General features: G+C 37.3%; 55 protein-coding genes (2 of these 55 only partly in view). 38 read left to right on the top strand and 17 right to left on the bottom strand.

The window, feature by feature from the left end; genetic code table 11:
- From elrR to elrE, 6 genes are all read left to right on the top strand, one after another.
- Window positions 1-333, top strand: partial view of an Rgg family transcriptional regulator ElrR gene (gene elrR / locus AB1I62_RS12035; RefSeq protein WP_002389794.1) — the final stretch only. 573 nt of this gene lie to the left of the window's left edge; the window shows 333 of its 906 coding nt (coding positions 574-906); its start codon lies off the left edge, out of view; it ends in the stop codon at window positions 331-333.
- Between the two features lie 189 nt (window positions 334-522).
- Entirely contained in the window at window positions 523-2,694 is a 2,172-nt protein-coding gene (elrA, locus tag AB1I62_RS12030; protein WP_048737904.1) for an enterococcal leucine-rich protein ElrA, read from the top strand.
- A 3-nt stretch (window positions 2,695-2,697) separates the two neighbouring features.
- Complete coding sequence (gene elrB / locus AB1I62_RS12025; protein ID WP_002356469.1) at window positions 2,698-3,066, top strand: LPXTG anchor domain-containing protein ElrB; 369 nt, start codon at window positions 2,698-2,700, stop codon at window positions 3,064-3,066.
- A gap of 1 nt (window position 3,067) precedes the next feature.
- Window positions 3,068-3,850: a WxL domain-containing protein ElrC gene (gene elrC, locus AB1I62_RS12020; protein WP_002384097.1), complete on the top strand. Its 783-nt coding sequence runs from the start codon at window positions 3,068-3,070 to the stop codon at window positions 3,848-3,850.
- A 39-nt stretch (window positions 3,851-3,889) separates the two neighbouring features.
- Window positions 3,890-4,666, top strand: coding sequence for a WxL domain-containing protein ElrD (gene elrD / locus AB1I62_RS12015; RefSeq protein WP_002362542.1), 777 nt, complete (start codon window positions 3,890-3,892; stop codon window positions 4,664-4,666).
- Between the two features lie 74 nt (window positions 4,667-4,740).
- Window positions 4,741-5,766, top strand: a complete 1,026-nt coding sequence (elrE, locus tag AB1I62_RS12010; protein WP_002376547.1) for a transmembrane protein ElrE — start codon at window positions 4,741-4,743, stop codon at window positions 5,764-5,766.
- 36 nt (window positions 5,767-5,802) lie between these two features.
- On the opposite strand, the gene AB1I62_RS12005 is transcribed toward elrE, so the two are convergent.
- On the bottom strand, window positions 5,803-6,516 hold the full coding sequence (locus AB1I62_RS12005; protein ID WP_104859221.1) for an HAD family hydrolase: 714 nt from the start codon (window positions 6,514-6,516) through the stop codon (window positions 5,803-5,805).
- Window positions 6,517-6,824: 308 nt separating this feature from the next.
- On the opposite strand from AB1I62_RS12005, the gene AB1I62_RS12000 reads away from it, so the two are divergent.
- On the top strand, window positions 6,825-8,540 hold the full coding sequence (locus AB1I62_RS12000) for an ABC transporter ATP-binding protein (RefSeq protein ID WP_048737910.1): 1,716 nt from the start codon (window positions 6,825-6,827) through the stop codon (window positions 8,538-8,540).
- 41 nt (window positions 8,541-8,581) lie between these two features.
- Here the strand turns inward: AB1I62_RS12000 and trpS are convergent, their stop codons facing one another.
- Window positions 8,582-9,592, bottom strand: a complete 1,011-nt coding sequence (gene trpS, locus AB1I62_RS11995) for a tryptophan--tRNA ligase (RefSeq protein ID WP_002356476.1) — start codon at window positions 9,590-9,592, stop codon at window positions 8,582-8,584.
- A gap of 359 nt (window positions 9,593-9,951) precedes the next feature.
- On the opposite strand from trpS, the gene spxA reads away from it, so the two are divergent.
- The 4 genes from spxA to pepF all read left to right on the top strand — a co-directional run bounded on the left by spxA (window position 9,952) and on the right by pepF (window position 14,480).
- On the top strand, window positions 9,952-10,350 hold the full coding sequence (gene spxA / locus AB1I62_RS11990) for a transcriptional regulator SpxA (protein WP_002356477.1): 399 nt from the start codon (window positions 9,952-9,954) through the stop codon (window positions 10,348-10,350).
- Between the two features lie 342 nt (window positions 10,351-10,692).
- Window positions 10,693-11,355 (top strand): adaptor protein MecA, encoded by a 663-nt coding sequence (locus AB1I62_RS11985; protein WP_048737912.1) that lies wholly within the window; start codon window positions 10,693-10,695, stop codon window positions 11,353-11,355.
- Window positions 11,356-11,442: 87 nt separating this feature from the next.
- Window positions 11,443-12,621 carry a competence protein CoiA family protein gene (locus tag AB1I62_RS11980; RefSeq protein WP_048737914.1) on the top strand — a complete coding sequence of 393 codons (1,179 nt, stop codon included), beginning with the start codon at window positions 11,443-11,445 and terminating at the stop codon, window positions 12,619-12,621.
- Window positions 12,622-12,668: 47 nt separating this feature from the next.
- Window positions 12,669-14,480 (top strand): oligoendopeptidase F, encoded by a 1,812-nt coding sequence (gene pepF / locus AB1I62_RS11975; RefSeq protein ID WP_048737916.1) that lies wholly within the window; start codon window positions 12,669-12,671, stop codon window positions 14,478-14,480.
- A 70-nt stretch (window positions 14,481-14,550) separates the two neighbouring features.
- Here pepF and AB1I62_RS11970 read toward each other — a convergent pair whose 3' ends face one another.
- From AB1I62_RS11970 to AB1I62_RS11960, 3 genes are all read right to left on the bottom strand, one after another.
- Entirely contained in the window at window positions 14,551-15,891 is a 1,341-nt protein-coding gene (locus AB1I62_RS11970; protein WP_127978659.1) for an ISL3 family transposase, read from the bottom strand.
- Window positions 15,892-16,116: 225 nt separating this feature from the next.
- Window positions 16,117-16,776: a ClpXP adapter SpxH family protein gene (locus AB1I62_RS11965; protein WP_367019311.1), complete on the bottom strand. Its 660-nt coding sequence runs from the start codon at window positions 16,774-16,776 to the stop codon at window positions 16,117-16,119.
- Window positions 16,777-16,839: 63 nt separating this feature from the next.
- Window positions 16,840-17,418, bottom strand: a complete 579-nt coding sequence (locus tag AB1I62_RS11960; protein WP_048737918.1) for a CYTH domain-containing protein — start codon at window positions 17,416-17,418, stop codon at window positions 16,840-16,842.
- A gap of 196 nt (window positions 17,419-17,614) precedes the next feature.
- On the opposite strand from AB1I62_RS11960, the gene AB1I62_RS11955 reads away from it, so the two are divergent.
- The 4 genes from AB1I62_RS11955 to mgtE are packed head-to-tail and all read left to right on the top strand — an operon-like array spanning window position 17,615 to window position 21,392.
- Complete coding sequence (locus AB1I62_RS11955; protein WP_002356484.1) at window positions 17,615-18,289, top strand: GTP pyrophosphokinase family protein; 675 nt, start codon at window positions 17,615-17,617, stop codon at window positions 18,287-18,289.
- A 12-nt stretch (window positions 18,290-18,301) separates the two neighbouring features.
- Window positions 18,302-19,099 carry an NAD kinase gene (locus tag AB1I62_RS11950; protein WP_002356486.1) on the top strand — a complete coding sequence of 266 codons (798 nt, stop codon included), beginning with the start codon at window positions 18,302-18,304 and terminating at the stop codon, window positions 19,097-19,099.
- A 7-nt stretch (window positions 19,100-19,106) separates the two neighbouring features.
- Window positions 19,107-20,000: an RluA family pseudouridine synthase gene (locus AB1I62_RS11945; protein WP_002356487.1), complete on the top strand. Its 894-nt coding sequence runs from the start codon at window positions 19,107-19,109 to the stop codon at window positions 19,998-20,000.
- A 30-nt stretch (window positions 20,001-20,030) separates the two neighbouring features.
- Window positions 20,031-21,392 (top strand): magnesium transporter, encoded by a 1,362-nt coding sequence (gene mgtE, locus AB1I62_RS11940; RefSeq protein WP_002362548.1) that lies wholly within the window; start codon window positions 20,031-20,033, stop codon window positions 21,390-21,392.
- 117 nt (window positions 21,393-21,509) lie between these two features.
- Here the strand turns inward: mgtE and cutC are convergent, their stop codons facing one another.
- Window positions 21,510-22,139, bottom strand: coding sequence for a copper homeostasis protein CutC (cutC, locus tag AB1I62_RS11935; RefSeq protein ID WP_002356490.1), 630 nt, complete (start codon window positions 22,137-22,139; stop codon window positions 21,510-21,512).
- A gap of 129 nt (window positions 22,140-22,268) precedes the next feature.
- Between cutC and AB1I62_RS11930 the strand changes: the two genes are divergently transcribed.
- From AB1I62_RS11930 to AB1I62_RS11915, 4 genes are all read left to right on the top strand, one after another.
- Complete coding sequence (locus AB1I62_RS11930) at window positions 22,269-23,114, top strand: methyltransferase domain-containing protein (RefSeq protein WP_002356491.1); 846 nt, start codon at window positions 22,269-22,271, stop codon at window positions 23,112-23,114.
- A gap of 312 nt (window positions 23,115-23,426) precedes the next feature.
- Complete coding sequence (trmL, locus tag AB1I62_RS11925) at window positions 23,427-23,933, top strand: tRNA (uridine(34)/cytosine(34)/5-carboxymethylaminomethyluridine(34)-2'-O)-methyltransferase TrmL (protein WP_002356493.1); 507 nt, start codon at window positions 23,427-23,429, stop codon at window positions 23,931-23,933.
- 216 nt (window positions 23,934-24,149) lie between these two features.
- Complete coding sequence (locus AB1I62_RS11920; RefSeq protein WP_002362550.1) at window positions 24,150-24,794, top strand: histidine phosphatase family protein; 645 nt, start codon at window positions 24,150-24,152, stop codon at window positions 24,792-24,794.
- Between the two features lie 26 nt (window positions 24,795-24,820).
- On the top strand, window positions 24,821-27,430 hold the full coding sequence (locus AB1I62_RS11915; RefSeq protein ID WP_048737920.1) for an ATP-dependent RecD-like DNA helicase: 2,610 nt from the start codon (window positions 24,821-24,823) through the stop codon (window positions 27,428-27,430).
- 66 nt (window positions 27,431-27,496) lie between these two features.
- On the opposite strand, the gene AB1I62_RS11910 is transcribed toward AB1I62_RS11915, so the two are convergent.
- On the bottom strand, window positions 27,497-28,456 hold the full coding sequence (locus AB1I62_RS11910) for a diacylglycerol kinase family protein (protein ID WP_002356498.1): 960 nt from the start codon (window positions 28,454-28,456) through the stop codon (window positions 27,497-27,499).
- A gap of 262 nt (window positions 28,457-28,718) precedes the next feature.
- Between AB1I62_RS11910 and AB1I62_RS11905 the strand changes: the two genes are divergently transcribed.
- Together AB1I62_RS11905 and AB1I62_RS11900 are read left to right on the top strand one after the other, a co-directional pair.
- Entirely contained in the window at window positions 28,719-29,225 is a 507-nt protein-coding gene (locus tag AB1I62_RS11905; protein WP_002356499.1) for a QueT transporter family protein, read from the top strand.
- A gap of 237 nt (window positions 29,226-29,462) precedes the next feature.
- Window positions 29,463-30,668, top strand: a complete 1,206-nt coding sequence (locus AB1I62_RS11900) for an aminoacyltransferase (protein WP_002385715.1) — start codon at window positions 29,463-29,465, stop codon at window positions 30,666-30,668.
- A gap of 55 nt (window positions 30,669-30,723) precedes the next feature.
- On the opposite strand, the gene AB1I62_RS11895 is transcribed toward AB1I62_RS11900, so the two are convergent.
- Genes AB1I62_RS11895 through AB1I62_RS11880 form a run of 4 tightly spaced genes read right to left on the bottom strand, consistent with a single transcriptional unit; the run spans window position 30,724 to window position 33,695 of the window.
- Window positions 30,724-31,359 carry an ECF transporter S component gene (locus tag AB1I62_RS11895; RefSeq protein WP_317068197.1) on the bottom strand — a complete coding sequence of 212 codons (636 nt, stop codon included), beginning with the start codon at window positions 31,357-31,359 and terminating at the stop codon, window positions 30,724-30,726.
- 3 nt (window positions 31,360-31,362) lie between these two features.
- Complete coding sequence (coaC, locus tag AB1I62_RS11890) at window positions 31,363-31,917, bottom strand: phosphopantothenoylcysteine decarboxylase (RefSeq protein WP_002365039.1); 555 nt, start codon at window positions 31,915-31,917, stop codon at window positions 31,363-31,365.
- Window positions 31,914-32,687: a phosphopantothenate--cysteine ligase gene (coaB, locus tag AB1I62_RS11885; protein ID WP_002356505.1), complete on the bottom strand. Its 774-nt coding sequence runs from the start codon at window positions 32,685-32,687 to the stop codon at window positions 31,914-31,916. The genes coaC and coaB overlap by 4 nt, the downstream gene beginning before the upstream one ends.
- A gap of 15 nt (window positions 32,688-32,702) precedes the next feature.
- On the bottom strand, window positions 32,703-33,695 hold the full coding sequence (locus AB1I62_RS11880; RefSeq protein ID WP_002356506.1) for a YhdH/YhfP family quinone oxidoreductase: 993 nt from the start codon (window positions 33,693-33,695) through the stop codon (window positions 32,703-32,705).
- 263 nt (window positions 33,696-33,958) lie between these two features.
- Here AB1I62_RS11880 and AB1I62_RS11875 point away from each other — a divergent pair, with 263 nt between their 5' ends.
- The 11 genes from AB1I62_RS11875 to AB1I62_RS11825 all read left to right on the top strand — a co-directional run bounded on the left by AB1I62_RS11875 (window position 33,959) and on the right by AB1I62_RS11825 (window position 44,781).
- Entirely contained in the window at window positions 33,959-34,501 is a 543-nt protein-coding gene (locus AB1I62_RS11875; protein WP_002356507.1) for an XRE family transcriptional regulator, read from the top strand.
- A 25-nt stretch (window positions 34,502-34,526) separates the two neighbouring features.
- Window positions 34,527-35,612, top strand: coding sequence for an ABC transporter ATP-binding protein (locus AB1I62_RS11870; protein WP_002356508.1), 1,086 nt, complete (start codon window positions 34,527-34,529; stop codon window positions 35,610-35,612).
- Window positions 35,613-35,630: 18 nt separating this feature from the next.
- Window positions 35,631-36,437, top strand: coding sequence for an ABC transporter permease (locus AB1I62_RS11865; protein WP_002356510.1), 807 nt, complete (start codon window positions 35,631-35,633; stop codon window positions 36,435-36,437).
- Window positions 36,437-37,273, top strand: a complete 837-nt coding sequence (locus AB1I62_RS11860) for an ABC transporter permease (protein ID WP_002356512.1) — start codon at window positions 36,437-36,439, stop codon at window positions 37,271-37,273. Before AB1I62_RS11865 ends, AB1I62_RS11860 begins: the two co-directional genes overlap by 1 nt.
- On the top strand, window positions 37,270-38,343 hold the full coding sequence (locus AB1I62_RS11855; protein WP_002359578.1) for an ABC transporter substrate-binding protein: 1,074 nt from the start codon (window positions 37,270-37,272) through the stop codon (window positions 38,341-38,343). Before AB1I62_RS11860 ends, AB1I62_RS11855 begins: the two co-directional genes overlap by 4 nt.
- A gap of 149 nt (window positions 38,344-38,492) precedes the next feature.
- Entirely contained in the window at window positions 38,493-39,176 is a 684-nt protein-coding gene (locus AB1I62_RS11850) for a VTT domain-containing protein (RefSeq protein ID WP_002382632.1), read from the top strand.
- A gap of 108 nt (window positions 39,177-39,284) precedes the next feature.
- A complete protein-coding gene (locus AB1I62_RS11845; protein WP_002359581.1) occupies window positions 39,285-40,577 on the top strand; it encodes an SLC13 family permease in 1,293 nt (430 codons plus the stop codon).
- Between the two features lie 21 nt (window positions 40,578-40,598).
- Window positions 40,599-41,747 carry a glycerate kinase gene (locus tag AB1I62_RS11840; RefSeq protein WP_002367172.1) on the top strand — a complete coding sequence of 383 codons (1,149 nt, stop codon included), beginning with the start codon at window positions 40,599-40,601 and terminating at the stop codon, window positions 41,745-41,747.
- A 141-nt stretch (window positions 41,748-41,888) separates the two neighbouring features.
- Complete coding sequence (locus tag AB1I62_RS11835) at window positions 41,889-42,902, top strand: sugar diacid recognition domain-containing protein (protein WP_002379728.1); 1,014 nt, start codon at window positions 41,889-41,891, stop codon at window positions 42,900-42,902.
- Between the two features lie 122 nt (window positions 42,903-43,024).
- Window positions 43,025-43,927 carry a diacylglycerol kinase family protein gene (locus AB1I62_RS11830; RefSeq protein WP_010713166.1) on the top strand — a complete coding sequence of 301 codons (903 nt, stop codon included), beginning with the start codon at window positions 43,025-43,027 and terminating at the stop codon, window positions 43,925-43,927.
- A 119-nt stretch (window positions 43,928-44,046) separates the two neighbouring features.
- Window positions 44,047-44,781: a YcjF family protein gene (locus AB1I62_RS11825; protein WP_002384134.1), complete on the top strand. Its 735-nt coding sequence runs from the start codon at window positions 44,047-44,049 to the stop codon at window positions 44,779-44,781.
- A 284-nt stretch (window positions 44,782-45,065) separates the two neighbouring features.
- On the opposite strand, the gene AB1I62_RS11820 is transcribed toward AB1I62_RS11825, so the two are convergent.
- The 4 genes from AB1I62_RS11820 to AB1I62_RS11805 form a co-directional block, all read right to left on the bottom strand.
- Window positions 45,066-46,775, bottom strand: a complete 1,710-nt coding sequence (locus tag AB1I62_RS11820) for an ABC transporter permease/substrate binding protein (protein ID WP_002384135.1) — start codon at window positions 46,773-46,775, stop codon at window positions 45,066-45,068.
- The gene (locus AB1I62_RS11815; protein ID WP_002388977.1) at window positions 46,768-47,958 is read right to left on the bottom strand and encodes a glycine betaine/L-proline ABC transporter ATP-binding protein; all 1,191 of its coding nucleotides are present in this window, start codon (window positions 47,956-47,958) and stop codon (window positions 46,768-46,770) included. The genes AB1I62_RS11820 and AB1I62_RS11815 overlap by 8 nt, the downstream gene beginning before the upstream one ends.
- 200 nt (window positions 47,959-48,158) lie before the next feature.
- Entirely contained in the window at window positions 48,159-48,791 is a 633-nt protein-coding gene (locus AB1I62_RS11810) for a GntR family transcriptional regulator (protein ID WP_002356525.1), read from the bottom strand.
- A 14-nt stretch (window positions 48,792-48,805) separates the two neighbouring features.
- Window positions 48,806-50,752: an ABC-F family ATP-binding cassette domain-containing protein gene (locus AB1I62_RS11805; protein WP_002368879.1), complete on the bottom strand. Its 1,947-nt coding sequence runs from the start codon at window positions 50,750-50,752 to the stop codon at window positions 48,806-48,808.
- A 213-nt stretch (window positions 50,753-50,965) separates the two neighbouring features.
- Here AB1I62_RS11805 and AB1I62_RS11800 point away from each other — a divergent pair, with 213 nt between their 5' ends.
- Entirely contained in the window at window positions 50,966-51,616 is a 651-nt protein-coding gene (locus AB1I62_RS11800) for a redox-sensing transcriptional repressor Rex (RefSeq protein WP_002356528.1), read from the top strand.
- 42 nt (window positions 51,617-51,658) lie between these two features.
- Here AB1I62_RS11800 and AB1I62_RS11795 read toward each other — a convergent pair whose 3' ends face one another.
- Window positions 51,659-52,312, bottom strand: coding sequence for a CPBP family intramembrane glutamic endopeptidase (locus AB1I62_RS11795; RefSeq protein ID WP_002362272.1), 654 nt, complete (start codon window positions 52,310-52,312; stop codon window positions 51,659-51,661).
- An 18-nt stretch (window positions 52,313-52,330) separates the two neighbouring features.
- Window positions 52,331-52,507 carry a hypothetical protein gene (locus tag AB1I62_RS11790; RefSeq protein WP_002356530.1) on the bottom strand — a complete coding sequence of 59 codons (177 nt, stop codon included), beginning with the start codon at window positions 52,505-52,507 and terminating at the stop codon, window positions 52,331-52,333.
- Between the two features lie 232 nt (window positions 52,508-52,739).
- Between AB1I62_RS11790 and groES the strand changes: the two genes are divergently transcribed.
- The 5 genes from groES to AB1I62_RS11765 all read left to right on the top strand — a co-directional run.
- Window positions 52,740-53,024, top strand: a complete 285-nt coding sequence (groES, locus tag AB1I62_RS11785; RefSeq protein WP_002356531.1) for a co-chaperone GroES — start codon at window positions 52,740-52,742, stop codon at window positions 53,022-53,024.
- A gap of 57 nt (window positions 53,025-53,081) precedes the next feature.
- A complete protein-coding gene (gene groL, locus AB1I62_RS11780) occupies window positions 53,082-54,707 on the top strand; it encodes a chaperonin GroEL (RefSeq protein ID WP_002362559.1) in 1,626 nt (541 codons plus the stop codon).
- Between the two features lie 302 nt (window positions 54,708-55,009).
- The gene (locus tag AB1I62_RS11775; protein ID WP_002356534.1) at window positions 55,010-55,729 is read left to right on the top strand and encodes a winged helix-turn-helix domain-containing protein; all 720 of its coding nucleotides are present in this window, start codon (window positions 55,010-55,012) and stop codon (window positions 55,727-55,729) included.
- Between the two features lie 23 nt (window positions 55,730-55,752).
- Window positions 55,753-56,463 carry a hypothetical protein gene (locus tag AB1I62_RS11770; protein ID WP_002407220.1) on the top strand — a complete coding sequence of 237 codons (711 nt, stop codon included), beginning with the start codon at window positions 55,753-55,755 and terminating at the stop codon, window positions 56,461-56,463.
- A gap of 16 nt (window positions 56,464-56,479) precedes the next feature.
- Window positions 56,480-57,671: the 5' portion of a glucosaminidase domain-containing protein gene (locus tag AB1I62_RS11765; protein ID WP_104859484.1), read on the top strand. Its footprint extends 356 nt past the window's final position; only the first 1,192 of its 1,548 coding nucleotides appear in the window; the start codon lies at window positions 56,480-56,482; its stop codon lies beyond the right edge, outside the window.

The raw sequence follows: 57,671 nt of genomic DNA, 5'->3' as shown, positions 1-57,671 counted from the left end.
GATATTCGCTCACTAGAAATTATCGAGCAAGTAATTATTGATTTTTTATTTGCGGCGATTGTCAGCCAAAATGTTCCCCATATTCTTCATGTATTAAGCATGTTTAAAGAATATGAAGTGGGTGAAAATAACTGGCGAATGATCCTCTGGAAAAAAATAGCAGAAAAAATAGAAATGATTTTAACCAATGAAGAAATATTCGCAGATTGGGCAATCTTTAAAGAACAAATCCTTTTATCTATCACATTGTTTTTACCAAAAGCCAAACAAGAATTTTTTGCTGGGCAATTGGAAAAAATAGAGGATAGTTTAAAAGAAATAAAAGAAAATTAGGCATAATTGAGAATTTGTCATAATAAATTCTGGTTGTGTTTAGCGACAAAGAGCGCCAAATAGGGGTAGAAAACCCTATTTGGCGCTCTTTGTCTTGTCTATACAAATTAATTTGGACAGTTTGTCGTAATTGAACCCATTTTCAGTTGATATTCACTATAATTAAGAAAATATCAGGAGGTGAAGTTTATGAAAAAAATGTGCATCTCCGCAGTTAGTGCCTTACTTTTGGGTAATAGTTTGCTACTTCCTGTAACAACTTTCGCCGAAACGACCGAAACAATCGCATCCTCCAGTGAAGAAAATGTTTCATCTGTTTCAGAAGAAAAGATTCCAGAAACTTCATCGGCAGAAGAGCAAAATTCAGCAACCAGTTGTTCGGAGATTCCCCAATCAGAAGAGTTAACGACTGTTGAAACAAGTGAAGAGCCGCCAAATGAAGCACTAGCGATAACGGAAGCACAACTGATGATGCCCCAATTATACGCAGGTGCTGTCTTAGATAAAGCGACGCCTATCAGTACACTATTTCCTGATCCAGCCTTTGCGGAAAATATCAGAAAACAGTTAAGCAAATCTCGGACCTCTAATACTGTCACCCAAGCAGAATTGGATAAACTGAATAAAGTTATTTTAGAAAATGTCGTTGTTTCTAATGTGGAAGGAGTTCAATACCTAAGAAACTTAGAAGAATTATCTTTTCAAGATTCGCTCAATGTAACAGATTTGAGTCCTTTTGCTAAAGGTGAATTTAAGCTATTACGTTTTTTATATATGAGAAACAATAAAATAGCTGATCTTAGTCCGTTAGGTCAAGCAGGATTAATTAGTTTAGAAGGCTTGTATGTTGAGAACAATCAATTAACGACATTAAATGGACTTGAAGGAATGCCTGCTTTAAAAAATTTAAGTATCCAAAATACGACAGATCATCCGTCAAAAATCACGCCGAATAATCGAGTGACTTCCTTCGACCCGCTTCGTTCTCTTCGTAATTTAGAAACCATTTGGGCTGCCAATAATCAGATTGCTACTTTAGATGGGCTTACGGAAGCAAATAACCTACTCCGTCTTTATGTGGAAAATAATCAATTAAAAACAATTGCGCCCTTGGCGAATAAACCACGTCTAGAAGAGTTGAGTATTATGAATCAAACGATTACTAGTCTGGAAGCTTTAAGCACTGTTCCTAATCTGCGTGTACTGTATGCAAGAAACAATCAAATTTCTTCCTTGGCACCGTTAGAGAAAACACTCAATCTAACAGTTTTAGATGTGGGAGAAAATCAAATTTCAGATATCAGTCCGTTAAAAGGTTTAACGGCCATTACAGGGCTAGATGTATCTAATCAAATGATTATCTTATCTTCTGTCGATTATATTGCTGGGAAACCCCTGCAATTAAAAAATAAGGTGGTATCTCGTGATGGTCAACTATTTCCACCGCTGACGATTAGCCCTTATGGAAGTTACGATGCCACAAAAGGACTGTTTGAATGGAAGTTACCCAAAACTCATGAAGGCGTTTCTTATATCTGGGAATCAACAGATAAAGCATACTTAGGGAACTTTTCTGGAACAGTCGTCCAACCTGTCAAAGAAGTTTTCTTAAGTGAAACGAAACTATCTTGGTCAAAAGAGCGTATAGAAAAGTCGATGGAAAAAACAATCGATATTGATGACTTTCAAAAAACAGCCCTGCCTTTTTATTGGCAAGATGTCGATGCTGGGAATAGATTACAATTTATTGTCAAAAAAGAGGGCCAAGAAATCCAGAAATTAGCAGATGAAACAACCACTAATTCTAAAACATTTAAGGAAAAAGCCTTGTTATTACCAGAACTAACTTATGGAAAACAGCAGTTGGTCGTGGAAGTCTATGATAAAGGCTACAAGATTGATGAATTAGCGCTAACAGTCACTGTGGTTGGCTCTGTCAGGTTCAAAACGGTACCAACAGCGATTTCCTTTGGGAATGAGCTACAAATCGCTAGTAGTACGACCCAATATCCAATTGTTTCCATGGATCAACCATTAGTGATACGAGATACTCGTCAAACGGGGAATAATTGGTCGCTTGCACTAACCGTTACTTCTGATTTCAAATCTGAATCAGGTGCTACATTGCCAAATGTTTTAAAATTTAGAACCAACCATCGCTTACAGGACATTCCAGAAGGCCAATCGATTCTTGTTCACAACCAAGTCAATGGACACCAAGAAACAAATATTTCTGATCAATGGAAAGAAAATGACCAAGAGTTGTTATTATCTGTTCCTGGAGGGACGGCCAAAGCAGAAGAATACGAAGCAAAACTAACTTGGCACTTGATGGACGTACCTGATGGCAGTGCAAAATAGGGGGTGAGTCTTATCAAAAAAATAGTTAGCGGCGTATTGCTATTAGGATTGATTTCATCAGTTGATGTATTTGCTGAAACAAATGCCTATCCGACAAATGCAGAAGTTTCTTTTTATGGCGAGTATGAGCCACCAGCCAACAAAGAAAAACCAGATGGTAAGATACCACAGCGTTTCCCCAAGCAGTCGGAAGCAATACCAGCAGTGAGTGGAGAATCATTGAAGCATTCAACAAGTAAAACGGTTGATCAAAAAGGCTCAGGCTTCTTACCTCGAACTGGTACTAAACAGCAACAAATGTTTAATTATCTCGGAATAATAGTCATCTTTATGGCTAGTTTTATTTTAAAAAAAAGAAAGAAGGAACAATAAAATGAAAAAAATTATCTTATCAACAATCCCCGCTATCACTTTAGGCGTGGCTATTGCACCAGAAGTGAATGCAGAAGAAAAAAACTATGAATCAAATGCCATCGTAGAATTTACACCGGATGCCTCTATCAACAAACCTGTCGATCCAGTGAATCCAGATACCGAAAAACCTGTTGAACCCTTTGATCCAACGACACCAGACACAGGCAATAAGCCAAATGAAGGAACAACTGGTCCACTAAGTATCGATTATGCTTCTAGTCTAGACTTTGGCAAAAATAAAATTTCAAATAAAGATGAAAAATATTATGCAAATCCACAATACTTTTTCTTGGCAGACGGTTCTGGTCCTGATTTGACTAATCCTAAACCAAATTATGTACAAATTTCCGACAAACGCGGAACGAATGCCGGTTGGGCCTTAACAGTTAAACAAGAAACACAATTAACAGCGACAAAAGAAACATTAAATAAAGTTTTAGACGGTTCAGAAATTAAATTAAGTCAAAACAAAGCAGTGTCTAATTCCAAAGCAGTCACACCAACTGCGCATGAAGTAACTTTAGTAGCTGGCGATTCATCAAATGTGATGTCTGCCGCTGAAGGTCAAGGTTCTGGAACTTGGCTTAGTGCGTTCGGTGGGATTGAAAAAGTGGAAGTTGACGGTGAAAGCGTAGATAAAAATACAGCGATCACATTAACTGTACCAGGAGCAACACCAAAAGATGCTGTTCAATACAAAACTGTTTTAACATGGACAATCGCTGATTTACCAAGCGTATAATTATTGAAACTATAACAATAGAAGAGAAGGAGCACTAACATGAAAAAAATGACCATCGCAAGCAGCTTAATTTTAGCAACCATCGCGGTAGGCACACTACCAGTTCAAGCAGAGGAAGTGGCTAATCGCGACACAGATGCTATTGTAAAATTTAAAGCACCAGATGAAAAAGATCCTAACAGCAAAAATCCTGTAGTGGATCCAGAAGACAAAGACGGCAAAGATCCTGTGACACCTATCGACCCAGTAAATCCTGACAAACCAGTTGATGAAGGTTCTACAGGCCCCTTAACCTTGGACTATGCTTCAAGTTTAAACTTTGGTGAAAATATCATCAGCACAAAAGATGAAATCTATTTTGCATCAGCACAAGTTTTAAAAGATAAAAATAATGTTGAAAAAACGGGTCCATTATTTGCTCAAATTACAGATAATCGTGGAACTTTAGAAGGCTGGACTTTATCTGCAAAACAAAATTCTGCATTTACTTCTGCTACAAAAGGTCAGACACTTGAAGGAACTGAAATTGTCTTTCAAAATGCTTCAGCTGTGACAGCAGGACAAAGCGCTGCACCAACAAGTTTAGCGAGCGTAACTTTTGGTACAGTGGGTGAAAGTCATAACGTGATGGTAGCTGCAACAGATCAAGGTGCTGGGAAATGGTCATACTTATACGGCAATGCTAGTTCAATTGCTGAAGTTGACGGCCGTCAAGTAATGAAAGATGTTCAATTAAAAGTGCCAGGTAAATCAGTTAAATTAAATGATGCCTACAAAACAACAATTACTTGGACATTAGCTAATACGCCAGTATAAAAAGAACATTTTTGGAGAAAGGAAGAGGGGAACTCAGCCTTTCTCCTTTACATAGAAATGGAGTGTAGAGCGAAATGAAAAATAGATATTTTATTCTGATGATCCTAAGTTTTTATTTCTTTGCTTTTGGGATTGAAACCTCAGCAGCAGAATTACGATTTAGTGTTGAAACAGAAATTCCAGAAAACCAAATAGATAAAACAAAAACATATTTTGATTTAATGATGAAACCAGACCAAGAACAAATTTTGAAAGTTCGAGCGGCCAATAGTACAGATGAAAATTTAGTGATTGATGTTAGTGTGAAGTCGGCCACAACAAACAGCAACGGAGTGATTGAATATGGTGAGTCGTTGACAGCTTTAGATAAATCTGCACCAGCAGATTTATCAGAAATCATTCAACTGAAAGACGGCGGTGAGAGTGTTGAATTGCCTGCTAAAAGTGAAAAAGTAGTTGAATTGCGAGTGAAGATGCCTAAAGAAGAGTTTTCAGGGCAACTAGCGGGCGGGATCACGTTTAGTGAAAAAGTCGATGAAACGAAAGACAAGCAAAAAGAAAATACAAACGGCTTAGCAATTGAAAATCGCTATGCCTATACAGTAGCTGTTTTACTTCGAGAAAATGAAACAGTTGTGCAACCTGAATTGTCTTTAGAGAAAGTTGAACCGACGCAAAGAAATGCGCGCAGTGTTATTTCTGCAACACTGCTAAACCATGAAGCAGCCTATCTTCAATCAATGAAAGTAACGGCAAATGTTAAAAATAAGAAAACAAATAACGTTATTTTAGAGAAAGAACAAGAAGATATGCAAATGGCGCCCAATTCAATTTTTAATTTCCCTATTCCTTATGAAGAAAATGAAATGGAAGCTGGGACGTATGTATTGGCAATGACTGTGGAAGGCTCAGGAAAAAAATGGCAATTTACGAAAGAATTTACGATCTCAAAAGAGGAAGCAAAAACATTTAATGAGAAAGATGTAACCGTCAAAAAAACGGAATCTAAACTTATTTATCTCTTAATCGGTTTATTGATCCTTTTATTGATAATCTGCCTGTTCATCATTTTACGTCTGAAAAAACAAAAAAATAAATAAAAAAAGCCGTTCTTCAATTTGAAGAACGGCTTTTTTTTAAAGATTAAATAATTTCTCCACAGTCGGACAAAGTTCGGTGAAACAAGTGACTTCTGCAAGGTGTGATGCAGGTTGGCAACTTGGTAGTTCACGAGAGCGGTGGTTAAACCAAAGAGAATGCCAGCCACCATTACGTGCGCCTACAATATCATTGTCATAACTATCACCAACATATAAAGTATGTTCAGGTTCCATACAAAATTGATTACAGGCTAAATCAAAAATTTCCTTTTCAGGTTTTTGAAAACCCGTACTTTGAGAAATAATGATATTTTGGTTTGGAACCCATTTTTCAAGATTCAATTGTTTAACTTTTTTAAATTGATGGTCTGTTGGACCATTTGTAATAATCCCCATCGGAATTTCTTTCTCTTGTAAAGTATCAAGAAGCTTAGTAACTTCTGGATGCATCGTAATATTATCCAATTCTTCTTCATAAACTTGTTGGAAAATTTTTCCTTCTTCTTGTGAAATTCCTGGATAGTTTAGATCCTTTAATGTTTCATTCATCCGGAAAAACCGCATGAAATCTAGGGACCATTCATTGGCTAAAACTTTCGGAAACGTTTCATCGCTGTGGTGTCTAAAACGAAGATACAATTCATGCATATCCTCTGTCGCAACGTTTGGGAAAATTTTAGTCATCGCATTTCGAAAGGGTTGTTGCTGATCGTACAGCGTGTCATCAACATCAAAAACAATGGTTCTCATTTAACAAGTGCACCTCTTAACTTTTTTACAAAACTTTTCATATGTTATATTGTAGCCGATATTTTCACAAATAAATAGAGTATTTTTCACTGTATTTCAAGGTTTTGTACAGAAATCAAAGCCTTGCGGGAAAAGACAATTATAGTTATTTTTACCGAAAAAATGGAAACGATAAATGAAAAGTTTGTGAAAATGATTTTGAGTCAAAGTTACTTAAATAACACGTGTTCTGATAGAAGTTAGAATTTTGCAAGAGACAGTCTTTTTCCGTATAATGAATGAGAATGAAGGGGGAGAGTTAAGGAGTTATGTTAAAGCGTTTTTTTGGGTATTATCGGCCGTATCGTCGATTATTTATTTTGGATTTTGGGTGTGCCGTTTTTGCGGGGCTGTTAGAGTTGGCTTTTCCAGTAGCAGTCAACCAAGTAATTGATAAGATTATGCCAAAAGGAGATTTTCGCCTCATTGCATTAGCTAGTGCGGGCTTATTTGCATTTTATATAATCAATACGTTTTTACAATTTATTGTGGTTTATTTTGGTCATATGTTAGGCGTGAATATTGAAACAGATATGCGTGAAGAATTATATCAACATCTTCAAACACAACCGTTTGAGTATTATGATAATCAAAAAACAGGGAAATTAATGAGCCGTTTGACCACTGATCTTTTTGAAATTTCGGAAGTGGCGCATCATGGTCCAGAAGACGTCTTTATTACGATTATGACGTTAGCAGGTTCTTTTTTATTAATGTTAACCATTCACGTGAAATTAGCCATCGCTACGTTTATTTTATTGCCATTTATCACGATTGCGCTAGGCTATTTTAATAAAAAAATGACAAAAGCGAATACGGATATTTACGATAATTTAGGTGAATTTAATGCTGGGATTGAAGCGTCAGTAAGTGGGATACGTGTCACGCAATCTTTTGCAAATGAACCATTTGAACGAAAACAGTTTAATTATTTAAATCAAATGTATCGAAAATCGAAATTATATTTTTATAAGGTGATGGGTGTCAGTTCCGCCTATAATTACTTATTAATTCGTTTGATAAATTTATTTTCATTAATTTTTGGTGCGTATTATACAATTAAAGGAGAAATTACAGAAGGTCAGTTTGTAGGATTTATTTTATTAGCCAATATTTTTATTCGGCCGATTGAAAAAGTCAACAATATGATTGAAAGTTATCCCAAAGGATTTGCTGGTTTTAAACGTTTTACGGAAGAAATGGACAAACAACCGTCCATCAAAGATTTGCCAGGAGCTGTTGCTGTTTCGCATTTAGAAGGAACGATTGCCTATAAAGATGTTTCATTTGCTTATGAAGATGGCACAAAAGTTTTAGACCATATCAATTTAAAAATTCAACCTGGTGAAACCGTTGCTTTCGTTGGACAAAGTGGTTCAGGAAAAACGACCTTGTGCAATCTGTTGCCTCGTTTTTATGAAGTGAGTAGTGGTGAAATTACGATTGACGGTAGAAATATCCAGCAAATGACCTTGGCTTCATTACGTAAGCAAATTGGAATTGTTCAACAAGATATGTTTTTATTCCCTGGAACATTACGAGAAAATATTGCTTATGGGAATTTAAATGCTACAGAAATAGACATTCAACAAGCGGTGAAATTAGCACATTTAGAACATGTATTTCAGCTAATGCCAGATGGCTTGGACACAATTATTGGCGAACGTGGCGTGAAATTATCGGGCGGTCAAAAGCAGCGAGTGGCAATTGCGCGAATGTTCTTGAAGAACCCGCCGATTTTAATCCTAGATGAAGCGACTTCTGCATTAGATACAGAAACAGAGCAAGTGATTCAAGAGTCATTAAACTCGTTAGCTGATGGGCGAACAACATTAATTATTGCCCACAGACTGGCAACGATTAAACATGCTGATCGAATAATCGTAGTGAGTGACCAAGGAATTTTAGAAGATGGAACACATGAAACTTTGTACGCGCAAAGAGGCCACTATCGTCGGCTGTACGATGCTCAATTTAGAACATAAAAACCCGCGAATAAAACTTCGCGGGTTTTTATTATGTTTGGTTAGCGCCGAACTTTTCTTCCCAAACCAACAGCATTTTTCATTCGTTGAAGTGTTTTGTTGGCTACCAGGCGAGCGTTTTCTGCGCCCTCATCTAAAATCATATCTAATTCTTCTGAAGCTAGAAGCTCTTGGTAGCGCACTTGAATAGGTTCTAATAAGGCAACTACTGCTTCTGCTAAATCTGCTTTGAAGTCTCCATAGCCTTTGCCTTCGTATGCTTGAACAAGTTCCTCAACAGTTTGACCTGTCGCAGCAGAATAAATATTTAGTAAGTTAGTAATGCCAGGCTTTTCTTCTTTATTATATTCAATTACACCAGTTGAATCAGTTACGGCAGAGCGGATTTTTTTGCGAATCACTGCTGGCTCATCAAGCATTGAAATAAAGCCCTTCACATTTGTATCGGACTTACTCATCTTTTTCGTTGGTTCCTGTAAGCTCATAATTCGACTACCTTGCTCAGCGATTTTTACTTCAGGCATCGTTAAAATTTCTTGATTTTTTTGGGCGTAACGTTTGTTGAAGCGTTCCACAAAATCACGTGTTAATTCTAAATGTTGTTTTTGATCATCTCCGACTGGCACTAAGTCAGCGTTGTACAACACGATATCACCAACCATTAATGGAGGGTATGTTAAAAGACCAGCGCTTACGCCAGCACGACCATTTTTTTGCGATTTATCTTTAAATTGTGTCATTCGTTCTAACTCACCAATAGAAGTATTGCACTGAATGATCCAACCAGCTTCTGCATGGGCACTCACTTCAGACTGTATGAAAATTGTTGCTTTTTGTGGGTCTAAACCAACCGCTAGGTAAAGAGCTGCTAAGCTACGAATTTGCTGGCGTAGCTTTTGCGGTTCTTGGGGAACGGTAATGGCATGTTCATCCACAATACAAAAATAACAATTGTATTCATTTTGTAATTCGATAAATTGTTTCATCGCACCAATGTAATTTCCGATTGTCGGAGTACCACTGGGCTGAATACCAGAAAAAATTGTTTTCATTAAATAACCACCTGACTTTAGACTTAAGATAGTGAATAGTTCTATTATACATTTTATTAGAAAAAAATACATGGGAACTTCTTGAAAAATCACCAAGAGAAGTAAATTATAACAGCAACCATAAAAATAGAAAACTGTATTACTTTTTTACAGAATCATAACGAATATCCATAAAATTTCATAAAAATTAACCCTAATTTTACACGGATGTAATGAAGGGAAAATAAACAAAGTTAATAAAAAATGTTTAAAAACCCCTAGTATTTTTATTAGAAATTAGGTATACTGGTTTTAAATAGAGGAACAGTACAGTTCCCTGTTTCAGAAACGCGATGATTCGCGAAAAGGAGTGATGCACAATGTTGACACTTTATACTTCCCCAAGTTGCACGTCATGTCGTAAGGCTAGAGCCTGGTTGCAAGAGCACGAAATTCCTTTTAAAGAAAGAAATATTTTTTCTGAACCTTTAAATATTGAGGAATTAAAAGCAATTTTAATCATGACAGAAGATGGAACAGAAGAGATTATCTCTACTCGCTCTAAAGTTTTCCAAAAATTAAATATGGATTTGGACGAGCTTCCACTTCAAGATTTATTAGAGTTGGTTCAAGAAAACCCTGGATTGTTGCGTCGGCCAATTATGATTGATGAGAAAAGATTACAAGTCGGTTTTAACGAAGATGAAATTCGCCGATTCTTACCAAGAGATGTTCGACAACTGGAATTGCGCCAAGCACAATTAATGGCAGGTTTATAAAAAATATAAAATTTTGTTCTTTATTTGTTAATTGTAATAAAGAACGATTCATATGAATTTAGGGCCAGGGATTTTTATCTCTGGCTTTTTAATACATATTTAGAACTTGTATTCATTTGATTTGGCAGAACGTGGTCAAGGAAAAATAGTATCTTTTTTGGAGAGACTGCGTTAAGATGAAGAGGTAGAAGGAGCGAAAAACCAATCGTTAAAAAAGTTCAAAGTTTATAAAACGTTCGCTAGTTTTCGAGGATTTACAGACTTTCCACTTTACTTTTGTGTAGTTTTCGCTACAATGAACGTAAGAAGTTTCCTGATTGAAGCAAAGAGAGGTGTAGCGCTATGGAAATGGAACATATTAATGAAAATACGATTCGTGTGTTAATTGGCAACGAAGACCTGGCGGATAGAGGGATTACTTTTCTTGACTTACTAGGAAACCACAAAGATGTTGAAAATTTCTTTTATAGTATTTTAGAAGAAGTTGATGTCGAAGATGAATTCCAAGGTAGTGAAGCAGTCACTTTCCAAGTCTTGCCTAAAAATGATGGCTTAGAACTGTTTATTAGTAAAAATGTCGCTATGGACGACTTGTCTTCCTTAGAAGGTCTGAGCGAAGTCAATGCAGATGTTAGCGAATTAATTCGCAAACAAATTGAAGCAGACAAAGCAGCCGCCGATGAACTTGACGAGATGGAAGTCACAGATGAAACAAACAGAAATGTAATCTTTGAATTAGATAATTTTGAAGCGATGATCCAATTATCCAAAGAAGTCTTCATGCAATCTGTTTTGACTAACTTATACACGTACAACGATCGTTATTACTTACAAGTTTTGTTCTTAACCGATGAATTAGAAAAAACAAATGTTGACAATGAAATTGCACAGATTTTAGAATTTGCTCATAAAACAACTGTCACTCAGGATACTTTAGTCGAATATGGCACTTGTATTATGGAACGCAGTGCATTGGAATTAACACGTTATTACTTTAATGATTAAGCAAAAAAGCAAAAACTTTCGAGTTTTTGCTTTTTTTTGATGAAAATTAAGAAACTTTGCGTAGTTTATTTATGAGAGGTGAAAATCATGTTAACAGCTTTAACGGCAGACAACCAAGAATTATTTTCTTTAATCGATTGCTCGATTGATGAATTAACACAGATACGAAGCGAACAAGCTTTTGTGTGTCCAATGTGTCATCAATCGGTCATTTTGAAGGCAGGCCCCATTAAAATACCCCATTTTGCTCATCGTAAAAAGAATAGTTGTTGGTACGAAGCAGAAGCTGAAACAGAAGAACACCTCCGCTTGAAGCAGCTTTTTGCGGAAAAGTGTTTACGCGAAAAGCTGTCCTTTCAAGTTGAGGCATACTTACCCACCTTGAAGCAACGCCCAGATTTACTCATTGGGAAGATAGCCATTGAAATTCAATGTAGTCCATTGCCGATTAAACGTTTGGTGGAACGGACGGAGACTTATCAAGCTCATGGCTATCAAGTTGTTTGGATTTTAGGTGAACGATTAGTGCCTAAAGACAAGCTCACGCAATTAACGAAACAATTCCTTTACTTTTCGGAGTCCTTGGGATTTTATTTATGGACGGCCAATAAGAAGCAAGAACGAATAGAGTTACTTTGTCATATTGAAGAGAGTCAATGTCAACAATTTTATAGAAGAAAACAATCATGGGATTTTTACGAAAAAAAATTACTAGAAATCTTCCGACTACCGACCGCTAATTTAAATTTACTGCCAGATAGACGGCATACTGGTCAATTGATGCATGATTATTATCAAAAATTGACGCAACAACTTGGTTACAGAAATGCTCAGTTGCTTAGAACACAGAGCTTTTTATATACGAAAGGTTGTCACCTTCTCCAGTTACCTCCTTGGTTTTACTATCCTGGATTGAAGCTATTACCTTCTTCTGAAGAAGATATTCATTTAAAAATGCTTGTTTGGGAAGCACTAAAAACCAAAGAAGGGTGTTTAGTGACCAAACAGGAACTATGGCGTATCTTGGAAGCTATTTTTTTGGAAGAAGGGAACTTTGTTTGGCAGCCACTGCCGAATATTGGCTTAAAAAAGCTTTTTAAAATTGTGGGAAATAACTTACTGAGATGGTTACAAGAATGTTATGTGTTAATTAAAGTAAACAATAAGTACCTAATAACTAGTATTTTCCTAAGAGAAGATCCTGAAAAGCTCATTCATTGGCTAAAAAAAGTGAAAAAACAACATTTTTTTAGTCACACGTGTTAAATTATGATAGTATAATGAGTAAAACGTTTCTTAAAGGAGAGTAAACTATGAGCGAAATTAAACAATTACCAACACGTGATGAAGTTCCAACTCCATTGACTTGGGATTTAACCAAAATTTTTAAAGATGATGCTGCTTTTGATGTTGCGTATAATCAGTTGACAGAAGAGCTAAATCAAGCAGAATCATTTAAAGGTACCTTAGGGAATGGTGCAGAAGCTTTTCTAGCTGCGTTAGAATACGTTTTAGATGTCTATAGAAAAGTGGAAACATTATATGTCTATTCTCATTTAAAAAATGATCAAGACACTACAAATACAGCTTACCAAGCTTTATATGCCAGAGCTAGTTCTTTATATGCACAAGTTAGTGAAGCTGTTTCTTGGTTTGACCCAGAGGTTTTAACATTAAGTGATGAACAAATCTGGGGATATTTTGAAGAGCAGCCGAAATTAGCTGTTTATCGTCACTATATTCAAAATATTTTAGATGAACGTCCCCATGTTTTATCGATGGAACAAGAAGCTTTACTGGCGGGGGCTAGTGAAATTTTTGGTGCCTCAAGTAATACATTTTCAATTTTAAATAATGCAGACTTAGAATTTCCAACTGTGCAAAATGCTGAAGGCGAAACGATTCAACTTTCTCATGGCGTTTATGGTCAATTAATGGAAAGTGTCGATCCATCTGTTCGTGAAGCAGCATTTAAAGGGTTGTACAAAGTGTACAAACAATTTAGAAATACATTAGCCTCAACTTTAGGTGCACATGTTAAAACGCATAATTATAAAGCAAAAATTAGAAATTATGATTCTGCTCGGGCAGCCTCTTTAGCAAGTAATCATATCCCTGAAAGTGTTCACGAAACATTAGTAGCTATAGTAAATAAACATTTACCTTTGCTACATCGTTATGTAAAATTAAGAAAAAAATTATTAAACGTAGAAGAATTACACATGTACGACTTGTATGCGCCTTTGCTAGGTGAAGCACCAATTCGTTACAGCTATGAAGAAGCAAAAGAAAAAGCAATTGAGGCTTTAAAACCACTAGGTGAAGACTATTTATCTATTGTTAAAGAAGCTTTTTCAAGTCGTTGGATTGATGTGATTGAAAATCAAGGAAAACGAAGTGGCGCATATTCTTCAGGAGCTTATGACACAGCCCCATACATTTTAATGAATTGGCATGATAGTTTGGATCAACTATTTACATTAGTTCATGAGATGGGCCATAGTGTTCATAGTTACTATACAAGAAATAATCAGCCGTATGTTTATGGCGACTATTCAATTTTCTTAGCTGAGATTGCTTCAACCACAAATGAAAATATTTTAACAGAATATTTATTACAAACAGAAACAGATCCTAAAGTACGTGCGTATGTCTTAAATCACTATTTAGACGGCTTTAAGGGAACCATTTTCCGTCAAACGCAATTTGCGGAATTTGAACATTTTATTCACACGGAAGATGCTAAAGGCACGCCATTAACGAGTGAATATTTGAGTGAGTATTATGGCGAGCTCAATGCTAAATATTATGGACCAGAAGTAGTTAGAGACGAAGAAATCAGTTACGAATGGGCGAGAATTCCACATTTTTATTACAATTACTATGTTTATCAATATGCAACTGGCTTCTCAGCCGCTTCGGCATTGTCTAAACATATTTTAGCTGGAGAAGAAGGAGCTTTAGAGAAGTACCTTAACTACTTGAAAGCAGGAAGTAGTGACTTCCCAATTGAAGTGATGAAAAAAGCGGGCGTGGATATGACACAAGCCGCGTATATCGAAGATGCAATGAAAGTTTTTGAAGAACGTTTAACGGAATTAGAAGCTTTGGTTGAAAAATTATAGACAAAAAAAGGCTCTTCGTCAATGAGTGTTGGTGAAGAAATTCAATAGAATAATCGAGATACTCACACGGCTAGACAGCTATCTTGTCTAGCCGTGTTGTTGTTCTGGCTTTAGTCAGTTGGGTAGTATTCTTAGTTTTCTTAAAATATTTTCCTCGATATAAAAAGATTCGTTCTCGGTAGTTTTGAAAGTTTCTAAAGCCATAGGCAATTCGTTTTAGTACTTTGATATGGTTATTCAAACATTCTATAGGGCCGTTGGAATAGGGAACGCGCAACGCTCGTTTGATTTCTGTTTGGTATTTCTTGAAGGTCGTGAACACTGGTTGGTAGTGCTCTGGCAACTCCTTGTAGTCTTCTTTTAGGAGCGCGACGAATTCAGGAACATCTTGTCTTCTGATAACGGAAAGAAAATCCTGGTAGACTTCGTAGCCTCGCTTTAAGGAATCATCATAAGATAATAGCCGATCGACTATCTCTGCTTCTGTCAGATGATCTCGAAATGACGGACGCCAGTAGCGATGCTGACCTTTCAATTCCCACGCATTCTTTTGAAGTAGTCTCCAGTATTTCTTTAAGTGCTTCGACCGACGATCCCCTTTTTTAAAGGTCTTCATTACTTGAATTCGGTGGTTGGTAAAAGCCCGACCAATGTGTTGGCTAATATGAAAGCGATCGGCGACGATTCGGGCATTCGGAAAACACTCTTTCACCAATGTGCGATAAGGTGTATAGAAATCTGAAACCACTAGACGCACTTGTTCACGGACTTTTCTAGGGTAGCGCAAGAAATAGTCGCGTAAAGGATTGAGTTGCCGATTTTCCACAATATCAATCAGTTGATGGGTCTTGCCGTCCATCATGACAAAGCTCATGGCTCCCGAGACGTTTTTCACCGATTTGAATTCATCGAAACACACCACTTCTGGTAACGGCTGGTTCAAAGAAACGGTTTTAGGCCGAAGGCTGCGAAGTATTCGAATGACAGTGGTCGGAGAAATGTGCTTCATACGTGCAATCAAAGACATAGAAATAGGCTCACTTAATAGCTCAAGAATGGCTTGTTTGACTCTGCGGGCGATGGAGCAGCGACGATCACTAACTGAATCTTCTGCTAAAAAAGTCTTTCCACAGTGTTTACATTTGAAGCGCTGTTTGTTAATCCGCAGAATGGTCTTGTAGTTACTGACATCATTCAATAAGATGGATACTTTTTTCCAGCCCCATTTAATGATCGTTTGCTTATTTTGATAGTGACAATGGAAGCATTCCTCTGGTTGATAGGTCAATGTGCCATCAAAAACAAAACATGTTTCGTCATTGATTCGCTCTTTGCGAAAGGCATCTTCATGAAAGATAAGATTTAGGTCTAGAATATCTAGTAACTCTTTGGTAAACTCTGAATAGGACATCTTGAAACACTCCTTTGAATGGTTTTCGTCGACTTTATTCTAAAGGATTTCAAGGTGTCTGTTTGCGTTTATTAGAAAAAAGAAAAAGTATTGGCAACAGAAGGCGTCACCAACACTAGATATTATAGAGCCCAAAAAAAAAGTGGGCTATAAGTCGAAATGACTTATAGCCCACTTTTTAACTCTTAAGATAATCAGTTAACCGCTTTTCTCGCAGCATCTTTTTTATAATAAATGTAAATCTCCATTTGGAAAATGATAATTGGAGCGACGTTTAAATTCAAAGGTTGCGTCACCTTGGTCCAGCAACGGTTCGTTATGTGGATGGACACGACAAAGTTGTTTAATTTCATCCATGTTTTCAAAATTTTCGACTAAAATGCCGAAATCGTTCTCGCAAGTATAGTTGTAAACGACTGCGGTAGGATGTTGTTTAATCCCCATTTCTCGAGCAACTTTTTGGTCGGTTTGGAAAGATTCTTTGACAAAATCGGATTGTCGGTCTTTACGATACATATCAATATCCCCGCCGGCCGCTAGAAGTAGTTCTTCTGATAACTCAGGAGAGTAAGCTAGACCGTCTTCAGCTACTGCTTTTTGTAAGCCAATCAACAATTGTCGGCCTTTTTTTCGGCCTTGTAACTGTGCTGCTTTATAGTCAAGAGCGGCTGAGTATAAATCTTCAAAAATTCGATTCCGTCGTTTAATGTCATTAATCGGAATATGTTGACGACTCAAAAATTCATTGATCGTTTTCATGTTTAATAAAGGGATAAAGCGCAATTGTATTTTCTTCTTGTCGTTAACAGACAATTGTATAATTTCTTTTTCAATTTCTAAACAGACGCCGCCTAAAGGATTGACGAACAAATAAATTTCAACCATTCATACTTCCTCCAATGCCATGCTTTTTCAAATACAGGTGCCAGAACGTCAGTGCTTCGAATACTAAGGGGCAGTGGTCCGCATCATGCGTTGAATCTTGTTAGGTGCAAGCGTAATGGGAATGTTCAAATCAGCCATTAATGTTTGAAACGCTTGCTTGCCGCTTTCAGCTTCAGTAACTTCTAACTCTAATTCAAAATCGTGCTGTTGGTTATACCAACTTTCGTCTAACGCAAGTAGTCCTTGAGGAATTTGTTTTTCTGCACGTGCTGTTTTTAATGAACCAATTAAATGGATCGAGGCGATTTCAATACATAATTCTTGTAATTTCTTCGCCACAGCCCCCTCAGTAGGGAGGTGATTCCTTTTGATAAAGTGGTTCGCCGACTCAAGCGATAAAGGGTCATTGATTTCTAATAATCCTTCTGGCGCAGGAACTTTTAAGGTTAACTCACCACGATCTGCTAATACGCGAATTCTTAAGCCCATTCGTTGTGCTTTTAATTGAAAATCGTCCGTATCAAAATAATGATTTGTTTGCGTAAAAAAGTCCGTTTTTTGAATAGCAAAATGGTCGATTAATCGTTTGAAATCTTGCGGACTAACTAATGTTTTAAATTCAATTTCTAAGTGCTCACTCATGGGGTTCTCTCTCTTTCTTAAATCACTCCAATTTTCACATATTATATAGGTTTCCGTCAAGAAAAGTGGTCTTCTCTGTGAAAAATTTTTCTAATGAAAGGCGTTTGGAAATCAAATAGCGAATAACACCCTATTTTAGGGAGGACTGTGGTAAAATAATCAGTGAATGAAATTCAAGGAAATTGAGGGATCTACCATGGAACGAGAGTGGGAGCTGTTTTTAGCGCCATATGAACAGGCGGTCAGCGAATTAAAAGTAAAACTACGAGGTATTCGTAAACAATTTCGGGAGCAAGATAAACACATACCAATTGAATTCGTTACAGGACGTGTGAAACCAGTAGATAGTATTTTGACAAAGACGGCTATTCGGCATATTCCTTTAAATCGGATTGAAGAGGAAATGCAAGACATTGCTGGTTTGCGGATTATGTGCCAATTTGTGGAAGACATTTACCAGGTAGTCGCACTTTTAAGAAATCGTAAAGACTTAAAAATTGTGGAAGAACGGGACTACATTGAAAATAAAAAAGAAAGTGGCTATCGTTCGTACCATGTGGTAGTGGAATATCCTGTGCAATTAGTCACCGGGGAAAAGATTATTTTGGCCGAAATCCAAATTCGGACACTCTCCATGAATTTTTGGGCAACGATTGAACATTCTTTGAATTATAAATATCAAGGTGTCTTTCCTGAAGAAATGAAAGAACGCCTTCAGCGAGCGGCAGAGGCAGCCTATTTATTAGATGAAGAAATGTCATCTATTCGTGAAGAAATTCAAGAAGCACAACATTACTTCTCTCATGGCCGTGGATTGCTAGAAAACGAATACTATAAGCAAATTAAAAACGAAACACCAGAAAATCAGTAAAGGAGTCTGCTTATGAAAGTGGCGATTGTTCATAACTCGGAAGAAAAATCGAAACAAGTCACAAAACAACTGACAACACTATTAGAGCAAAACCAAATTCAAATAGACAATCGTCAACCTGAACTTGTGATTTCAGTCGGCGGAGATGGTACGCTTCTTTCCGCTTTTCATCGATTTAATCATCTGTTAAACGAAGTAAGTTTCTTAGGTGTACATACCGGACACTTGGGTTTCTATACAGATTGGCGTGATTATGAATTAAAAGAACTAGTTGAGAGTTTGTGTATTCATCGTGAAAAAAGTACGAGTTATCCATTATTAGATGTGCGGATTCGGTTTAGAGATGGGAAACCAGATAAACATTTTTTAGCATTAAATGAATCAACAATTAAACGAGGAAACCGGACGATGGTGGGCGATGTGTTTATTAAAGACGAACTGTTTGAACGATTTCGTGGTGATGGGTTGTCGATTTCGACCCCAACCGGCTCTACTGCGTATAATAAAAGTATTGGTGGAGCTGTTTTGCATCCTAGCATTAATGCGTTTCAGTTAACCGAAATCGCCTCCTTAAACAATCGTGTCTTTCGAACATTGGGGTCACCGATTGTAATCGCACATACGGAGTGGCTGGAGATTAAATTACAGGAAAGTGATGATTATTTTGTCACGGTGGACCAATTAGATATTTATCAAGAAAATATCGCTTCCGTCTGCTATCGAATTGCAGACGAACGGATTCATTTTGCCTCTTATCGGCACATGCATTTTTGGCATCGAGTGAAAGATGCCTTTATTGGTGAGGATTAATTAAACGATGGAATTTCAATGGACATACGACAAAGAAACAACACAACAAGTGAAATATTTTTTAAAGGAACAAGGCGTTTCAAAAGGGTTATTAGCTAAGGTGAAATTTCAGGGTGGTAAAATTCAAGTGAATGGGACCGTTCAAAATGCCATCTATCCTTTACAAACTGGCGATGTCGTTAAAATGACGATTCCAGATGAAGCGGAACATGAGACATTATTAACAGATGATGAACCGATTGAAATTGTGTTTGAAGATGATCATTTTTTAGTAGTTAATAAGCCTGCTGGCATTGCCTCGATACCTGCTCAGTATCATCCTTCAGGAACGATGGCGAATCGTGTTAAGGGCTATTACAAGCGTCAAAATTACGTGAATCAAGTTATTCATGTCGTGACTCGTTTAGATCGAGATACTTCTGGGCTGATGTTATTTGCGAAACACGGCTTTGCTCATGCTTTAATTGACCAAGAATTACGAGAAAAAAAAGTGACAAAAATTTATTATGCCCTTGTTGGTGGAGCGATTGAGCAGTTAAGCGAGCATCAATTGATTGAAAAGCCAATTGGGCGCGACTTGTCCTCTTTATTAAAACGCCAAGTTATCGAAACAGGTCAATTTGCTAGTACAGAATATTGGCTCGCAAAAAGAGGAGCCCAAGCAGCAGCTGTGCGCATTCAGCTCCATACAGGACGAACACATCAAATTCGGGTACATTTTGAAGCAATTGGCTGTTCATTGTTAGGGGATGAGATGTATCATGGAAAGATGGATCAAGGAATTGAGCGGCAAGCGTTGCATTGCATGGAACTAATTTTTACTCATCCTTTTACCAAAGAAACGGTTCATCTGATTTCCCCACTAGCGGAGGATATGAAAAGTGTAGATGATACGTTATAATAATAAAGAGGCAGGAGGGGAAAGTGTAAGATGAATGAAGGCCAAGAAATGGAAGAGCAATTTGCCCTTCTTTTAGAAACGCTAAAAAATCAACAAATGAACGAATTTCGTGAGCTATTTTTAGCGTTACACATTTATGAACAAGGACAATTTTACCAATCGTTAGATGAAAAAGACCGACAACATTTATACAATTACCTATCTCCGAAAGAACTAGCGGATATGTTTGATGTTATCGAAGAAGATAATGAGAATATGAAAGATTATTTAGCTGAAATGCGCCCAAGTTATGCAGCAGATATGTTAGCTGAGATGTATACCGATAATGCGGTGGATTTACTAAATATGTTAGATAAGAGTCAAAAGGCGAAATATCTTAGTTTGTTAAGTAGTGAAGAAGCAGGCGAAATTAAAGAGTTACTTCATTACGAAGATGAAACTGCTGGGGCGATTATGACCACCGAATTTGTTTCGATTGTGGCGAATCAAACAGTGCGTTCTGCGATGTACGTCTTAAAGAATCAAGCGGACATGGCGGAAACAATCTATTACGTTTACGTAGTCGACCAAGAAAATCATTTAGTCGGCGTTATTTCGTTGCGGGATTTAATTGTTAATGATGATGATACCTTGATTGCTGATATTTTGAATGAACGGGTTATTTCAGTTCATGTTGGCGATGACCAAGAAGATGTCGCGCAAACAATTCGTGACTATGACTTCTTAGCTGTGCCAGTTACAGATTATGATGATCATTTGTTGGGGATTGTAACAGTTGATGATATTATTGATGTTATCGATGATGAAGCCGCTAGCGACTACTCTGGTTTAGCCGGGGTCGACGTTGAAGAAGTTAGTGAGAACCCTTTAAAAGCCGCTTCTAAACGATTACCTTGGTTAATTACGCTATTGTTTTTAGGGATGTCTACGGCCTCGTTAATCAGTAATTATGAGTCGTTAGTTAGCGAAGCGAGTATTTTAGCCGTTTTTATTTCTTTAATTACCGGAACAGCCGGCAATGCCGGGACACAATCATTGGCGGTCGCGGTACGCCGTTTGGCTATGAAAGATGAAAAGGATAGTAATTTTGGTCGCTTAATCTTAAGTGAAGTACTCACGGGACTAGTGACGGGGGCTGTGACAGGTTTAACCATTATGATTGTGGTTGGCGTGTGGCAACATAATCTTCCGCTTGGATTTGTGATTGGGATGGCAATGCTCTGTGCAATTACTGTGGCGAATTTAGCAGGGAGTTTAATCCCAATGTTAATGGATAAATTAGGGTTTGATCCAGCAGTTGCCAGTGGCCCGTTTATTACTACCTTAAGTGATTTAACCAGTGTATTAATTTATTTCAATATTGCCAGCATGTTTATGCGTTATTTTGTTTAAAAAATTGCACTTATTTATCATGAGACTGAGGTAAAAGGATTCGTTGGTTTGCTTGAAATCAAAAAAGTGAGGTAGCCGTTAATACGACGGCTACCTCACTTTTTTAGATACAAGAAATTAAACAATTTTTGTGCCATGGACTTCTGTGACTTTTAAAGTGTCCATCACAGTTTGAACGTTTTCTGTGGAAATACCGCCACCTGGTAAAATAAGAATCCGTTGATCTGCGTAGACAATTAATTCTTTTAAATGATCAAAGTTGTCTTCGATAGGGGTACCAGCTGGCCCGCCATGAGTTAAAATACGCGTCACACCACGCTCAGCTAACCAGTCGATCGCCTTAAATTGATTTTCTTTCGACAAGGCATCAAAAGCCATATGGAAAGTGATTTGCAAGCCTTCAGCCGTTTCAATGAATAAGTCCAAAGCTTCTTCATCTAACCAACCGTCCTCAGTTAAACAGCCAATAACAATGCCGTCGGTTCCTAATTTCTTTGCTTCGATTAAATCGGTATGCATAATTTTTAATTCAATATCATTATAGACAAAATTGCCGCCACGAGGACGAATGATTGTCATCACTGGTACAGAATGTTCGCCAGCGTATGCTAAGACTTCTTCAATAACACCAGTACTTGGCGTCGTTCCACCCACGGCTAAGTTATCGCATAATTCGATGCGATTCGCACCTTTTTGAATGGCTTGGGGAATCTTAGTGAAATTTTCGGCACAGAATTCTTTAATCATTTCTTATCGCTCCTTGCTTTTTCTTCACAGGCATTGTACCATAATTCTGCTTACTACCATAGCCCTGAAAAAAAGAGTGCAACTTTTTATAAGAGAAAATGTTCATTTGATGAACGTAAGGAGTTTTAAATGTTAAAGAAAATTGAACGAGCACAACAATTATTAAAAAAAGAAGCAGCCGTTTTTCGCTGTCCAACTTGTCATGAACCAATGCATTTAGAAGGGGTTGGTCTGATTTGTCAACAGAGGCATCAATTTGATTTATCCAAGAAAGGCACGCTATACTTTCTAAATCATAGCGTTCAGACAGAATATAATAAAAAAATGTTTACTTCTCGAGGAAAAATGATTCAAAGTGGCATGTACGCGCCTGTTTTAAACAAAATTATGCACTATCTTCCTCAAAATAAAACAGTAGTCGATGTTGGTTGTGGTGAAGGGAGTTTTCTAGCTGAGTTAAGTCAAGCAGGCTTATCTGGACTGAAAATCGGGTTTGATTTATCAAAGGAAGGAATCTATTTAGCAAGTAATCAGCCAATTGATGCGTTTTGGTGTGTGGCGGATTTAACGAATTTGCCATTTGCGAATGAAGGGCTTGATACGATTTTGAATATTTTTTCTCCTTCACATTATCAAGAATTTCGGCGAGTACTAAAAGCTGACGGGACTGTGATTAAAATTATTCCTGAAGAGAATTACTTAAAGGAATTACGAGCGGCTTTTTATCCCAATGACGAAAAGAAACAAAGTTATTCCAATCAAAAAGTAGTCCAACGTTTTGCCGAGGAATTAGCTGTGGAAGTAGATGAACGAATAACTTATTGCTTTGACATTTCCGAGGAAAGACGGTTGGATTTATTAGAAATGTCGCCATTAGAGTGGCAAGTTTCTCAAGAAGTTAAAGCCGAGCTACAACAGCGACCATTGGAAAAAGTCACGATTGACGTCCGCTTGTTAGTAGGTCGTAAAAGATAGACTTTTTTGTGAAGAAAATCCTAAAAAAGTCTTGCAATAAAGTGACATTGGTGTTATATTACTTACAAGTTGTTTTTTCATTGGTTTTTATCAGGGTCCTGTTCTGATAAAAGTTAGTGAAGAGACCTTCACTAACGTAACGACTCGCCGTGCTAGACACCGAGACGGTACGTTTTTTTTATTGGTTAGAATAGCTGCCGCCTGACATCATCGCGTCATGCGGTTTTTTTTTGAAAATAAGTATTGTGGGCGCTATTTATTTTGAATTTATGCTAAAATGAACACGATTGATATTTGAGGAGCTGAAGATAGTTGACGAACCATATTGTTTTATTTGAACCACAAATTCCAGCAAATACTGGAAATATTGCACGGACATGTGCAGCGACGAATACACCGTTGCATTTAATTGAACCTTTAGGATTTTCAACAGATGATAAACACTTAAAACGTGCCGGATTAGATTATTGGAATGATGTAAATATTACGTATCATAAAGATTTGGCTGCCTTTTTAGCCCATGTGGCAGGAAAACACTTGCATTTAGTAACCAAATTTGCTCACCAAACATACAGCGAGGTCAATTATAATGATGGCGAGGACCATTATTTCCTTTTTGGAAAAGAAACAACGGGCTTACCAGAAACGTTTATGCGAGAAAACGAAGAAAAGTGTATCCGAATTCCTATGAATGATGAACATGTGCGCTCACTGAATCTTTCTAACACTGCCGCACTAATTGTTTATGAAGCCTTACGTCAGCAAAATTTTCCGAACTTAGAACTGACGCATCATTATGAAAATGATAAATTGGATTAAAAAAAGTTAAAACAGCAGCGCTTTTTTCAAAAATGTCAGAAGAAAGTGGTTTTATTTTTACTGTTGCCCAATTTCCAAGCCTAGAACAAAAAACAATTTAGATTTTTGTTCTAGGCTTATTTTGCTTGGATTACTAGAAACTTCCATGGATATTTTCGCAGGGAAGTGATAAACTAGAAAGACATATGAAGAGATAAAGAAGTTTGGAGAAGTTACATGAAATTATATTTTACACGACATGGAAAAACTGAATGGAATCAACAGAAACGATTTCAAGGAATGACAGGAGATTCGCCGTTATTACCAACTAGTTATGACGAAATTAAACAATTAGGCCAATATTTACAAGATATTCCGTTTGAAAAAATTTATTCTAGTCCGCTATTACGTGCCAAAAATACTGCGCGGGGAATTCAACAAGAATTGACTCATCCAGTTGAAATTGTTTATACAGATACCTTAAAAGAATTAGGTTTAGGTCGTCTAGAAGGACAATATATTGAAGAAATGCGTAATTTTTATGGAGAAGAATTAGATCATTTACGGCATCGTTTAGATTTGTATGATCCAACAATTTTTGATGGTGAACCAATCGAGCAAGCGATTCAACGGATTTCAGAAACAGTTGCTGAAGCGGCGAAACAGCACGAAGGTCCAGTTCTATTTGTCGGACACGGAGCAGCGCTGACGGCGGCAATCCAAGCGATGGCTGGTAAACCATTATCAGAATTACGGACAATGGGCGGGCTGTTAAACAATAGCCTCTCAATCCTTGAAACCAAAGAGGCATCAAGGAACATGCCGTACGACTTAACGTTATGGAATGATACGTCTTTTTTAGCTAAAGAAAAAGCACAATAAGCACACAACAGAAAGGAGGGCTTGTAGTGGTAACACTTTTTGGTGAGGACGAAGAAAAAGCCTTTATTGTTGGAACTGTACAAGCAATCTTTTTTGAAAATCCCAGTAATTTTTATAAAGTCGTTCTTGTAAATGTGACCGATACAAATACAGATTATTTAGAAAAAGAAATTGTAGTAACTGGTAGTTTTGGCCAAGTTCAAGAAGAGGAACCCTACCGTTTCTTTGGTCATTTTGTGGACCATCCTCGTTATGGCAGACAGTTTCAGGTGGATAGTTATCAGCAAGAAAGACCGACTTCGGCTAGTGGGGTGGTTAACTATTTATCAAGTGACAAATTTCCTGGCATTGGTAAACGAACTGCTGAAAAAATTGTTGAAGTATTAGGGGAAAGTGCGATTGACCGAATTATTGATGACCCGAGTGTTTTGGAAGAAGTTACTGTTTTAAATGAAAAAAAACGTCAAGTAATCGTCGAAACAATTCGCTTGAATCACGGGATGGAGCAAGTGATTGTGGGACTAAATCGATACGGCTTCGGTAGTCAGTTAGCTTTTTCAATTTATCAAACCTATCAAGAAGAAACCCTTTCTGTGATTCAAGAAAATCCTTATCAGTTAGTTGAAGATATTGAGGGAGTCGGATTTAAACGAGCGGACAATATTGCTGAACAAATCGGCATTCAGGCGGATTCTGCTGTTCGAATTCGAGCGGCGATTTTACATGAAGTGTTTGAACACTCCATTCGCTCAGGCAATACGTATGTTCAAGCAGATGTTTTATTAGAAGAAGCAATTCGGACCTTGGAAGCAAGTCGCCCAGTGGAAATCTCACCTGATCAAGTGGCCAATGAAATCATTACGTTAGTCGAACATGGAAAAATCCAACAAGAAGAGACTAAACTTTTTGAGAACAGTCTCTATTTTTCTGAATGGGGCATTGGTACTTCGATTCAGCGTTTACTTTCTCGTAAAAAAGAAATTCATTATGAGGAAGAAGAAGTCCAAAAAAATATCCGAATGATTGAGAAACGTTTAAATATTCAGTATGGCGACTCGCAACAAGCAGCGATTGAAGAAGCGATTAAATCGCCGTTATTTATTTTAACTGGAGGGCCCGGAACAGGGAAAACAACTGTTATTAATGGGATTGTCTCGTTGTTTGCGGAACTAAATGGTCTTTCATTAGATCTCAAAGACTATACGCAGGAGATGTTTCCAATCTTGCTAGCGGCGCCAACTGGGCGAGCAGCGAAACGTATGAACGAAACGACAGGTTTACCTGCAAGTACCATCCATCGTTTGTTAGGCTTGACAGGTCGTGAAAAAAATCCGAGTTTAACCGCCAAAGAATTAGAAGGTGGTTTGCTAATTGTAGATGAAATGTCAATGGTGGATACTTGGTTAGCCAATACGTTATTAAAAGCTATTCCGACAAACATGCAAGTGATTTTTGTTGGTGATAAGGATCAGCTACCGTCTGTCGGTCCAGGTCAAGTCTTACATGACTTATTGCAAATTAACGAAATTCCCAAATGTGAGCTAAACGAAATTTATCGTCAAGGAGACGGTTCAAGTATTATTCCTCTTGCCCATGAAATTAAAGAAGGAAAGTTGCCTGCTGATTTTCAAAAAAATCAAAAGGATCGCTCGTTCTTTGCAAGTGATATTGGTCATATTGAAGAATACATTCGACAAATCGTCACAAAGGCAAAAGCAAAAGGGTTTACGCCACAAGATATCCAAGTTTTAGCGCCAATGTATCGTGGCGCAGCTGGCATTGATGCCTTGAATAAGATGATGCAAGAAATCTTCAATCCAAATGAGGGGAAGAAAAAAGAAGTCAAATGGAATGACACCGTCTATCGGATCGGGGACAAAGTTTTGCAACTAGTCAATACGCCAGAATTAAATGTGTTCAATGGAGATATGGGAGAAATCGTCGGAATTACTTTAGCCAAAGACTCAGAGGACAAAGTGGACGAGTTGGTTTTACAGTTTGATAATAATGAAGTAACGTATAAAAGAAATGAATGGAATAAAATTACGCTATCGTATTGTTGTTCGATTCATAAAGCGCAAGGTAGTGAATTCCGCATGGTGTTACTGCCAATGGTTCATCAGTATAGCCGAATGCTGCAACGAAATTTGCTGTATACAGCAGTGACACGTAGTAAAGAATTATTAATTCTACTAGGTGAGGTTTCTGCTTTTGAAACATGTGTCAAAAACGAATCGGCTAGTCGCATGACGATGCTAAAAGAACGAATCGTGAACGCAGAACAAATGACCTTAACGACTAGAACTCAGTTAGAAGCCTATGAAGAAGGTTTAACGGCAGACCATCCATTTACTGAAAAGGAAACAAAAGCTGTCTCTTATGAAACTGAACAGCAATCAACGAAAGCCAATCAGATCAAAGAAACAGACGAGCAATTAGTTGACACAACGGTACAAGAAGTTTCACTATTTGCTGATGAAGGGGAAGAGTCAACCCCAGAAACAGCAAAGAAAGCGACAAAAGTTGTCGAAGAACCATTACCAAAAGAACCACGACTAACAGTCGAAATTATTCAAACAAATGCTGTTGATCCAATGATTGGAATGAAGGATACGACGCCTTATCAATTTATGTGAGAAAAGGAAAGAGTGCCATAAGTCGTTTTGACTTATGGCACTCTTTTTCAACCTTAAGGGACTCAGTTAAAACCAAAACAAACGTTTTTGTGTGGTATAAACCATATCAATACTTCGTTTGCCTAAAATCTCGCCATCTGCGTGAATGGTTTGTGGAATCGTCGAAACAATTCGAATTTTGCTTGATTGAAAATGATGAAAATGCTTAGATTTCCCTTGTTTTTGACGAAGCAATAGGAAAATAAGCCACAAAATTTTAAAAATATTGATTCGTTCCACGACAACTAAGTCCACGACTGCTTTGCGAGGATTGGCCGTCGGCATAATTGATACGCCCCCGCCAAAATAAGGATGATTTGTGACCGTACATAGGAAAGCACGATTAAATGTGTATTGTTTACCATTCATTTCAACTAAAATTGGAAAGCCTTTTTGTTTAAAAAAGACATGAATGATTGAAGAAATATAGGAAAGCGAGCCAAGCTTAAATTTATTTAAGGCTTTTTTTGATGACGATTCGTTGGTTTTTTCCACGATTGCCGCATCTAATCCTAAGCCAACATTATTGGTGGCTAAGCCGATTTCTTCTTGGTTGGCTTCTACATAATGAATCGTTTGAATTTCTTTTGGTCGTCTGGTGCGCAGGATTTGATGCAATGCTTTATCAATATTCCTTGATAATCCCACCCCTCGTGCAAAATCATTTCCAGAGCCGCATGGAATATAGCTTAAAGGAATAGCTGAATCATATGGAAGTAATGAATTAATGACATTATGTAGTGTGCCATCGCCGCCTAGCACGACTAGGATTGGAAAAGTTGAAACGTCTAAGTCTTCAGACCAAGGAAGTAAAGTTGTTTCTGCAAGTTCCTTCGTCAATTCTTTTTCATGTCCAGCGTAATCAGTGTAAAGAGCCGTATATTTAAGTTCTTGTTGCTTGAGTTGTTGAATCACTTTTCTAGCGACTTTTCGGCCATTGCCGCTACTTGCCTGCTCGTTGATAATAAGATAGTAGTGAATGTTCATTGAGCTCCTCCTTTGAATCGCTATTGTCCATTATACCAGAGGGAGGAACTTCTGCGAATAAAGATTGCTTAAAAAAGTAAAAAATGACTAGAAAAAGGCACGAAATAATGCATGAGAGGTGAAAACTGCAAATAAGTGCAAAGTAAAACAGGGCTTTCATTGACTATTTTGACGTTCCATATTAGAATGTGAACTGTTGCAATTGTAACCAAGGTTCATCAACCATCCCTTGTAAAAAAACTCGGAGAAAGAAGGAAAAAGTATGCAAAATTCGTTTCAAGCCAATCGAAAGCTAAGAACAGTCTTAGCCAATGGTATCATTATGGGCTTATATATTGTCCTCTCTTTATTGGTTCGGCCAGTTTCTTCTGGTATGATTCAATTTAGAATTTCAGAAAGTTTGAATCACCTAGTCGTTTTCAATCGCAAATTGATGTGGGGTGTTTTAGGCGGCGTTATCTTTTTTAACTTATTTTTTGGTTTCGGTGTAATGGATGCTCTGTTTGGTGGTGCGCAAACATTATTTGCGTTGAGCTTAACAGCTTTTTTACAAAAAAAGGTACCAAGTATTCCTGTTAGAATGTGTCTAAATAGTCTATTTTTCACTGTAAGTATGTTTTTTATTGCCTTTATGCTAGTACCAAGTGGCGGTCAAGCATTTTGGACAACTTATGGTTGGTTAGCATTAAGTGAAGCGATTATTATGACGATTTCAGCACCAATCATGTATTTTATCAACAAGTCATTAAAATTTGAAACACGTATTTAATTGAAAAGATGTGGATAGAAATGATTCATCCTTTGAATGGCAGTGAAGAAAAGTGTCGTTGCTATTAGTGAACTAAGTGATAGAATGAACTGTTTCTACCTCGTCTTTTTTACATAAAGAATAAGATCTACATTTTTTCTAAAAATTTTCATGTAAAACTTTACTAGTCTGTTGGAATACACTATGATAGTGTAAGATAAACGGACTATTGGAAAGTCACAGCAGAGGAGTTTGAACATGTACACATTTAAAATCGGTATTCCGGCAGAAGTACACGATACATTTGTTAAAAATCACCCATTATGTAATTTACTACAGTCATCTTCATGGGCAAAAGTCAAGGATAACTGGGGTTCTGAAATTGTTGGGGTTTATGAAAAGGATACATTAGTCGCATCAAGTTTAGTTTTAATCAAACCATTACCAGCCGGTTTTACGATGTTATATACACCAAGAGGTCCAGTAATGGACTATACAAATGAACGTTTGGTCAGCTACTTTATGGCTGAATTGAAAAAATTTGGCAAGAAAAAACGAGCTTTATTTATAAAAATGGATCCAGCGGTTCACTATCAAGATTTTCATTTGGGAGAAGAACATCAACCGCATGCTGAAGCGACAGCTATTATTGAGACCTTGAAAAAAGCAGGGGCCAAATATCAAGGACTGACAATGGATATGGGGGCCACCATCCAGCCCCGCTTCCAAGCGAATATTTATCGTGAAGATTTTAGTGAAGAACAATTGTCAAAAAGCACCAAGAAAATGATTAAAACAGCTGAAAAAAAAGGGGTTGTTGTGCAGCAAGGGCATGTTGACTTTGTTGATGAATTTGAAAAAGTCATTCAATCAACCATGGAACGCCAACATATTTCTTTACGGAATAGTGATTACTTTAAGAAGCTGTTGAACATTTACCCAGAAGACTCCTTTATTATGCTGGCGCAAGTCAATTTAAAGGAACGCTTAGATAGCACGCGACAACGCTATGACAAAAATCAAAAAGACTTGAGTAATTTGAAAGAAAATCAAGTGAAAAAGCGCCATAATTTAGAAGAATTAGATGCTTCCTTGACTCGGGAACTAAAAGAATTAGAAGAAAATATCGCAGAAGCTGGTGAAATCGTCACGGTTGCTGGCGCTTTGGCTGTGACATTTGGTCCAACAAGTGAAATCCTTTATGCTGGCTTAGATGATCGTTATAAACGCTACATGCCAACATATGTGACTTGGCGAGATGCCATTCAAGAATGTTTTAACCGTGGCTGCGAAAGCTGTAATATGGGCGGCTTAGAAGGTAGTTTAAATGATGGCTTAATTAAGTTTAAAGCGAACTTCAACCCAACGATTAATGAATTTATTGGGGAATTCGATTTACCGGTTAATAAATTATTATTTAAAGCCAGTGAATATGCCTATAAATTACGAAAACAAAAAAAATAAATAAAAAACACAGGGACTAAAAATCAAACTTGATTTTTAGTCCCTGTGTTTTTTTCTATAGTTTTTGCGTTGTATTCCGTTTCATTAAGCGAAGCAAAACGCTAGCAATTGCTGAAGCAGCTACACCAGCAACAAGAGCTTCTGGCACACCAGAACTGAAAATCGTCGCAATAATAGCTAGGTAAACAGCAGTTCCAGCTTTACCAATAATTTCAGCATAAGCTGAATTAAAAAGAAAATAAATCATGTTCATGACTAAAATGGTATTCGTTGCTGAGCCTAAAACACCAGCCACAAATAAGGAGACAGGTTGCGCTTTTTCCTTCGTTAATTTATTTAGCCATTTGTAAGCGAAATAAGGAACGACCCCAATTAAAATCCGCGGAATGAGCACAATTAAAAGTGCCTTCCAACTACCATGATCGGTACCGATCACAGGAATAAATGGAGAAAAAACAAACGACAAAGGTGTTGGTGCTGTCGTATTTTTAATTAAGCTAATGATCCCAAACGTGCCGCCCAACATACTACCGATTTTTGGCCCTAAAACAATGGAACCAATAATTACAGGAATATGCATCGTGGTCGAATTTAAAGGACCTAATGTGATAAATCCTAGCGGGGTTAAAGCCAGTAAAAGTAAGATAGCTAAGAACATTGCTGTTAACGTAAATTTTTTCGTGTTATTCATAAATTACTCCTTGTTATCAGATGCTAAAATTTTCATCACTGTTTGAAGGATATCTTCAACAGTGGCAAGTGCGCCACGACCATAATCGCCACAAGCTAATAGAGCTTCACGTGGGATTATTTCTTGATAGCCGACTTCTTTTAAAATGCCAATATTTCGTTGGACAATGGGGTTTTGGTACATATACGTATTCATCGCGGGCGCAATAATTTTGGGTGTTTCAGGATAAAGTGCCAAAGCAACTGTTGATAATAAGTCGTCGGCAATCCCATGGGCTAATTTCCCAATTGTATTGGCCGAAGCAGGTGCTACTAAAAATAAATCCGCTTTTTTAGCTAACTCAATGTGATTAATTTTACTGGGATCAATTTCCATCATGACATCCGTATGCACTGGATTCTTAGAAAGTGATTGTAAGGTCAGCGGAGTGATGAACGCTGTGCTGCTTTTAGTCATTAAAATTTCCACATTGTAGCCAAGCTTAGTTAGTTGACTTGTAATATCTGCTGCTTTATATGCAGAAATGCTGCCAGAGACGCCTAATAAAATAGTTTTCATTGTTGTTCTCTCCATTTCTTTTCAACATTTTTAACGATCATTGAACCAATCCCTTGTTTTGAACAAGCTTCTTGGACAATGCCCGTTTCGTTAATTAATAATCCTTCGTGTTCTGTTTCATGAACGTTCATCAAGTCATTGGCTAAGACAAAGTCACACCGATTTTTAATCAAAGCGGCTTGTGCAACCTGGACAAGTTCTTCTTGTGAAACGTCGACAAGTAATTTAAAGCCCACTAAAACAGTTTGGGGTTGTTTGTCACGAATCATTTGGATGACTTTAGGATTTTTCTTTAGAAAAATTAATAATCGGTCCGTATCAGATGAAATTTTTGTTGCTGTTTGAGGAATATCAGCAATCTGATTCAATGTGTTTTGAACGATAGTTACCAAGGCTTCTTTGGTCTTTGGCAATGTTTGTTCGCTTAATTGTTGAGCAAAAGAATCAATAAATTGTTCTTCCGTTTGCGCGGTTTCCGTCGTAAAATCACTGACTGCCATTGCGTGAACAATCGCATCAAATTGCTTTTCAGCAAAGAGTTGTTCTAACGTAGTAGCTAATTCAACCGTTGTTTCTATTTCTTTAATTGATAAGTCCAATTGTTGGGTTGGACGTAATGCATGTTTGGTTGTTACGTAGGTTACGGTGTGTCCAGCAGCTAAAAAACTTTCAGCAATTGCTTTTCCTAGTCCGCCAGAAGAATGATTGGTAATCGAACGAACATTATCAATCGGTTCTGACGTTCCACCAGCAGTAACTAAAACATCCATAATCAAAACGCCTCCTTAAGAAATTCGGACAATGGTCCGTCCAATATGTTGGCCTGCTTGTAATGCTTCAAAAACAGGGGGAAGTTCTTCTAAAGTAATCTCTTGATACACAGCTTTTTCAGTGATGTCTAAATCAGTGGCAAGACGTTGCCAAACTATTTTTCGTTTGTCCATACCAACATTAACCGAATCAATGCCCAATAAATGAACGCCCCGTAAAATAAAGGGTAAAACGGTTGTCTCTAATGTAATTCCAGCAGCGCGGCCACAAATGGCTGAACGGCCATCATAACGAAGTTGTGGTAAAACAGCAGAAGTAATTTCCCCACCAGTGGTATCAATTGCAAAAGCAAAACGCTGTTTCATTAATGCTTTAACAGGAGTTGCTAAGAAATCTTCTACTAATAAGCATTCACTAACACCTAACTCTTTTAAAAGCTCAAAAGAATCTGGCTTTCTAGTTAATGCAGTGATCGAAGTGTAGCCTAATTGATGCAACATCGCAATAGACAATGTCGCAACACCGCCTGTCGCACCAGTTACAATAATGGGGGCTTCTTTGTCGTCGCGTAAGCCATCGTCTTCTAAAGCTGTGACAGATAATCCGGCCGTAAAGCCAGCAGTTCCGAAAATCATTGCTTCTTTGAGACTCATTTTTTCAGGAAGTGGAACTACCCAATCGCCAGGAACACGCACATATTCAGAATAACCACCAGTATGACTAACCCCTAATTGATAGCCTGTTACGATCACTTTATCGCCTTCTTTGAAACGAGGATCTTCCGATGTGACAACAGTGCCACTGACATCAATTCCTGGAATCATTGGATAATTGCGAATCACACCGCCGTCTTTTTTTGAAGCTAAAGAGTCTTTAAAGTTAACTGAGGAGTAGGCTGCTTTGATTACTACAGTGCCTTCTGATAAATCGTCTAAAGTAATGGTTTCTAGTTGACCAATAACAGATGTATCTTGTTCTCTTAACGTAAATGCTTGAAATGAATTCATATAAAAACTCTCCTTCCAATTATGTAAAAAAGCAACTCGTCTTATTTTATCATATTCTGATTTTTTCGTATCATTTTTCTTCTTATAAACAGTAAGTTATACAGAAAAGAAAGATTGTGTGACAATTAGACTAGAAAAATAAAGAAAAATGGTTGAAATTTTTCAAAAAGTTCGTATACTAAAAAAGGTAAAACTAAACTGTAAGTTTAGTATTACAAAACTTTTGTTGAAAAGATTAGCTGAAAATAGAAACGAGGTGTGCCATGGAAATTGGTGAGAAGTTGAGAAATTTACGCATTCAGAAAAATTTAACACAAGAAGAATTAGGCGAAAGAACGGATTTATCCAAAGGCTATATTTCCCAATTGGAGCGGGATTTAAGCTCACCATCAATGGAAACATTTTTCTCAATTTTAGAAGTACTAGGCGTGACGCCAGAGCAGTTTTTTAGTCAGCAACCGCTTGAACAGAAAATTGTCTACAATGAAGAAGAAAGTACCCTCTATTATGATGAAGAACATGGCTATGAACTAAAATGGTTAATTCCAGCCTCAAATGAAAAAGAAATGGAACCTGTCATTATTACTTTTGATAAAAATGGCGAATACAAAACGTTTGAACCTTCTCTATCAGAAACATTTATTTATGTGATTGATGGCTCCATTCGTTTGACATTAGGGGAAGCCACGTATATTGCTAAAAAAGGTCAAACCATGTATTACCAAGCAACAGAACCTCACCAAATTAGCAACAATGGTCGAGGAAAAAGTCGTGCGTTAATTGTGGCGACAGAATCGTATTTATAAAGAACGAAATGGAGGAGTTTATCCAGTGAGAAACCATGTGATTTCATTTGAAAATGTTGTCAAACAATTTGACGATGAACCAGTATTAAAAAATGTCAGCTTTGAAATTGAAGAAGGAAAATTTTATACGTTATTAGGACCTTCAGGATGTGGCAAAACAACGATTTTGCGTATTATTGCGGGATTCAATGACGTGACTTCTGGCGATGTTTATTTTGATGGTAAAAGAATAAATGATGTACCTGCCAATAAACGCCAAGTCAATACCGTGTTTCAGGATTATGCTTTGTTTCCTCACATGAATGTTTTTGATAATGTTGCGTTTGGTTTAAAAATCAAAAAACTATCCAAAGCAGAAATTGAAAAAAAAGTGAAAGAGGCATTACGTTTGGTTCAATTACCCGGCTACGAAACACGTGAAATTAGTGAAATGTCTGGGGGCCAACGTCAGCGGGTCGCAATTGCACGAGCGATTGTCAATGAGCCAAAAGTATTGCTTTTAGATGAGCCGTTATCCGCTTTAGATTTGAAATTACGCACAGCGATGCAATATGAACTACGTGATTTACAACAACGTTTAGGAATTACTTTTATTTTTGTGACCCATGATCAAGAAGAAGCATTAGCGATGAGCGATGAAATTTTTGTCATGAATAAAGGTCATATCGTGCAAAGTGGCACACCAGTCGATATTTATGATGAACCGATTAATCACTTTGTTGCTGACTTTGTAGGGGAAAGTAATATTGTGGATGGCGTGATGCTGGAAGATAATTTAGTTTCATTTGTGGGCAAAAAGTTTGAATGTGTCGATGGTGGCATGCGGAAAAATGAACCTGTAGAAGTCGTTTTACGTCCAGAAGACTTAACGATTACCACGCTTGAAAAAGGCAAGCTAACCGTAACGGTGGATACACAGTTATTCCGCGGCGTTCATTATGAAATTATTTGTTTTGATGAACAAGGAAACGAATGGATGGTGCATTCCACTCGAAAAGCCAAAGAAGGCGCTCAAGTAGGGCTCTCTTTTGAGCCAGAAGATATTCACGTGATGCGCTTCAATGAATCAGAAGAAGACTTTGATGCCCGTTTAGAAAGTTACGACGAGTAAACGAAAGGGGAAAATAAAATGAAAACAATGCGTCGAATTTATTCGATTCCCTATGTAATGTGGTTACTTTTATTCGTCATTGCGCCAGTGCTAATGATTATTTATCAATCATTTTTCGATATGAATGGCCAGTTTACCTTGGCGAATTACCAAACGTATTTTACATCAGGAACGTATTTAAGTATGACCATTAATTCGGTTTGGTATGCTTTTCTGATTACCATTTTTACGTTATTGGTAAGTTATCCTACGGCTTATTTTTTGACAAAGCTCAAGCATAAACAGTTATGGTTAATGCTCGTTATTTTACCAACGTGGGTGAATTTATTATTAAAAGCTTATGCCTTTATTGGGATTTTCAGTATTCATGGGAGTATCAATCAGTTTATGAGTTTTATGGGTTTGGGTACGCACCAGATTCTGTTTACAGATTTCAGTTTTTTATTTGTCGCAACGTATATTGAAATTCCATTTATGATTATGCCGATTTTTAATGCCTTAGAAGAGATGAATCCTTCATTGATTAGTGCTAGTCGGGACTTAGGAGCTAGCAGTGCGGAAACATTCCGCCGTGTCATTTTTCCTCTCTCCCTAAACGGTGTGAAAAGTGGCGTTCAAGCTGTCTTTATTCCTTCGCTCTCGCTCTTTATGTTAACGCGTTTAATTGGCGGCAATCGGGTGATTACGTTGGGAACGGCGATTGAGGAACACTTCTTAGTAACGCAAAACTGGGGCATGGGTTCAACAATTGGTGTGATTTTAATTGTTGCCATGTTTATTGTGATGTTGCTGACGGGTGAGAAGAAGAAAGGGCGTGGCAAATAATGCAAAAGAAAAAGTTTAAATGGTCTTATGTGTATTTATTCGTTGTCTTTGCGCTACTGTACGCACCAATCTTTTATTTGATTTTTTATTCGTTTAACGACACGCAAACGATGAATCAGTTTACTGGTTTTACGTTAGATAATTATCGGAACGTTTTCGAAGACACACGCTTGTTAACCATTGTTCTGAATACGTTTTTGCTAGCTTTCTTATCGGCTTTAATAGCAACCATCATTGGAACATTTGGTGCGATGGGGATTTATTATACAAAACGTCGTAAAAACCGGAACACGTTGCTTAGCTTTAATAACATTTTACTCGTTTCACCAGATGTTATTATTGGAGCCAGTTTCTTAATTTTCTTCACGGCAGTAGGGTTTATCAGTTTAGGTTTTACAAGTGTATTATTGTCGCATATTGCCTTTAGTATTCCAATTGTTGTTTTAATGGTTTTACCAAAACTACAAGAGATGAACGATTCTATGGTAGATGCGGCACGGGATTTAGGGGCCAATAATGTTCAAGTGATTAAAAATATTATTTTGCCTTTTTTAGCGCCAGGAATTATTGCTGGCTACTTTATGGCCTTTACTTATTCGTTGGACGATTTTGCCGTAACATTCTTTGTGACAGGCAATGGTTTTTCAACATTATCTGTTGAAATTTATTCACGAGCACGTCAGGGAATTAGTTTAGAAATCAATGCCTTAAGTGCGTTAGTATTCCTATTCTCAATGATTCTAGTTGTCGGTTATTACTTTATCAGTAAAGACAATACGCCAAAACGTTTAAAGAAAATGCGTCGGGAACAAAGTGAGGTGGCCAAGTTAAAATGAAAAAATTACAGTCACTTTTTATTGGCATTATCGCTATTATTGTCATCTTGTTTTTTGGCGTGCGCCAATTGGAGAAAGCAAGTGGCATGGCAGGAGCAGATACCTTAACCATTTACAATTGGGGGGACTATATAGATCCGGCCTTGATTAAGAAATTTGAAAAAGAAACAGGCTATAAAGTCAATTACGAAACCTTTGATTCTAATGAAGCCATGTATACAAAAATTCAGCAAGGTGGTACAGCCTATGATATTGCCATTCCTTCTGAATATATGATTCAAAAAATGATGAAAGCGAAGATGCTTTTACCACTTGATCACAGCAAATTAAAAGGCTTAGAAAACATTGATGCACGCTTTTTAGATCAATCCTTCGATCCCAAAAATAAGTTTTCCGTTCCATACTTCTGGGGCACGTTGGGGATTATTTATAATGATAAATTTATTGACGGTCGTCAGATCCAACATTGGGATGATTTATGGCGCCCGGAATTAAAAAATAATGTCATGCTGATTGATGGCGCTCGCGAAGTGTTAGGATTATCTTTGAACAGTTTAGGCTATTCGTTAAACAGTAAAAACGACCAACAATTACGTCAGGCTACCGATAAGTTAAACCGATTAACGAACAATGTCAAAGCAATTGTTGCCGATGAAATCAAAATGTACATGGCTAATGAAGAAAGTGCAGTTGCTGTAACTTTCTCTGGTGAAGCTGCTGAAATGCTAGAAAACAATGAACATCTACATTATGTGATTCCCAGTGAAGGCTCTAATCTCTGGTTTGATAACATTGTGATGCCTAAGACAGCCAAAAATAAAGATGGTGCCTATGCATTTATGAACTTTATGTTACGACCAGAAAATGCAGCACAAAACGCAGAATATATTGGTTATTCCACACCAAATAAAGAAGCTAAAAAACTATTACCAAAAGAAGTTGCCGAAGATAAACAATTTTATCCAGATGATGAAACCATCAAACATTTAGAAGTTTACCAAGACTTAGGTCAAGAATACTTAGGAATTTATAACGATCTGTTCTTGGAGTTTAAGATGTATCGGAAATAAAAAAGTACCTTTGTAACTTTCGAATCGACCCTAAAAGTTAGATTAAAAAATCTAACTTTTAGGGTCGGCTTTTATTCATACAAGCTTCTAATTGAGGCACAAAGAATCCTGTGCTACACTTTGTATAAAGCATAAAAGGAGCAAAGAAAATGAAGAGGAAAACAATCCGAATACTACTAATCAGTAGCGGTCTTATTTTAATCCTGTTGGTTGGTTACCGTTTGTATCTAGAATATCAAACAGATATTCAATTATTTTTGAATCCTAAAGCCAGTAAGACACAATTATTAGAGCGAATTCGTTCACATGGTTTTTCAGCAGCGCTGTGGTTAGTTTTTTTGACAGTAATTATGTGTGCAGTACCAGGGATTCCGACCTCGGTAATCGGTGTGATTGCAGGATTGAGTTTTGGTCCATTTAGTGGCACACTCATTAACGTTTTAGGGAATAGTTTGGGAAATTTAGTTGCAATCTTTTTGATGCATCATATAAAATTTTTAGATAAAAAAACGGAGACCAATCATTGGGTCCAGTCCATTCGACGGATGAAGCATCCAAAAATTGGGATTATGGTGGGCTACATGATTCCAATTATTCCTTCTTCTGTGATTAATTTTGCTGCGGATACTATGCAGTTGTCATTAAAAAATTTAATAGCCGCGATAGTCGTTGGTGTGATTCCTTCCTCAATACTTTACGCATGTGGAGGCGAAGCGCTCTTTCATGGATATAATAAAACGGCAGTATTGTTAATTGTGAGTGTTCTTTTGTTCGTTGGCTTGGTGGTCATTATTGAGAAAGATAGAAAAAGATTTCAAAAAACTGTTCTTTAAGAACAGTTTTTTGTGCATTTGAACAATAAATCCTGTTAAATTTACAATTTTAAAAAGAAAGGACTTTGATAGAATGAAAGCGTAAACAATTTAAGAAGCTGATTTTGAATGCCAGATATTACAATATCTTGGGTTGCTGCAATTTTAGGATTAGTTGTAGCGATAGTATTAATTTTGAAAAAATTTAATCCTGTGTATTCCTTGTTTTTTGGTGCAATTGTTGGTTGTCTTATTGGAGGCGCTTCCCTGTCAGATACAGTCGCTGTTCTATTAAACGGAACACAAAGTATTATGGGAACCGCAATCCGTGTCTTAGCAGCCGGTATGTTGGCGGGTGTGATGATGGAATCTGGTGCGGCAGAATCAATTGCCAACGCCATTGTACAAAAGCTTGGCGAGAAAAAAGCTATTTTATCTTTGGCATTATCCACAATGGTAATTACAGCAGTGGGCGTATTCATTCCTGTTGCAGTGTTGATTGTTGCCCCGATTGCTCTATCTGTTGGGAAAAGTACGGGTATCAGTAAGTTATCATTATTGATTGCCTTATCAGGTGGCGGCAAAGCGGGCAATATTATTTCGCCTAATCCAAATACTATTGCAGCGGCGAACGGCTTTGATTTACCTTTAAGTGACGTTATGATTGCTGGTTTTATTCCAGCCGTATTTGGCTTAATTACAGCTGTTGTTCTTGCAAATATCATGAGAAGCAAAGGATCAATGGTCAAAGAAACGGATCTTGTAGAGGAACAAACAAAAGAATTATTACCTTTGAAAAAGGCGTTAATCGCGCCAGTGTTAGCGATTGTCTTATTATTACTTAATCCGATTGGCGCCGTTTTAAATATTTCTTTCATCAAAAGTTTGAATATTGATGCTCTGTATATTTTGCCGTTCGCTTCAGTTGTTGGGACAATTGCGATTGGGCAAACAAAACAACTGGCCTTTTATGCATCTTCTGGCTTGAAGAGAGTAACCGATACCGTTTTAATTTTAATTGGTGCAGGTGCAATTGCTGGATTAATTTCTGTTTCTGATTTATCAACACAAATTGTCCACTTAATTTCTGTTATGGGAATTTCTGGAACCTTCTTGGCACCGATTTCTGGTATTTTAATGGGCTTAGCAGTTGGTTCAACATCCACAGCGGTTATTTTAGCGACAGGTTCTTTTGGACCAGCGATTTTAGATATGGGCACATCTTCACTTTCAGCAGCAGTCATGGTGCATACTGGGGCAACTGTGATTGATAGTGTTCCTCAAGGCAATTATTTCCATATTACAGCACAAAGTATGAATATGACGATTAAAGAAAGAATTCGAGTGATTCCTTATGAAATGTGTGTCGGTGGGGTAATGACGATTGTTGCAACCATTTTATATGGCTTTATTTTAAACTAGTTGGAAAGTAGGCGCGAAAAGATGACGAAAAAATTTGTTTTGGCTCCAGACTCATTTAAAGAAAGTATGAGTGCAAAAGAAGCCTGTCTGGCAATGGAAAAAGGGATTTTAGCTGTATTTAAAGATGCAGACATTCAACATGTCCCGATGGCAGACGGCGGGGAAGGAACGGTGGATTCCTTAGTGGATGCAACAGGAGGCACAAGAGTACCAGTGCGTGTGGCAGGACCGCTTCCTGATCAAATCGTTGAAACCTATTACGGCTTATTAGGTGACCAAGAAACGGTGGTCATTGAAATGGCGAAAGCCAACGGAATTGAATTGGTCAAAGCAGCAGAACGTAATCCCTTGATCACTTCTACTTATGGTACAGGAGAAATGATTCAACATGCGCTCAATCATGGGGCAAAAAAAATCATTATCGGCATTGGTGGTAGCGTGACAAATGATGGGGGTGCAGGTATGATTCAGGCACTTGGTGCGCGTTTGTTAGACAAGGAAGGGCAAGAATTGACACGTGGCGGTGGTGCATTAGATAAACTGGCGCAGATCGATTTAACACAGTTTGATCAACGTATTTTTGCTACCGAAGTTCTAGTAGCAAGTGATGTGAATAACCCACTAACAGGGCCAACAGGGGCGTCTCATGTCTTTGGCCCGCAAAAAGGTGCGACAGAAGAAATGGTGGCTCAATTAGATAAAAACTTAGCCCATTATGCAGCGATCATCAAAAAAGAGATCGGCATTGATGTTGAGATGATGCCAGGCGCAGGAGCTGCTGGTGGTTTGGGTGCAGGGTTACTAGCATTCACGAAAGCTCAGTTACGCCCAGGGATTGATATTGTCGTAGAAGTGAATCAATTAGAAGAAAAAATAAAAGCCGCTGATTATGTCTTTACTGGTGAAGGCGGGATGGATTTTCAAACAAAATTCGGCAAAGCCCCTTATGGCGTCTCGCGTTTGGCCAAGAAGTATCAAAAACCGGTTTTCGCTTGTGCTGGCTATATCGGCAAAGATGTGGATGTCCTCTATGAAGAAGGGATGACGGCTATTTTTGGAATTTTGGCCAAAGCCGAACCATTGGAAGCAGCATTGAAAAATGGACCAGTTAACTTAGAAAGAACCGTTGAAAATATTGCTCGTACATTACAGCTGGTGCCTTGTGACTAAGAACTAACCATGGTATCATCAGTAATGAAAGCTGAAATAAAAATGTTCAGTCGTTGATCTGAAGAATTAAGCGTTTGGGACATAAGTCATTGCGGCTTATGTCCCAAACGCTACTCGCTTTTTAGAAAGTTGGCGATAGCAATGTTAAAATTAGACAAAATCCAAGCAAATAAAATTGTTGAAAAGTTGATGGCAGATATTCCTTATAACATCAATATTATGGATGAACGAGGAAAAATTATTGCGAGTGGAGATTCTGCTCGAATTGGGGAGCGCCATCGTGGTGCAGAAAGAGCCATCAATGAACGAAAAAATATTGAAATTTATAAAGATACTTCTTTAGAGAAAAAAGGCACCAATGAACCGATTATTTTGAATAATCACATTTTAGGTGTCGTAGGCATTTCAGGAGAACCAGACGAGGTGCGCAAATTTACCAAGCTTGTGCGCTCGATTGTTCTTTTACTGACAGAAGAATTAAATACACAACAAGAACGCGAAAAAAAGAAGAAACAAAAAAATCAGTTTATTCAGCACTTAATGCATGTTGATTCTGCTTACTCAGAAGCCTTAAAACTTGAAGCGTTGGAACTATATAACCTTCAATTAGATGACCAGAATCATTGTGTACTGACCAAGGACAAGCGCTTATTATCCAGTTATTATCCTGGACATGAAATATTTGAATGGGAAAATTGTTATCTGGTGATTACTTCTGAACCACCTCAGATAACAAAGCCAGTAACAGAATACCTTGTGATAAGTTCGGAAAAAGCCACAATTCAACAAATGGTCCAAGAGGCACAAAACACGTATTTACTTCTATCGTTTCTCCAATTAGAAAAGGCTAAGTTTTACCAAGCAGAAGATTTTTTCATTCAAGGAATTTTTAATTTTCCTTTTCATATTGAATTGGATTTTTTTGAAACCATCCAGACGATTTATGATGAATACTATGAAACCGTTATTTTTTTCGCCAATCATAACTTAAACATCAATGAAACCTCACAAGTATTACATATCCATCGAAATACATTGAATTACCGTTTGAAACGAATTCATGAATTGACGGGGATGGATCCAAAAGTTTGGCAAGATTTTTGGAAATTGTTCTATTATTTTGCCTATTGCTTTAAAGAACGTTTTGAAAAGTAGTGAGGAGCAGGAATGCTTGTTTGTTAAGCAAGTGTCAGCATATTTTTCGCCAGAATCAAAAATATCTTTTATAATAATTGTAAGGAATCAAACGATTTAGATATCAATGAGGAGTGGTACCAGTGAAAAAAGCAGTTTTAATTGTTAACCCCAGTTCTGGTGGTGAAAAAGCCAAAGAATTTGAAACGTTAGCAGAAGAAAAATTAAAGCAGTTATTTGATGAAGTTGTAGTGAAACAAACAGAAAAAGGCGGCGATGCAGAACAATTTGCCCGTGAAGCTGCGGAAAGTCACTTCGACAGTGTTTTCGTAATGGGGGGAGATGGAACCGTTAATGAAGGAATTAGCGGGTTGGCAGAACAAGCTTACCGCCCAAAATTTGGCTTTTTTCCTTTAGGAACGGTGAACGATTTAGCGCGAGCCTTGAATTTACCGATGGACCCTGAAGAAGCGATTCAACAATTAGATTTAGAAAAAACCAGTGCTTTAGATGTGGGGAAAATCAATGACGACTACTTTATGAATGTCGTTGCGATTGGGACGATTCCAGAGTCAATTAACGACGTGGACGTTGAACAAAAAACGAAGTTAGGAAAACTCGCTTATTTTATTTCAGGTGCCAAACATTTAGCGAATGCTCAAACGTATCCTTTTCATTTAAGCTTGGATCAAAAAGAACAAACCATTGAAAGTAGTACCGTTTTAGTTGGCTTAACGAATTCAATCGGTGGGTTTGAAACATTATTACCAGAGGCCCAAGTGGATGATGGCAAACTTCATTTAGTTTATTTAAAAGATCAATCATTGTGGGATGCAGTAAAAGCAGTCCCAGATTTGTTAAAAGGAGTCGACCAGTCCACTGATAATTTAGTTTACCTAACCTTTAAAGAAGGAACAATCTCCTTAGAAAACCAAGAAGAATTAACCACTAATGTGGATGGTGATGAAGGAGCTGCTTTGCCAATTACGCTGGAAATTTTACCTAAACACTTGACGGTCTATTGCGGTGAAGAACAAACAAAATAGCTGATTTTTTGAGAAAAGCTAGAACATTTCTATTTGTTTAAAAAACAGATAAGTTCTGGCTTTTCAAATCATCTAAAAGAGAATCAATCAGGGGCTATGCTATACTTTGTTTCTACATATTGATAGATAAGGGAGTTAATGAGATGAGAAGAAAAAAACATAAAAACAAAAAGAAACAAGAACTTTTTGAAGAGATTGAAAAACAAGAATTAGCAGAACAAGAAACTAAGCAATTGAATGAAGAAATCGAAGACCCAGAATTTCGTTCTTTTTTTCAAGATGTCTTGAAAAAATTTCCACAAAAAACGTCTACGGCCATAATGAATGCTTTCGCAACTTCTAAAGGTAAAGCAGAACAATTAGTGACGAACAGTCAAACACAACTCGACAAAGTATTTGATGAATTTTTGGCTGGTGTTTCACCTGACGTGAAAAAGAAAAGTCATCAAACGATTCATTTTGCTGCATTGTCAGCAGCAATTATTGGGTTTTCACCAATTCCATTTTCGGATGCTTTTTTACTGGTACCTGTTCAATTAACTATGATGTCACGGCTGCATAAAATTTTTGGTCAGTCTTGGTCTGAAAGCTTAGGGAAAAGTTTAACCAAAGAATTAGTAGTGGTTAGTTTAGGTAAGAGCGCAGTCGGAAATATTCTAAAAGTGATTCCTGTTGTCGGAACTGTGACTGGTGGCATGGTCAATGCTTCAGTTGCGGTAGCAATTACGGAAGCGCTTGGCTGGGTTACCGTCAAAATGTTAAACGATGGTGTTGATATCTTTGATGATGTGATGTCTTTCAAAGGACAATTTTCAACATTATTTAAAGCCATCCAAAATGCTAAAAAGAAATAATCGCTGTATCGATTAACTAGGGTGAGACACATTTAAACTTTTTTAAGTAATTCGTAGCAAATTTCCAAGGTTTTCGTCACAAATTATTCACAGGTTCTCGTTAATATATAAGCATACCAACAAAACACCCAACATAAACACTTTTCATTTTTACTCCTCAAGTAAAAATAACTCCTTTCCACTCAGTCTACCCAACTGAGTGGTTTTTTTTGCGAAAAAAGAGGGCGTTGAACAATTTGTTCAACGCCCTCTTTTAAATAGATGGGGAAGTCATTTGTTAAGAATTATTTTTTCCATTCTGATACTTGGTCTTTATGTGAATCAACCCAATCGCGTGCAGCTTCTTGTGGGTCTTTGCCTTCGTTAATTTCTAACATGACAGATTCCATATCCTTAGTTGTCCAATGGAAATTATCTAACACTTTGTAAGCTTCTGGTTGATCTTCTTTTAGGCCTTGGCGAGCCATTGTGTGAATCGCTTCTTCGCCGCCCATAGTGCCTTTTGGATCAGCTAAATATTTTAAATCATATTTTGCAAACATCCAGTGAGGAGACCAGCCAGTAATAACGATGTCTTCGTTGTTTTTAATTGCTTGTCCTAAGGCGACAGTCATGGCACCTGATGAAGAAGTTTCAACAGACCAATCTTTCAAATTAGGATAAGCTTCTTTAGTTTTCTCTGCTGCTGCAACAACACCAGCCCCAGGTTCAATTCCAGTAATCTTTTTCCCAGCTTGATCAGATAAATCTTCGATAGAATCAACATCCATATAAGAAGGGACGACAATTCCTAGCTTCGCACCTTTAAGGTTTTCACCAAGGTCGTCTAATTTATCTTTATATTGTTTATATTGCTCTGCGTGTGTTCCTGGTAGCCACGCACCAACCATGGCATCTGTTTCACCTTTAGCTACAGATTCCCACATAATTGCGTTATCTAAAGGAGTCGTTTTAACATCATACCCCATATCTTTTAAGACTTCGGCAACAACATGTGTGGAGGCTACTTCGGTATCCCATTCCACATAAGAAAGGGAAATTTGCTTATCATTTGTTGTTGTAAAAATTGAAGCACCAACTAAGCCAGCGACAATTACAACAACCGCTGCAATAATCCCATATTTTTTCTTTTTAGAGGTGGCACCAGCTGCTTTAGGGGCTGCTTTTTTATTATTTAAATGTTGAGTAAAACGGTCAATGATAATCGCTAAAATAACTAAAGCCACACCATTTACGAAACCGTTCCCGACTTGTGCACGTTGTAAAGCGGAAAGGACGCCACGTCCTAATCCAGGCGCACCAATCATTGAAGCAATAACTACCATTGATAGAGCTAGCATGGTTGTTTGGTTAACACCAGCCATAATCGTGTTTTTGGCTAAAGGTAATTCTAATTTGAATAATTTTTGCCAGCCAGTACTACCGTAAGAATCAGCTGCTTCAACAAGTTCATTTGGCACTTGTCGAATTCCTAAGTTCGTAAAGCGAACGGTTGGTGGTAAAGCGAAGATAACAGAGGCGAAGACCCCAGGAACCATACCAATTCCGAAGAATGCAACGGCTGGAATCAAGTAAACGAAACCAGGCATTGTTTGCATGAAGTCCAAAATCGGTGTAATAATACTCTTGGCTTTTTCACTTTTCGCCATTAAAATCCCTAGTGGCACACCAATGATAATGGAAATAACACTAGAAAGTAAAACTAACGTAACGGTACTCATTAAATCGTTCCATAAGTTTTGATTATAGATAAACATTAAGCCGATAAACGTGAATAAACTTAAGCCAATTTTTTTATTAGAAATAAAGAAAGCAGCAATCGTTAATAGCACAATCAGCACAAGTGGTGGTACGGCTGTTAGTAAGGCAGTAATGTTGTCCATTACACTTTGACCAATTGTTTGTAAAAAGCTGAATAATCCAGCAAATGTTGAAGTTAACCAATCAGTAAAACTTTCAACCCAAGACGCGACAGGTAATTGATACTTATTCATGTTCGTTCACCTCTGTTTCTGCAAGTGCTTCAAGTACGCTACCACGGATGACCACGCCTAATAGTTTGCCGTTATCAGTCACGGCAAGAGGCGTTTGTGCATCATAAATCAGTGGGAAAATATCATTCACTAACATATCTTTGTCGATTGTTTGAATTTCTGGATCCACACATTCTACAAGAGAAGTCCCGTTTTTACGCGCTTCTAAAGCTTTTTCTGCGCGTACAACACCTTTTAGTTGGCGTTTTTTATCCACGGCAAGTAACATACTCACTTCTTCTTGACGCATCCGTTTTAAAGCAACAGTTGGGCCATCAATTTCAATGTTAGTAGTTAAAGCAGGTACCATAATATTTTGGGCAGTTAAGACTTTTGAACGATCCACATCTTCAACGAAGGTTCGCACATATTCGTTGGCTGGGTTGGTTAAAATTTCTTCTCCAGTCCCAATTTGCATAATTTGACCATCTTTCATCAAAGCAATCCGGTCGCCGATTCGTAAAGCTTCATTCAAATCATGTGTGATAAAGATAATGGTTTTTTTGACATTTTCTTGTAAATCTAATAGTTCGTCTTGCATTTCACGACGAATTAACGGATCAAGAGCAGAGAACGCTTCGTCCATTAATAAAATTTCTGGATCGTTAGCCAAGGCACGAGCAAGGCCGACACGTTGTTGCATCCCACCAGATAATTGACTTGGTAATTGGTCTTTAAAAGCAATTAAGCTAGAATTTTCTAAGGCTTTTTCAGCTTTTGCTTGGCGTTCTTCTTTAGGAACACCACGAATTTCTAAACCATATTCCGTATTTTCTAAGATAGTTCGATGGGGGAAAAGACCAAAGTTTTGGAAAACCATGCTCATTTTATTTCGACGTACTTCACGTAATCCTTCTTTATCTAAAGAAGAAATATCTTGTCCATCAATATAAATATTTCCTGAAGTTGGTTCAATCAAACGATTTAATAAACGAATTAATGTTGATTTCCCACTTCCTGATAACCCCATAATAACGAAAATTTCGCCTTCTTCAACTTCGAAATTTACATCATAAACACCGACTGTGGCACCCGTTTTTTCTAAAATTTCTGTTTTGCTTTTGTTGGCACGAATCATTTCAAGTGCCGGTTTGGTTTTCTTACCAAAGATTTTGGTAAGGTGATTTACTTTTACTTTTGGCAAATCATTGTTCCTCCTCAATAAAAAAAGTGACTACATCAGACTACTATAAAGTTGTCACTTTGTCAAATTAGATGAAAATCTTTCTGAAAATGAAGAAAAACAGTATTTTAACTAGGTTTTATAGTGGTTTTTTATGAAAAATAGAAATAATAAATAAAAAAAGTGACTATTTACCGCAAGATAAGTAGTCACTTTTTTGTTTAAGGATAAAAGAAATTCTGCACTCGTTGTAAGGTTGATTCGTCATGTCCAACAAAATAAAGTGTGTCGTTCAACGAAATCTTTGCATATGGACCAGGTGAGACCAGAAGCTCTTCTTTGTGTTTGATGGCGATAATCGTTGCCGAAGTGTTTTGCCAAAAATTCATTTCGCTAATCGTCGCCTCAAGATAAGCAGCTTCTTCTGTTAAAACTAATGAATAAGGATTCATTGGATTGAAAGAATCAAAACGCTTTGTTTGTTCAACAAGAGTATCTAGAATGCTAGAAAAATGAGTAAGTTCTTCTTTTTGTTTCGCTACGCTATCTAGCAATTCTTCTTTAATTTCAGCAATCGTTTGAACGTCTTGATATTGTGTCACAAAGTCCTGCGCTTTTTCTTTTGATGCCACATAGAAGCCGCTGCCGTGTTTGGCTTTAACGATTTCTAAATCGACTAAAACGATAATGGCTTTGCGGGCTGTTTCTGGCGACACTTGGTATTGGTTAGCTAGGGTGGAACGGGCATGGATTTTATCTCCAACATGTAATTTGCCTTCTGCAATTTTTTCCGCAACATCAACGGCGATTTGTTGATATTTGGGCTTCGTTAAACTGATTTTTTTGGAAGCCATAGTGAATCCCTCCGTTAATTGTTATTTTCCATTTCTTCTAATTCTAAACTGAAATTTTCCCATTGCTCAAGTAGTTCATCTTGTTGCTGACGAGCGTCATCTAATTGTTGGTTTAAAGCCAGCAACTCAACATGATTTTCTAGAATGTCTGGTTGACTCATTTGTGCTTCTAATTGTGCAATTGTCGTATCTAACTGAGCAAGATTTTCTTCGACTTGTGTTATTTTTCTCTGCAAAGTACGGAGTAATTTTTGTTGCTCCTTGTTTTGATAAAAGGTATTTTTGGCTGTAACTGGTTCGGGTTTTTTCGCCGCTTCTTCATTAGCTAAGAGGGCAGCGATTTCTTCTTCCTCTTGTTTCTTTTCTAAATAATAATCATAGTCGCCTAAATAAAGTTTGCTGCCTTTTTCAGAAAGCTCAACAACTTTTGTTGCAATTCGATTGATAAAGTAACGGTCATGGGAAACGAAGAGGATGGTTCCTTCATAATCAATCAGCGCATTTTCTAAAACTTCTTTATTATCGATATCCAAGTGGTTGGTTGGCTCATCGAGAATCAAGAAATTGTCACGATCCATCGCTAATTTTGCTAATGCCACACGTGCTTTTTCGCCACCGCTTAATAAAGGAATCGTTTTTTCAACATCGTCTCCACTGAAGAGAAAGCCGCCTAAAATACTTCGAATCTCTTTTTCAGGTGTGGTTGGGTGTTCATCCCATAATTCCGCTAAGACCGTTTTATTGCCATGTAAATTGGCTTGCTCTTGGTCATAGTAACCTACAGAAACATTGGTGCCAAAAGTTTTACTTCCTTTAATGAAAGGAATGCGATCAATAATTGATTTCAAGAGAGTAGATTTACCAATTCCGTTCGGTCCGACTAAGGCAATGGCTTCTTTGCGACGAATATCCAAATGAATAGGTTCGGATAAAATATGTTCTTGGTCGTAACCAATGGCGGCATCTTCGACTTGTAAAACAACATTTCCCGAGACTTTTTCACTATCGAAAAGAAAATGCGCCGATTTTTCATCTCCTTGAGGTCGGTCTAAACGGTCCATTTTTTCTAATACTTTTCGGCGACTTTGTGCACGTTTCGTTGTAGATGCACGAACCAGATTTTTGGCAACGAAATCTTCTAACTTATTGATTTCTTCTTGTTGCTTTTCATACGCTTTCCATTCACTGGCTAATTGTTCTGCTTTTAACTCTAAGTATTTGGAATAGTTTCCTTTGTAGTGAGTCATTTTTTTGCGGCTCAGTTCATAAACTTCATTAACTACCTTATCTAAAAAATAACGATCGTGGGAAACAATCAATAGGGCGCCGGCATAGCTTGGCAAATAAGATTCCAGCCAAGAAAGCGTCTCGATATCTAAGTGGTTTGTAGGCTCGTCCAGAATTAAAATATCTGGTTTTTGTAAAAGCATTCTCGCTAATGCAAGCCGGGTTTTTTGACCACCAGATAAGGTTTGAATATCTTTCGTGTAAAAGGATTCATCGAAGCCAAAGCCGTGAAGGACTGAGCGAATTTCATTTTCATAGCCGTAGCCATTTTTTTCAGAAAACGTATGTTGCAATTGATCGTACTCTTTTAAAATTCCTTCATAAACGGAAGTGGTTGGCTCCATTTCACTAATTTTGGTTTCTAATTCTCGCATACGCTGTTCCATTTCTAGGATGTCAGCAAAGGCTTTTGTCATTTCATCCCAAACGGTTTTATCTGATTCTAAGCCGGTATTTTGAGCTAAATAACCTAACGTAGCAGTTTTATTTTTGGCAATGGTTCCGCTATCGGGAGCATCAATGCCTGCAATGATTTTTAAAAAAGTCGATTTTCCAGCACCATTACGACCAACTAAGGCAATCCGACTTTTTGTTGCAATTTCTAAATGTATGTTTTCAAACAATGTTTCCGAGCCAAAATGCCGGGCAACTTGATTTGCTTGTAATAAAATCATCAGTAGTCCTCATTTCTAAATTCATTGCCCTTAGTGTAGCATAAAATCTGCTAAAATAGCACGTATCAAAAAATGCTTTGTGAAGGTTTATACCTTTTATCACAAACTTTTGAAGAAAAATGCTATTTTTGAGCCATAGAATTGCTTTTTATTGTGAAAAACTGCTATTATGTTAATGGATAAGATTTAAGTGAAAGTATTGGAGGTCCAATTGTGAAAGATCAAGTTATTCCAAAAGCAACGGCGCGACGCCTTCCTTTATATTATCGCTACTTAAGAATGTTACATGATACAGGAAAAAATAAAGTCTCATCAACTGAATTAAGTGAAGCGGTACAAGTAGACAGTGCGACTATTCGTCGTGACTTTTCATATTTTGGTGAATTAGGTAAACGTGGGTACGGCTATGATGTTGAAAACTTAATGAACTTTTTTGCAAAAACATTGAATGAAGATGAGTTAACCAATGTCGCATTAATCGGGGTTGGTAATTTAGGAAGTGCTTTATTAAAGTACAAATTCCATCAAAGCAACAGTATTCGTGTAAGTTGCGCATTTGATGTGAATGAAGATATTGTGGGACGCATTGTTGACGGTATTCCGGTTTATCCAATGGAAGATATGATGGAACAAATCCGTGTTCAACAAATCGAAGTAGCTATTTTAACTATTCCAGCTCGCAAAGCACAAGAAGTTGTAAACAAACTTGCCGAAGCAGGGGTTAAAGGAATTCTAAACTTTACGGCTGCGCGTTTAGTAGCGCCACCTGAAGTATTAATTCAAAATGTTGACTTAACCAACGAATTACAAACATTAATTTATTTCTTACATCATGACAACGAATTGATTGACGAAGAAGAATAAGCAAAAGAAAAGGGCCTAGTCGTTTAGACGAAGGCCCTTTTCTTATTGAATTGTACCATTATGCAAAAGTAGTTGAACAATAATCACAATCGTATTCATGCCACAATGGGCAATAATTGAGGTCCAAATTTTTCCAGTTTGCTTGTACAAAAGAGCAAAGAAAAATCCCATAAAGAAATAAACAAAAAAGTGACCATCGGCATGTGCGAGTGAAAAAATCGCCGAACTAACAGTAGCCGCAATCCAGAAATTTGTAAAAGGCTGGATTAAATGGATAAATGCATAACGAAAGACGAATTCTTCCATAATCGGGCCACCGATAGTAGTTGCCAAAATAAATAAAGGATTTGCCAAAATCACCGCTACAATAGCTTGTGTATTTTGAGAAGTAGCTTGTTCTCCTGTGATGGCTACTTCAATGGCAAAAGTAACCCCTTGAATCAGCATGGCAATGAAAATCCCACTAACACCTAGTAAAAAAATAAAAATAGGTGATTTCAAGGTTGCTGTTTCCTCTAAAGGAGAAGGTTCTGTTGTTTTTAAAAAGATGCCAATCATTACAAGGGCACCAATAATGTAGAGAGCAGTTGTCACATTAATCGCTGCATTGGGAGAAATACCCGAAAAAAGTAACGGCCCGAAAAAAGCGATAATGTATGTGACTAAAATAAATAAACTTGATTTTCTTAAGGTCATGGTTAATCCTTTCTATAATTATTTTTTACGATTATTGCGATATCCTAATAAAAGAAAAACGAATAAGAAAAAGAAAAGAGATTCCCAAAGTGTCGAAACAATTCCTTCTGTGACACTGAAAACAAGATTTCCTAAATTCGCTATCACAAAATAAACGAATGTTGCTATTAATGCTGTAAGTAAACGTTGTTTCATTTTATTCGCCTCCAATCGTAGTCAATTTATTTTACCATGAATTAAAGGATTGGAAAAACATTCCATGAAAAAAGAATACTCAATAAAAAATGCGTATCTTATAATTGACAAGAAAAAGAGAGAAAAGACTTGCATTTTTAGAGTGAAATGAGTATTATAAATAGTGTGAGTTAGCACTCTTGTGTATCGAGTGCTAAAATAAGCGAAAACTTTTTATTTGGAGGGATTTATTGTGTTAAAACCATTAGGCGATCGCGTCGTAATTAGAGTCGCGAAAGAAGAAGAAAAAACTGTTGGAGGAATTGTTCTTGCATCCGTTGCAAAAGAAAAACCACAAACAGGTGAAGTTATCGCAGTAGGTGAAGGTCGTGTGCTTGAAAATGGCACAAAAGTTCCGATGGAAGTAAAAATTGGTGACACAGTAATGTTTGAAAAATATTCAGGAACAGAAGTGAAATACGAAGGCGTAGAATACTTAATTGTATCAGCCAAAGACATTATTGCCACTGTTGAATAATAAACAACTTTTACAGAATAATATAATAGAAGAAAAAAATTATGAGGTGAAGAAATCATGGCAAAAGAGATTAAATTTGCAGAAGATGCACGTGCAGCAATGCTACGCGGAGTAGATGTATTAGCAGATACAGTGAAAGTGACATTAGGCCCTAAAGGTCGTAACGTTGTTTTAGAAAAATCATTTGGTTCACCATTGATTACTAACGATGGAGTAACAATTGCTAAGGAAATTGAATTAGAAGATCATTTTGAAAACATGGGCGCAAAATTAGTTTCAGAAGTTGCTTCTAAAACGAATGATATTGCTGGTGACGGAACAACAACAGCGACTGTTTTGACACAAGCCATTGTTCGTGAAGGCTTAAAAAACGTAACTGCTGGAGCTAACCCATTAGGTATTCGTCGTGGGATTGAATTAGCAACAAAAACAGCAGTAGAAGAATTACACAATATTTCATCTGTAGTTGATTCAAAAGAAGCGATTGCACAAGTCGCTGCTGTTTCATCAGGTTCTGAAAAAGTCGGCCAATTAATTGCCGATGCAATGGAAAAAGTTGGTAACGACGGCGTAATTACCATTGAAGAATCAAAAGGGATTGAAACAGAATTAGATGTGGTTGAAGGAATGCAATTCGACCGCGGTTATTTATCTCAATACATGGTTACTGACAACGATAAAATGGAAGCTGTTTTAGAAAATCCATATATCTTAATTACCGACAAAAAAATCTCAAATATTCAAGATATCTTACCTTTATTAGAACAAATTCTACAACAAAGCCGTCCACTATTGATCATTGCGGATGATGTTGATGGAGAAGCTCTACCAACATTAGTATTGAACAAAATCCGTGGTACATTTAATGTTGTCGCAGTAAAAGCGCCAGGATTTGGTGACCGACGCAAAGCGATGCTTGAAGATATTGCTATTTTAACAGGTGGTACAGTAATCACTGACGACTTAGGATTAGAGTTAAAAGACACAACTATTGAAAACTTAGGAAATGCTAGCAAAGTAGTTGTCGACAAAGATAACACAACAATTGTTGAAGGTGCTGGTTCAAAAGAAGCCATTGATGCCCGCGTTCATTTAATTAAAAACCAAATCGGCGAAACAACGTCTGATTTTGATCGTGAAAAATTACAAGAACGTTTAGCTAAATTAGCTGGCGGGGTTGCTGTCGTTAAAGTCGGTGCTGCAACTGAAACAGAATTAAAAGAATTAAAATTACGAATTGAAGATGCGTTAAACGCAACACGTGCCGCTGTAGAAGAAGGCATGGTTTCTGGTGGTGGTACTGCACTTGTCAATGTAATTGGTAAAGTCGCTGCGCTAGAAGCTGAAGGCGATGTGGCAACAGGGATCAAGATTGTCGTTCGTGCATTAGAAGAACCAATCCGTCAAATCGCTGAAAATGCTGGTTATGAAGGATCAGTGATTGTTGACAAACTAAAAAATGTTGACTTAGGTATTGGATTCAATGCAGCTAACGGTGAATGGGTAAACATGGTTGAAGCCGGTATTGTTGACCCAACAAAAGTAACTCGTTCTGCCTTACAAAATGCAGCTTCTGTGTCAGCTTTATTATTAACAACTGAAGCAGTTGTTGCAGACAAACCAGAACCAGCTGCACCAGCTCCTATGATGGATCCATCAATGGGCATGGGCGGTATGATGTAAAAATAAAAAAGTATTCTAAAAGCTTACGATTGAAAAATCGTAAGCTTTTTTTTACATAAAGAATAAATAATCTAAATAATATCTTTGCTTGTAGTGTTTTCTCAAATATTTACTCATTTAACAAAAAAGATGATAATTTAAAGGTTTCGTTTTAGCTAGACAGCCTTGTTTTTATTCGATAAAATTTAGTAATAACAATCATTTTTTGAAAACTAGTAGTTGGTAATTTTTATTTATTAATAGAATATAAATAAAAATTATTATATTTTGAAGGGGAATATTAGGAAGATTGAGGTGGAAAAATGGAAAAATATACAATTGGTGTCGTTCCTTTGACAATTGAAACAAAAGAATACTGCCAAAATTGGTTTGTTAGTAATCAAGTAGAATGTCAGATCATCCAAGGAACAAATATACTTCTTCATTTGCACCATATTGATGGATTAGTGATTGAAGTTACTGACCACCAGCAAGTAAATACTTGTTGTGAGTTATTAATGACGATTCGCAAGCAGTCAGATTTACCGATTTGGTTATTTTCTCGGACAGAAGTAATTAGTAAAGTCAATCGAATTATTTATTTACAATTAGGTGCAGATGGCGTTTTTGATCATTCTTATGATCGTCAAGAATGCATGTTAAGCATGAGTAATTTATTGCAACGTGTAAAAAGACGTTTTTATCCTAAATTAGCTATTGCAAACGAGGAACAAACAGTTACTAAGAATCTTTCTGAGAGATTGTATTTAATTGCGCCAAATTTGAGTGTTTGCTTGGGAAGTGGAGAAGAAATTCTTTTAACAAAATTGGAATTTTTCACAATAGAGTATTTATACAAACACGCAGGACAAACAATTACATATGAAGAACTCTACAAAAATGTCTGGAAAGATACTGCGAATGAACGAAAATATCGTGTCGCTAATGTGATTTTCCATTTGCGTAAAAAAATTGAACAAGATGTGAACAAACCACAATATATCAAAACAATTCGCTCAAAAGGCTATATGTTAACGGTGTAAAAGGTACGAAGGAGGAGAAACAAATGTGGCAATTTTTGACTAAAAACAATGAAGATGAGGAGTATGAGAAGATGCCGGATTTTGAAAATGAACAATCGATGAAAGCACAACCAACGGTAACAGAAGAAGCAAGCTTTGATGACGAGGTTGTTTATGCAAAAGAGCAAGCTGCAAAAGTTAAGCAGGTCCAGCAACAAGTGCCGACTGAACTGTCAGAAGAATCATTTTCTTTTGTTGAAAAACTAGAAGAAGAAAATCAACTATATCAGCAATCCATTAAAAAGCTAACGGAGCAATTATTAATGCAAACCAATGAAGTGGAAGCATTACAAAAACAAGTAGTCGAAAAAGATGTTCAACTTAAACATGTTAAAGAAACATTAAGTGATAAAGAAACAACTATCACTTCTTTACAGAAACAATTGTCTGAAGAAAAGATGCAACAGAGACAGACCAGTGAAGAGAATTTAGACACAGCCGTTACGCTTTCTCAAAAAGAAATTGGCGAAGTGTTATTAGAAGCCAAACGTCAAGCAAAAGAAACAATTAGTCAAGCCAAACAACAAGTTGCAACAGTTCATGAAGAAATGGAACAACGTTTAGCAACTTTAACACGCATGAAGCAAGTGGCAAGAGAGTACCAAGCTTATTGTGAACAAATGCTGACAATCAAGAATGAATCAACAGGAACGTACCAACAGATAGAGCAGTTATTAGCAGAAATAAAGAGGTAAATGAAGGAGAAATGCGATGAAAAAAAGAAAGGCAAGATATTTGAAGTTGGTATGTATTGGAATTTTAGGGATTTATGCGGGCGCCAGTTACTACAATTCGGAACCATTAATCGCTCAAGAAGAGACCGAAACGAGGGACGAAAGTCGACAGCTATCGCTGGAAGAAAAAAGAGCGGACCAAGCCAATCAAGATCAAGGAACCCTTACTTCTTCAACGCTGAACGAAACAATAATAAGTTCGTCTGAACAACAAGAAAGTTCAACACAAAATGACAGCGGTGACCATCAGGAAAATAATGTGGAACCTTCAGAATCTGAAAATAGTTTACCGCCACAAGAAAAGCCAATTGCTAGTACTAAACTAACCGAATCGTTACAAAGTGAGCAACCAGCGTCTGAAGAGCGTAAAGCACTCACTGAAAAGCCGCCTCATAATCAGGAACCACAAAATTCTACATTAACTGAAAAGACCAAAGAGCCGTTGGTACATTCAGAGATAGACAATAGTCAAGAAAAGGAAAAGCAAGCAGGAATTCAACAACAAGCCGAGGCAAATTTTGTTGTCCAAGGGAATGCTTCTACTTCTGAGTTTATTAGAAAAATTGGTGAAGAAGCACGAGTTATTGGTCAGCAACATGATCTATACGCTTCTGTCATGATAGCTCAAGCTATTTTAGAAAGTGGCTCGGGCAATAGTGCGTTAGCGGCGGCGCCAAATTATAATTTGTTTGGCATTAAAGGAGCTTACCATGGTCAAAGTGTCAGCTTTCCCACACAAGAAGATGATGGTAAAGGGAAGATGACCACCATTCATGCCGATTTTCGTCAGTATCCATCTTATAAAGAGTCATTAACAGACTATAGTAAATTAATCATCAATGGGCTGGCGGGGAATCCGACGTTTTATCACGGCGTTTTGAAAGCAAACACGACGAATTATCAGCAGGCAACAAAATTTTTAACAGGTCGTTATGCAACGGATACATATTACGATAAAAAATTAAACGCGTTGATTGAAACCTATCAATTAACTGAATACGATCAAGAAAAGAAGAAACCAGTAGTGACTAATTTGGCAGAAGAAAAGAAACCTTCGTTTGATAAGGAAGCAGTCAAAGAACAGCTAAAAAAAGAAGCAGTCGTCTATGAAGTAAGCAAAGGAGATTCTCTCGCCACCATTAGCCAGACGTTTGGTGTGTCAGCAACAG

This window comes from Enterococcus sp. AN402, assembly GCF_040719405.1.
Taxonomy (GTDB): domain Bacteria; phylum Bacillota; class Bacilli; order Lactobacillales; family Enterococcaceae; genus Enterococcus; species Enterococcus faecalis.
This window is presented reverse-complemented; position numbering and strand designations above follow the sequence as displayed.

What these genes read in the sequence shown, in the direction of transcription:
- AB1I62_RS11805 (WP_002368879.1), bottom strand. Translation starts at nt 50,752, where the DNA reads ATGATTTTATTACAAGCAAATCAAGTTGCCCGGCATTTTGGCTCGGAA.
- AB1I62_RS11855 (WP_002359578.1), top strand. Translation starts at nt 37,270, where the DNA reads ATGAAAAAATTACAGTCACTTTTTATTGGCATTATCGCTATTATTGTC.
- AB1I62_RS11820 (WP_002384135.1), bottom strand. Translation starts at nt 46,775, where the DNA reads ATGAATAAGTATCAATTACCTGTCGCGTCTTGGGTTGAAAGTTTTACT.
- AB1I62_RS11985 (WP_048737912.1), top strand. Translation starts at nt 10,693, where the DNA reads ATGGAAATGGAACATATTAATGAAAATACGATTCGTGTGTTAATTGGC.
- AB1I62_RS11965 (WP_367019311.1), bottom strand. Translation starts at nt 16,776, where the DNA reads ATGGTTGAAATTTATTTGTTCGTCAATCCTTTAGGCGGCGTCTGTTTA.
- AB1I62_RS11905 (WP_002356499.1), top strand. Translation starts at nt 28,719, where the DNA reads ATGCAAAATTCGTTTCAAGCCAATCGAAAGCTAAGAACAGTCTTAGCC.
- AB1I62_RS11960 (WP_048737918.1), bottom strand. Translation starts at nt 17,418, where the DNA reads ATGAGTGAGCACTTAGAAATTGAATTTAAAACATTAGTTAGTCCGCAA.
- AB1I62_RS11895 (WP_317068197.1), bottom strand. Translation starts at nt 31,359, where the DNA reads ATGAATAACACGAAAAAATTTACGTTAACAGCAATGTTCTTAGCTATC.
- AB1I62_RS11950 (WP_002356486.1), top strand. Translation starts at nt 18,302, where the DNA reads ATGAAAGTGGCGATTGTTCATAACTCGGAAGAAAAATCGAAACAAGTC.
- AB1I62_RS12000 (WP_048737910.1), top strand. Translation starts at nt 6,825, where the DNA reads ATGTTAAAGCGTTTTTTTGGGTATTATCGGCCGTATCGTCGATTATTT.
- AB1I62_RS11775 (WP_002356534.1), top strand. Translation starts at nt 55,010, where the DNA reads ATGGAAAAATATACAATTGGTGTCGTTCCTTTGACAATTGAAACAAAA.
- spxA (WP_002356477.1), top strand. Translation starts at nt 9,952, where the DNA reads ATGTTGACACTTTATACTTCCCCAAGTTGCACGTCATGTCGTAAGGCT.
- AB1I62_RS11955 (WP_002356484.1), top strand. Translation starts at nt 17,615, where the DNA reads ATGGAACGAGAGTGGGAGCTGTTTTTAGCGCCATATGAACAGGCGGTC.
- AB1I62_RS11945 (WP_002356487.1), top strand. Translation starts at nt 19,107, where the DNA reads ATGGAATTTCAATGGACATACGACAAAGAAACAACACAACAAGTGAAA.
- elrE (WP_002376547.1), top strand. Translation starts at nt 4,741, where the DNA reads ATGAAAAATAGATATTTTATTCTGATGATCCTAAGTTTTTATTTCTTT.
- AB1I62_RS11980 (WP_048737914.1), top strand. Translation starts at nt 11,443, where the DNA reads ATGTTAACAGCTTTAACGGCAGACAACCAAGAATTATTTTCTTTAATC.
- elrC (WP_002384097.1), top strand. Translation starts at nt 3,068, where the DNA reads ATGAAAAAAATTATCTTATCAACAATCCCCGCTATCACTTTAGGCGTG.
- elrD (WP_002362542.1), top strand. Translation starts at nt 3,890, where the DNA reads ATGAAAAAAATGACCATCGCAAGCAGCTTAATTTTAGCAACCATCGCG.
- mgtE (WP_002362548.1), top strand. Translation starts at nt 20,031, where the DNA reads ATGAATGAAGGCCAAGAAATGGAAGAGCAATTTGCCCTTCTTTTAGAA.
- AB1I62_RS11920 (WP_002362550.1), top strand. Translation starts at nt 24,150, where the DNA reads ATGAAATTATATTTTACACGACATGGAAAAACTGAATGGAATCAACAG.
- AB1I62_RS11810 (WP_002356525.1), bottom strand. Translation starts at nt 48,791, where the DNA reads ATGGCTTCCAAAAAAATCAGTTTAACGAAGCCCAAATATCAACAAATC.
- cutC (WP_002356490.1), bottom strand. Translation starts at nt 22,139, where the DNA reads ATGATTAAAGAATTCTGTGCCGAAAATTTCACTAAGATTCCCCAAGCC.
- AB1I62_RS11900 (WP_002385715.1), top strand. Translation starts at nt 29,463, where the DNA reads ATGTACACATTTAAAATCGGTATTCCGGCAGAAGTACACGATACATTT.
- elrA (WP_048737904.1), top strand. Translation starts at nt 523, where the DNA reads ATGAAAAAAATGTGCATCTCCGCAGTTAGTGCCTTACTTTTGGGTAAT.
- AB1I62_RS11910 (WP_002356498.1), bottom strand. Translation starts at nt 28,456, where the DNA reads ATGAACATTCACTACTATCTTATTATCAACGAGCAGGCAAGTAGCGGC.
- AB1I62_RS11790 (WP_002356530.1), bottom strand. Translation starts at nt 52,507, where the DNA reads ATGAAACAACGTTTACTTACAGCATTAATAGCAACATTCGTTTATTTT.
- trpS (WP_002356476.1), bottom strand. Translation starts at nt 9,592, where the DNA reads ATGAAAACAATTTTTTCTGGTATTCAGCCCAGTGGTACTCCGACAATC.
- AB1I62_RS11850 (WP_002382632.1), top strand. Translation starts at nt 38,493, where the DNA reads ATGAAGAGGAAAACAATCCGAATACTACTAATCAGTAGCGGTCTTATT.
- AB1I62_RS11795 (WP_002362272.1), bottom strand. Translation starts at nt 52,312, where the DNA reads ATGACCTTAAGAAAATCAAGTTTATTTATTTTAGTCACATACATTATC.
- AB1I62_RS11930 (WP_002356491.1), top strand. Translation starts at nt 22,269, where the DNA reads ATGTTAAAGAAAATTGAACGAGCACAACAATTATTAAAAAAAGAAGCA.
- coaB (WP_002356505.1), bottom strand. Translation starts at nt 32,687, where the DNA reads ATGGATGTTTTAGTTACTGCTGGTGGAACGTCAGAACCGATTGATAAT.
- AB1I62_RS11845 (WP_002359581.1), top strand. Translation starts at nt 39,285, where the DNA reads ATGCCAGATATTACAATATCTTGGGTTGCTGCAATTTTAGGATTAGTT.
- AB1I62_RS11840 (WP_002367172.1), top strand. Translation starts at nt 40,599, where the DNA reads ATGACGAAAAAATTTGTTTTGGCTCCAGACTCATTTAAAGAAAGTATG.
- pepF (WP_048737916.1), top strand. Translation starts at nt 12,669, where the DNA reads ATGAGCGAAATTAAACAATTACCAACACGTGATGAAGTTCCAACTCCA.
- AB1I62_RS11880 (WP_002356506.1), bottom strand. Translation starts at nt 33,695, where the DNA reads ATGAATTCATTTCAAGCATTTACGTTAAGAGAACAAGATACATCTGTT.
- AB1I62_RS11835 (WP_002379728.1), top strand. Translation starts at nt 41,889, where the DNA reads ATGTTAAAATTAGACAAAATCCAAGCAAATAAAATTGTTGAAAAGTTG.
- AB1I62_RS11970 (WP_127978659.1), bottom strand. Translation starts at nt 15,891, where the DNA reads ATGTCCTATTCAGAGTTTACCAAAGAGTTACTAGATATTCTAGACCTA.
- AB1I62_RS11860 (WP_002356512.1), top strand. Translation starts at nt 36,437, where the DNA reads ATGCAAAAGAAAAAGTTTAAATGGTCTTATGTGTATTTATTCGTTGTC.
- AB1I62_RS12005 (WP_104859221.1), bottom strand. Translation starts at nt 6,516, where the DNA reads ATGAGAACCATTGTTTTTGATGTTGATGACACGCTGTACGATCAGCAA.
- AB1I62_RS11865 (WP_002356510.1), top strand. Translation starts at nt 35,631, where the DNA reads ATGAAAACAATGCGTCGAATTTATTCGATTCCCTATGTAATGTGGTTA.
- coaC (WP_002365039.1), bottom strand. Translation starts at nt 31,917, where the DNA reads ATGAAAACTATTTTATTAGGCGTCTCTGGCAGCATTTCTGCATATAAA.
- AB1I62_RS11770 (WP_002407220.1), top strand. Translation starts at nt 55,753, where the DNA reads ATGTGGCAATTTTTGACTAAAAACAATGAAGATGAGGAGTATGAGAAG.
- AB1I62_RS11875 (WP_002356507.1), top strand. Translation starts at nt 33,959, where the DNA reads ATGGAAATTGGTGAGAAGTTGAGAAATTTACGCATTCAGAAAAATTTA.
- groL (WP_002362559.1), top strand. Translation starts at nt 53,082, where the DNA reads ATGGCAAAAGAGATTAAATTTGCAGAAGATGCACGTGCAGCAATGCTA.